52 protein-coding genes and 1 pseudogene are annotated in these 57671 nt (G+C 61.3%); 19 read left to right on the forward strand and 34 right to left on the reverse strand.

The genetic code is table 11. The annotated features are described in order from the left end of the window. Nucleotides 1-103: 103 nt before the first annotated feature. From J2J99_RS17150 to J2J99_RS17160, 3 genes and pseudogenes are all read right to left on the reverse strand, one after another. On the reverse strand, nt 104-538 hold the full coding sequence (locus J2J99_RS17150; protein ID WP_168297345.1) for a DUF6766 family protein: 435 nt from the start codon (nt 536-538) through the stop codon (nt 104-106). Between the two features lie 131 nt (nt 539-669). Continuing rightward, a pseudogene (locus tag J2J99_RS17155) lies at nt 670-1641 on the reverse strand (TIGR03885 family FMN-dependent LLM class oxidoreductase); the annotation flags it as partial. Beyond that, nucleotides 1638-3281 (reverse strand): alpha-amylase family protein, encoded by a 1644-nt coding sequence (locus tag J2J99_RS17160; RefSeq protein ID WP_168297344.1) that lies wholly within the window; start codon nt 3279-3281, stop codon nt 1638-1640. The gene J2J99_RS17160 and the pseudogene J2J99_RS17155, both read right to left, overlap by 4 nt. 179 nt (nt 3282-3460) lie before the next feature. Here J2J99_RS17160 and J2J99_RS17165 point away from each other — a divergent pair, with 179 nt between their 5' ends. Further along, the gene (locus J2J99_RS17165) at nt 3461-5140 is read left to right on the forward strand and encodes a glycoside hydrolase family 13 protein (RefSeq protein ID WP_168297343.1); all 1680 of its coding nucleotides are present in this window, start codon (nt 3461-3463) and stop codon (nt 5138-5140) included. Nucleotides 5141-5229: 89 nt separating this feature from the next. Here J2J99_RS17165 and ftrA read toward each other — a convergent pair whose 3' ends face one another. Further along, a complete protein-coding gene (gene ftrA, locus J2J99_RS17170) occupies nt 5230-6228 on the reverse strand; it encodes a transcriptional regulator FtrA (protein WP_168297342.1) in 999 nt (332 codons plus the stop codon). Between the two features lie 69 nt (nt 6229-6297). Between ftrA and J2J99_RS17175 the strand changes: the two genes are divergently transcribed. After that, nucleotides 6298-6708, forward strand: coding sequence for a rhodanese-like domain-containing protein (locus tag J2J99_RS17175; RefSeq protein ID WP_168297341.1), 411 nt, complete (start codon nt 6298-6300; stop codon nt 6706-6708). Between the two features lie 39 nt (nt 6709-6747). Here J2J99_RS17175 and J2J99_RS17180 read toward each other — a convergent pair whose 3' ends face one another. Next, a complete protein-coding gene (locus tag J2J99_RS17180) occupies nt 6748-7770 on the reverse strand; it encodes a zinc-dependent alcohol dehydrogenase family protein (protein ID WP_168297340.1) in 1023 nt (340 codons plus the stop codon). 102 nt (nt 7771-7872) lie between these two features. On the opposite strand from J2J99_RS17180, the gene J2J99_RS17185 reads away from it, so the two are divergent. The 3 genes from J2J99_RS17185 (at nt 7873) to J2J99_RS17195 (ending at nt 12034) form a co-directional block, all read left to right on the forward strand. After that, entirely contained in the window at nt 7873-8772 is a 900-nt protein-coding gene (locus tag J2J99_RS17185) for a LysR family transcriptional regulator (protein ID WP_168297339.1), read from the forward strand. A 152-nt stretch (nt 8773-8924) separates the two neighbouring features. After that, nucleotides 8925-9461 carry a biliverdin-producing heme oxygenase gene (locus J2J99_RS17190; protein ID WP_168297338.1) on the forward strand — a complete coding sequence of 179 codons (537 nt, stop codon included), beginning with the start codon at nt 8925-8927 and terminating at the stop codon, nt 9459-9461. Then, nucleotides 9458-12034, forward strand: coding sequence for an HWE histidine kinase domain-containing protein (locus tag J2J99_RS17195; protein ID WP_168297337.1), 2577 nt, complete (start codon nt 9458-9460; stop codon nt 12032-12034). The genes J2J99_RS17190 and J2J99_RS17195 overlap by 4 nt, the downstream gene beginning before the upstream one ends. Before the next feature lie 3 nt (nt 12035-12037). On the opposite strand, the gene J2J99_RS17200 is transcribed toward J2J99_RS17195, so the two are convergent. Further along, nucleotides 12038-12688 (reverse strand): TetR family transcriptional regulator C-terminal domain-containing protein, encoded by a 651-nt coding sequence (locus J2J99_RS17200; RefSeq protein WP_168297336.1) that lies wholly within the window; start codon nt 12686-12688, stop codon nt 12038-12040. A 301-nt stretch (nt 12689-12989) separates the two neighbouring features. On the opposite strand from J2J99_RS17200, the gene J2J99_RS17205 reads away from it, so the two are divergent. The 3 genes from J2J99_RS17205 to hydA all read left to right on the forward strand — a co-directional run bounded on the left by J2J99_RS17205 (nt 12990) and on the right by hydA (nt 16508). Continuing rightward, nucleotides 12990-14243: a Zn-dependent hydrolase gene (locus J2J99_RS17205; RefSeq protein ID WP_168297335.1), complete on the forward strand. Its 1254-nt coding sequence runs from the start codon at nt 12990-12992 to the stop codon at nt 14241-14243. 224 nt (nt 14244-14467) lie between these two features. Beyond that, the gene (locus tag J2J99_RS17210; RefSeq protein WP_168297365.1) at nt 14468-15037 is read left to right on the forward strand and encodes an endonuclease domain-containing protein; all 570 of its coding nucleotides are present in this window, start codon (nt 14468-14470) and stop codon (nt 15035-15037) included. 16 nt (nt 15038-15053) lie between these two features. Then, nucleotides 15054-16508 carry a dihydropyrimidinase gene (gene hydA / locus J2J99_RS17215; RefSeq protein WP_168297334.1) on the forward strand — a complete coding sequence of 485 codons (1455 nt, stop codon included), beginning with the start codon at nt 15054-15056 and terminating at the stop codon, nt 16506-16508. 57 nt (nt 16509-16565) lie between these two features. Here the strand turns inward: hydA and J2J99_RS17220 are convergent, their stop codons facing one another. Beyond that, complete coding sequence (locus tag J2J99_RS17220) at nt 16566-16979, reverse strand: cupin domain-containing protein (protein WP_168297333.1); 414 nt, start codon at nt 16977-16979, stop codon at nt 16566-16568. A gap of 94 nt (nt 16980-17073) precedes the next feature. On the opposite strand from J2J99_RS17220, the gene J2J99_RS17225 reads away from it, so the two are divergent. From J2J99_RS17225 to J2J99_RS17250, 6 genes are all read left to right on the forward strand, one after another. Next, a complete protein-coding gene (locus tag J2J99_RS17225) occupies nt 17074-17859 on the forward strand; it encodes an ABC transporter ATP-binding protein (protein WP_097629100.1) in 786 nt (261 codons plus the stop codon). A 57-nt stretch (nt 17860-17916) separates the two neighbouring features. After that, nucleotides 17917-18846, forward strand: coding sequence for an ABC transporter permease (locus tag J2J99_RS17230; protein ID WP_168297332.1), 930 nt, complete (start codon nt 17917-17919; stop codon nt 18844-18846). Continuing rightward, a complete protein-coding gene (locus J2J99_RS17235; protein WP_168297331.1) occupies nt 18843-19970 on the forward strand; it encodes an ABC transporter permease in 1128 nt (375 codons plus the stop codon). The genes J2J99_RS17230 and J2J99_RS17235 overlap by 4 nt, the downstream gene beginning before the upstream one ends. Before the next feature lie 59 nt (nt 19971-20029). Beyond that, nucleotides 20030-21001 carry an ABC transporter substrate-binding protein gene (locus J2J99_RS17240; protein ID WP_168297330.1) on the forward strand — a complete coding sequence of 324 codons (972 nt, stop codon included), beginning with the start codon at nt 20030-20032 and terminating at the stop codon, nt 20999-21001. Between the two features lie 398 nt (nt 21002-21399). Beyond that, a complete protein-coding gene (locus J2J99_RS17245; RefSeq protein ID WP_168297329.1) occupies nt 21400-22590 on the forward strand; it encodes an efflux RND transporter periplasmic adaptor subunit in 1191 nt (396 codons plus the stop codon). Nucleotides 22591-22602: 12 nt separating this feature from the next. Continuing rightward, nucleotides 22603-25929: an efflux RND transporter permease subunit gene (locus tag J2J99_RS17250; protein WP_168297328.1), complete on the forward strand. Its 3327-nt coding sequence runs from the start codon at nt 22603-22605 to the stop codon at nt 25927-25929. 100 nt (nt 25930-26029) lie between these two features. Here the strand turns inward: J2J99_RS17250 and ureG are convergent, their stop codons facing one another. The 19 genes from ureG to J2J99_RS17345 all read right to left on the reverse strand — a co-directional run bounded on the left by ureG (nt 26030) and on the right by J2J99_RS17345 (nt 42989). Beyond that, nucleotides 26030-26641, reverse strand: a complete 612-nt coding sequence (ureG, locus tag J2J99_RS17255) for an urease accessory protein UreG (protein ID WP_168297327.1) — start codon at nt 26639-26641, stop codon at nt 26030-26032. 89 nt (nt 26642-26730) lie between these two features. Next, nucleotides 26731-27402: an urease accessory protein UreF gene (locus J2J99_RS17260; protein ID WP_168297326.1), complete on the reverse strand. Its 672-nt coding sequence runs from the start codon at nt 27400-27402 to the stop codon at nt 26731-26733. 5 nt (nt 27403-27407) lie between these two features. Then, the gene (gene ureE / locus J2J99_RS17265) at nt 27408-27998 is read right to left on the reverse strand and encodes an urease accessory protein UreE (protein ID WP_168297325.1); all 591 of its coding nucleotides are present in this window, start codon (nt 27996-27998) and stop codon (nt 27408-27410) included. 84 nt (nt 27999-28082) lie between these two features. After that, entirely contained in the window at nt 28083-28943 is an 861-nt protein-coding gene (locus J2J99_RS17270; RefSeq protein WP_168297324.1) for a GGDEF domain-containing protein, read from the reverse strand. A gap of 329 nt (nt 28944-29272) precedes the next feature. Continuing rightward, nucleotides 29273-29944 (reverse strand): TIGR02117 family protein, encoded by a 672-nt coding sequence (locus J2J99_RS17275; protein ID WP_168297323.1) that lies wholly within the window; start codon nt 29942-29944, stop codon nt 29273-29275. Nucleotides 29945-29977: 33 nt separating this feature from the next. Beyond that, nucleotides 29978-31690, reverse strand: a complete 1713-nt coding sequence (gene ureC / locus J2J99_RS17280) for an urease subunit alpha (protein WP_168297322.1) — start codon at nt 31688-31690, stop codon at nt 29978-29980. A 3-nt stretch (nt 31691-31693) separates the two neighbouring features. Beyond that, entirely contained in the window at nt 31694-32317 is a 624-nt protein-coding gene (locus J2J99_RS17285; RefSeq protein ID WP_207600972.1) for a Urease operon accessory protein, read from the reverse strand. Nucleotides 32318-32333: 16 nt separating this feature from the next. Further along, nucleotides 32334-32741 carry a lysozyme inhibitor LprI family protein gene (locus tag J2J99_RS17290; RefSeq protein WP_168297320.1) on the reverse strand — a complete coding sequence of 136 codons (408 nt, stop codon included), beginning with the start codon at nt 32739-32741 and terminating at the stop codon, nt 32334-32336. Nucleotides 32742-32756: 15 nt separating this feature from the next. Next, entirely contained in the window at nt 32757-33062 is a 306-nt protein-coding gene (locus J2J99_RS17295; RefSeq protein WP_168297319.1) for an urease subunit beta, read from the reverse strand. A 10-nt stretch (nt 33063-33072) separates the two neighbouring features. Then, nucleotides 33073-33324 (reverse strand): DUF1272 domain-containing protein, encoded by a 252-nt coding sequence (locus tag J2J99_RS17300; RefSeq protein ID WP_168297318.1) that lies wholly within the window; start codon nt 33322-33324, stop codon nt 33073-33075. 10 nt (nt 33325-33334) lie between these two features. Beyond that, nucleotides 33335-33637 (reverse strand): urease subunit gamma, encoded by a 303-nt coding sequence (locus J2J99_RS17305; protein WP_125845220.1) that lies wholly within the window; start codon nt 33635-33637, stop codon nt 33335-33337. Nucleotides 33638-33665: 28 nt separating this feature from the next. Continuing rightward, a complete protein-coding gene (locus J2J99_RS17310) occupies nt 33666-34487 on the reverse strand; it encodes an urease accessory protein UreD (protein WP_168297317.1) in 822 nt (273 codons plus the stop codon). Between the two features lie 151 nt (nt 34488-34638). Beyond that, nucleotides 34639-35334 (reverse strand): urea ABC transporter ATP-binding subunit UrtE, encoded by a 696-nt coding sequence (urtE, locus tag J2J99_RS17315; RefSeq protein ID WP_168297316.1) that lies wholly within the window; start codon nt 35332-35334, stop codon nt 34639-34641. Nucleotides 35335-35351: 17 nt separating this feature from the next. Then, nucleotides 35352-35870 (reverse strand): hypothetical protein, encoded by a 519-nt coding sequence (locus J2J99_RS17320; RefSeq protein ID WP_168297315.1) that lies wholly within the window; start codon nt 35868-35870, stop codon nt 35352-35354. Between the two features lie 76 nt (nt 35871-35946). Then, complete coding sequence (gene urtD, locus J2J99_RS17325) at nt 35947-36702, reverse strand: urea ABC transporter ATP-binding protein UrtD (RefSeq protein ID WP_168297314.1); 756 nt, start codon at nt 36700-36702, stop codon at nt 35947-35949. 5 nt (nt 36703-36707) lie between these two features. Continuing rightward, a complete protein-coding gene (urtC, locus tag J2J99_RS17330) occupies nt 36708-37871 on the reverse strand; it encodes an urea ABC transporter permease subunit UrtC (RefSeq protein ID WP_168297313.1) in 1164 nt (387 codons plus the stop codon). Beyond that, complete coding sequence (gene urtB, locus J2J99_RS17335) at nt 37868-39490, reverse strand: urea ABC transporter permease subunit UrtB (protein ID WP_168297312.1); 1623 nt, start codon at nt 39488-39490, stop codon at nt 37868-37870. Before urtB ends, urtC begins: the two co-directional genes overlap by 4 nt. A gap of 111 nt (nt 39491-39601) precedes the next feature. Continuing rightward, a complete protein-coding gene (gene urtA, locus J2J99_RS17340; RefSeq protein ID WP_012484980.1) occupies nt 39602-40894 on the reverse strand; it encodes an urea ABC transporter substrate-binding protein in 1293 nt (430 codons plus the stop codon). A gap of 190 nt (nt 40895-41084) precedes the next feature. Beyond that, nucleotides 41085-42989, reverse strand: a complete 1905-nt coding sequence (locus J2J99_RS17345) for a phosphatase PAP2 family protein (RefSeq protein WP_168297311.1) — start codon at nt 42987-42989, stop codon at nt 41085-41087. Between the two features lie 177 nt (nt 42990-43166). Between J2J99_RS17345 and J2J99_RS17350 the strand changes: the two genes are divergently transcribed. Further along, entirely contained in the window at nt 43167-46550 is a 3384-nt protein-coding gene (locus tag J2J99_RS17350; RefSeq protein ID WP_168297310.1) for a hybrid sensor histidine kinase/response regulator, read from the forward strand. Continuing rightward, nucleotides 46543-47460, forward strand: a complete 918-nt coding sequence (locus J2J99_RS17355; protein ID WP_168297309.1) for a response regulator transcription factor — start codon at nt 46543-46545, stop codon at nt 47458-47460. Before J2J99_RS17350 ends, J2J99_RS17355 begins: the two co-directional genes overlap by 8 nt. Nucleotides 47461-47651: 191 nt before the next feature. Here the strand turns inward: J2J99_RS17355 and J2J99_RS17360 are convergent, their stop codons facing one another. The 6 genes from J2J99_RS17360 to J2J99_RS17385 form a co-directional block, all read right to left on the reverse strand. After that, complete coding sequence (locus J2J99_RS17360) at nt 47652-48773, reverse strand: branched-chain amino acid ABC transporter substrate-binding protein (protein WP_020922104.1); 1122 nt, start codon at nt 48771-48773, stop codon at nt 47652-47654. A 120-nt stretch (nt 48774-48893) separates the two neighbouring features. Next, on the reverse strand, nt 48894-49247 hold the full coding sequence (locus J2J99_RS17365) for a DUF6867 family protein (protein WP_168297308.1): 354 nt from the start codon (nt 49245-49247) through the stop codon (nt 48894-48896). Nucleotides 49248-49266: 19 nt separating this feature from the next. Further along, entirely contained in the window at nt 49267-50010 is a 744-nt protein-coding gene (locus J2J99_RS17370) for an ABC transporter ATP-binding protein (protein ID WP_205918885.1), read from the reverse strand. Continuing rightward, nucleotides 50010-50885 carry an ABC transporter ATP-binding protein gene (locus tag J2J99_RS17375; protein WP_168297307.1) on the reverse strand — a complete coding sequence of 292 codons (876 nt, stop codon included), beginning with the start codon at nt 50883-50885 and terminating at the stop codon, nt 50010-50012. Before J2J99_RS17375 ends, J2J99_RS17370 begins: the two co-directional genes overlap by 1 nt. Continuing rightward, nucleotides 50885-52276 (reverse strand): high-affinity branched-chain amino acid ABC transporter permease LivM, encoded by a 1392-nt coding sequence (gene livM / locus J2J99_RS17380; RefSeq protein WP_168297306.1) that lies wholly within the window; start codon nt 52274-52276, stop codon nt 50885-50887. The genes J2J99_RS17375 and livM overlap by 1 nt, the downstream gene beginning before the upstream one ends. A gap of 4 nt (nt 52277-52280) precedes the next feature. Beyond that, a complete protein-coding gene (locus J2J99_RS17385; RefSeq protein WP_012484986.1) occupies nt 52281-53183 on the reverse strand; it encodes a branched-chain amino acid ABC transporter permease in 903 nt (300 codons plus the stop codon). Nucleotides 53184-53716: 533 nt separating this feature from the next. Between J2J99_RS17385 and cysQ the strand changes: the two genes are divergently transcribed. Beyond that, nucleotides 53717-54514, forward strand: a complete 798-nt coding sequence (gene cysQ, locus J2J99_RS17390) for a 3'(2'),5'-bisphosphate nucleotidase CysQ (protein WP_168297305.1) — start codon at nt 53717-53719, stop codon at nt 54512-54514. Between the two features lie 574 nt (nt 54515-55088). Further along, nucleotides 55089-55814: a sugar transferase gene (locus tag J2J99_RS17395; RefSeq protein ID WP_168297304.1), complete on the forward strand. Its 726-nt coding sequence runs from the start codon at nt 55089-55091 to the stop codon at nt 55812-55814. On the opposite strand, the gene J2J99_RS17400 is transcribed toward J2J99_RS17395, so the two are convergent. Continuing rightward, nucleotides 55811-55960, reverse strand: coding sequence for a hypothetical protein (locus tag J2J99_RS17400; RefSeq protein WP_168297303.1), 150 nt, complete (start codon nt 55958-55960; stop codon nt 55811-55813). The genes J2J99_RS17395 and J2J99_RS17400 overlap by 4 nt on opposite strands. A gap of 844 nt (nt 55961-56804) precedes the next feature. Between J2J99_RS17400 and sciP the strand changes: the two genes are divergently transcribed. Further along, nucleotides 56805-57080, forward strand: coding sequence for a CtrA inhibitor SciP (sciP, locus tag J2J99_RS17405; RefSeq protein ID WP_007533628.1), 276 nt, complete (start codon nt 56805-56807; stop codon nt 57078-57080). Between the two features lie 21 nt (nt 57081-57101). On the opposite strand, the gene J2J99_RS17410 is transcribed toward sciP, so the two are convergent. Continuing rightward, nucleotides 57102-57569 (reverse strand): paraquat-inducible protein A, encoded by a 468-nt coding sequence (locus tag J2J99_RS17410; protein WP_168297302.1) that lies wholly within the window; start codon nt 57567-57569, stop codon nt 57102-57104. Nucleotides 57570-57671: the final 102 nt, after the last annotated feature.

The raw sequence follows: 57671 nt of genomic DNA on the forward strand, positions 1-57671 counted from the left end.
GCCACTCTCAGTTTTTTGCGTGGCTGCTTTGCGCGCCTCGGCAGGCCCAGACCGGCTGCGGGGATACAAACGACCGGCACCTCCGTGATCCGCCTGCGCCGGCCTAGATGGCGTCGCCGATCCTCTGCGGGCCTCTTTGCGTCTCCAACTCGTGGGCGTATGGACCCGCATGTCCACCGGTTCTCATGAAGTGCTTATCGATTTCGGTGATGATCGCTTCAGCCTTCTCTCCGCCATTCAATCTGATCAGAGCGTCCAGCTTCGCTTCCGTGCGGTCATCGTTTTCCTTCGATGAAGGAGACCCGATATAGAGAAAGTAGGCGAGACCGACGACCTGCCAGAGCAATTGCAGGAATTCGGACTGCCAATTTTCGAAGGTGTCTCGGCTCATCTCCATGAGGTAGGCATTGATATCAGGGGCTTGACCGTGGCTCTGTTGCTCGCCGACAAAAGCAAACCAGCCAAACAACCAATGGCCGGCGAGCGAAAATAGAAAGAAGCCGACGGTGATCCAGGCGTAGGCGTACTTCTTGAACATGATACCTCCTTTGGACAGGCAACCGTGGGCGGTGAGCTAGACCAGCCGCATTGGTTAAAATCCTCATCAGCTGATACCTGGCCTGCCCCCAAGTCCCCCCGGATTGCGCGATCGGGCGCAGCAGCCGGCCCGCCAACCCTGAAAGCGGGTAGGACCTCGCGTCCAAACGCTTTGATGAACTCGCGCTGATTGCGCCCGACATTGTGAATATAAATCTCTTCAAATCCCATCGCGACATCGGCTTTCAGCCACTCGACATGCTGTTGCGGATCGGCCGAGATGCGCACGTGCTCATCCATATCTTCAGGCCGCACCTTCAGACACGCCTCATCGAATTCCCTCGGCAAACGAAGCGTTTCCGAGATCGCGGCCGAAATTGCGTTGCTCCGCCATTGGTCGAAAGCGCTTGCCCTGGCTTCCTCTTCGGAGCCGGCATAGGAAACATGTGTCTGCAAGTAGAGTGGCTTTTCCTTCCCGCCGCCGCGCCGGAAGGCGTCGACGACTTGGCCGAGCTTGTCCGGCGGCTGGTTGATGGTGATTAGCGCATCCGCCCAGCCTCCCGCCCACTCGGCCGTTTCCGGCGAAAGCGCCCCGGCGATAATGCGGGGGAGCCTATCGGGCAGTGTATGGACCCGTGCCTGATCGACCTTGATGGGCTCGGACCGGCTGACAAGCTTTCCCGCCCACAGGTCGCGTATGATCTCGACCGCGGCCCCCAACCGTTCATTTCTTTCTGCCTTGGAAGGCCAGCGTTCGCCGATGACGTGCTCGTTCATAGCCTGCCCGCTACCGACCGCGATCCAAGGCAATCGGCCTGAAAACATCTCTGCGATCGTCGCGCCAGCCTGTGCAGTAATCGCCGGATGATATCGCCAGCCCATAGGGACGGTGATGATGCCGAACGGAATAGACCGCGTGGCCTGAAGCGCCGCCCCTAACCAGGCCCAGGCAAAGCCGGACTGCCCCTGCCTCTCGCTCCATGGCGTCAGGTGATCGGACGACATCACGGCGTCGAAACCTGCAGCCTCCGCAGCCTGGACATATCCAAGGAGCTCACTTGGTAAAAATTGTTCATGGGACGCGTGATAGCCGATGAGCGTCATGACCCGTTACCTTCGGAAACAAACCAGTGGTAGGCGTAAGGCTCGAGCGCCAGGCGTGGTTGGATGACACCTTCGAACTCCACATCGCCGATCAGATCTCGGAACTTGCTGGGCTGCATGCCGCCAAAATTGATTTCCGTCTTGATCTGCCGGCCAGCGAGATTGTGGACGAGCAACAACAGCGAGCCGGCGTCTTCAAAGCCGTGGACCAAAACCGCCGGATCCTCGGCGCTCAATCTCACCATCCGGCCCTTCGTGAAAATCGGCTGCTTCCTGCGAAGCGAAATAAAGCGCCTGATCCCGTTCAACAGCGAATTCGGATCCTTGGTCTGATCGGCAACATTCACCTTTTTGTAGGAAAACGGTCCGTCGGCGACGATCGGCTGACACAGTTTTCCGATATTCGCACTGGAGAACCCTGCATTCCTGTCCGCCGACCATTGCATCGGCACCCGCACTGCATTGCGGCCAGACTGGGACAGGTCTTCGCCGATGCCGACTTCATCGCCGTAAACGATAAGCGGCGGCCCGCTCAGCGAAAAAATGATGCTGAAGGCGAGTTCCATTCGTCGCTGGTCGCCGTTCAGCATGGGCGCAACGCGGCGTCGGATACCGCGGCCGAATGCCTGCATCTCTTGCTTCGGCGCGAAGGTGTCGAAGACATTCTTCTTCAAATCCGCGGGAACACGGGAGAAATCGAGCTCGTCGAGATTGCGCAGGAAATTGACCCAGCCGCAACCGGGCGGAGGCTCCGGGAGCAGGCTCAGCCCCTGATTGATCGGGGTCGCGTCTTCCCCGGCGAAACCTGCGAATAGATAGCAGGCGAGCATGAAATTGAGCAGAAGCTGAAGTTGGTCCCCTTCGCCAAAAAAGTCGTCGGAAGCTTCAGGCGGAAGATTGACTTCGCCGAGGAGCACACCACCCGGCCGCCTGCTTTGTAGATAGCTGCCGATCTGTCTGAGTATGCCATGCGGATCACGGGGATTGGCATGCTCAAGTCCTTTGTCGGCGATGATGAGCGGCGCGGCGTCGAGCCTGAACCCGCTGACCCCGAACGCGATCCAGTAGTCGACGATGCGCAACATCTCTTCCCGGACCAGCGGATTGGCAGCGTTCAGTTCGGGCTGAAATTCATAGAAGCTATGAAAGTAATAGGCTCTCGCCACCTCGTCATAGGTCCAGAGGCTGTCCACTTCGCCCGGAAAAATCGATTTGGCGCCGGCAGCGACAGGTGGGGGATCACCGCTCCAGACATAATAGCCGCGGTAGCGAGTCTCATCGTCCCGTCTGGCGGCCTGGAACCAGGGATGCTGATCGGATGTATGATTGACGACAAGATCGATAATCACCCGAATGCCGTGTTCACCCGCGCTATGCAGAAATGTCAGGAAGTCATCGAGCGTTCCGACCTTCGGGCTGACCGAATAGAAGTCGCTGACGTCATAACCGTTGTCCCGGTCCGGACTGCCGTAAAACGGCAGGAGCCAGATGCATGTGATTCCGAGTTCCGAAAGATAGGTCAGCTTTTCCGTCAGTCCGACGAAGTCGCCAATGCCGTCGCCATTGCCGTCGGCGAATTTCTCGACATCGATGCTGTAGATCACCGCCTCCTCATACCAGCTACTGCTTCGGTTCGGCACCGCGACGGTCTCCCGTTAATCTCTGTTGCACACCTTCTAACGGTTTCGGACGGAGGGGGTTCCTTGGTTGCGCCAGGTCCACTGACATCATGGGGAACCGGATGAAAGTCCGGCTCGACGGAACCCGCAGGCAGCACCGGTATTCTCCCAACATCCCAACAATTAGGAAAGCCTCACCGATGGATCAGTCCACGACACCGCTGGGAGGTCCCACGCGATCACCTCTCCAACCGAAATGGTGGCATACGGCGACCGTCTACCAGGTCTATCCACGCAGCTTCTGCGATTCGAACGGAGATGGCATCGGCGATCTTCCCGGCATCACCTCAAAGCTCGATTACCTGAAGAAGCTGGGGATCGACATCGTTTGGTTGTCGCCGATCTACAAGTCGCCGATGGACGACAATGGTTACGACATATCCGATTATCGGGATATCGCCTCCGAGTTTGGCACGCTCGCAGATTTCGACCGGCTCGTGGCGGAGGCGAAAGACCGTGGGATCGGCATCATGCTCGACCTCGTTGTTAACCATACCTCGGACGAGCATCCGTGGTTTCTTCAATCCCGCCAGGGGCCGGGCAACCCGTTCCGCGACTTCTACATCTGGCGCAAACCCGCCCAGGACGGGGGGCCGCCCAACACCCTGAAATCCTCCTTCGGCGGGCCGGCCTGGACCCTCGACCCTGCAACCGGCGAGTATTACCTGCATATGTTTTCCCGCCGCCAGCCGGACCTCAATTGGGAGAACGAAAGGGTAAGGGCGGAAATCTATGACATGATGAACTGGTGGCTTGAGCGCGGCATTGCCGGCTTCCGCATGGATGTCATCGATTACATCGGCAAGCAGGTGGATCGAGAGCTCGTCAAGGATGGGCCGCATCTGCACGATTATTTGCAGGAGATGAATGCCAAGACCTTCGGCAGCCGCGACATCCTGACGGTTGGCGAAGCCTGGAGCGCCACACCAGGCGCGGCCCTCCTTTATTCCGGGCGTGAACGCCAGGAATTGTCGATGATCTTCCAGTTCGAGCATGTCACCCAACAGTGGGACGCGGTTTATGGAAAATGGCGCCCGAAACCGTTCGACCTGGTGAATCTCAAGACCGTCCTCAGCAAGTGGCAGCTTGCCTTGTCGGAAGATGGATGGAATTCCCTTTTCTGGGGCAATCACGATTTGCCGCGCGCCGTTTCGCGCTATGGCAATGTCACCGGCTATCATACCGAGTCGGCGAAGATGCTGGCGACCGTGTTGCATCTTCTGAAGGGCACGCCCTTCGTCTATCAGGGCGAAGAGATCGGTATGACCAACGTCCCCTTCACCTCGATCTCACAGTATCGCGACATCGAAACCATCAACATGCACAGGCTGCACGTGGAGGCCGGACTTTCACCGGAGGAATTCATCCGCGGAGCAAACGAGAACGGCCGCGACAACGCCCGCACCCCGATGCAATGGAGCGCCGCCCCCTATGGCGGCTTTTCGACCGGCGTACCCTGGATCGAGGTCAATCCCAATTACGCCAAGGTCAATGCCGAAGCAGCCATAAACGACGAAAAGTCGATCTGGAACCACTATCGCAAGCTGATCGCTCTCAGGAAAACCCATCCTGTCGTCGTCTATGGCGAATACCGCTCCTGGCTCGACCAACATCCCGATGTCTTCGTTTATACGCGCACGCTCGACAGGATGTGGATCATCGTGGTCGCCAACTTCACCCCCAAGGAGATTACGCTGAGTTTGCCAAAGGAGCTCGCCATCAACGGGGAATGCCTGATCTGCAATTACGAACCGGTGCATATGATCGGCGAAACTGTTGACCTCAAGCCGTACGAAACCTTCGCAATAGAGTGTAAGTGAAGCTCTCGAGCCAGCGTGATTTCGCCAAGCGGCTTGTTTCGGCGGTATCGAGCTCGTTGAAAAGTAGCAGGCTATGTCGGCGCGATGCTTCAGCCGCCGAATGACTTCCGATAGGCATGCGGGCTCGTGCCCAGCCGCTTGCGGAAGTGGTGCCGCATCGTCGCCAGCGTGCCGAAGCCGCTTGATAACGCGATGTCATCGAGCGATATGGCAAGCTCTCTTTCGAGAAGGTCGCGGGCATGGCGCAGCCGCTCCTTCAGCAGCCATTCGCCGACGCTGAGACCGGTCGTCGCTTCGAAGCGGCGCTGGAAGGTGCGCATGCTCATGCCGGCCCTTTTTGCGAGCAGGCTGATCGGCTGTTCCTCGGCAAGGCTTGCGCGCATCCACTCGATCAGCGGGCCAAGGCGTATGCCCTCGCGCTCCTCCGGAACCGGCGCGCTGATGAACTGCGCCTGCCCGCCTTCGCGGTGCGGCGGCACGACGAGCCGGCGGGCAACGCTGTTGGCAGCCTCCGAGCCGAAATCGCCGCGTACGACATGGAGGCAGAGATCGATGCCGGCAGCGCTGCCGGCCGCCGTCAGCAGGCTGCCTTCGTCGATGTAGAGAACATCGGCATTCAGCGTGATGTCTGGATAACGCGCCGCGATCGAGGCGACATAGCGCCAATGCGTCGTCGCCCTGCGGTTGGCGAGTAAGCCGGCCCCGGCAAGAACCGCAACGCCGGAGCAGAGCGACATGATGCGGGCACCGCGCTGATGCGCTGCCCTCAGCGCTGCTGTGAGCGGCGCTGGCACCGGCGCATCGATCGCCCGCCAGCCGGGCACGACGATCAGATCCGCCTCGTCGAGCACCTCCAATCCCTTGTTGACCGCGACCGTCAGTCCGCCGGTGGCGCGAAGCGGGCCTGGCTCGATGGCGCAGACTGAAAAGCGATACCAGGCCTCGCCCATCTCCGGACGCGGCAGGCCGAAGACCTCACAGGCTATCCCGAATTCGAAGGTGCAAAGCCCGTCATAGGCGAGCACTGCAACCAGCGGTCCTCTCGTCTGCGGAGATGAATTTGGCATGATTTTTACGCTGTCAGTCATGATGGCCAATTTCGCCAAGCTCTAGCATCGGCGATACCAGGCGGCAATCCAACATGAAAGGAAAGATCGATGCTAAGCGCCGTCTCTGAAATCCCCGCCGCCGAGCCCGAACTCGCGGCTGCCCATTATGCCGCCAAGCTCGCCTTCGAGACCGATTGTTCTGATGTCCGTGCCGCCTTTGCGGCCGGTAACGTCGATTTCGTTCTTCTCGACGTACGCTCGCCGGCGCTGTTCGCGCAATCCCACGTGCCGGGCGCAATCAACCTGCCGCACGGCAAGATGACCGCGCATCGCATGTCGGAATGGGCAAGGGACACGCTGTTCGTCGTCTATTGCGCCGGTCCTCATTGCAACGGCGCCGACAAGGCGGCTTTCCGCCTCGCCAAACTCGGCCTCAGAGCCAAGCTGATGATCGGCGGGATGACCGGCTGGGCCGACGAGGGTTTCGGTTTCGAAAGCCAAGCCGCTGCTGCCGAATAGCGGAGCGCTCCCCTCCACGATACGAGGGGGGCGCATCGCCTAAAACTCGATGACGACCTTGCCGAAGGGGCCGCGATAGAGATGATCGAGGGCCTGCGGCAATTCCGCGAAGGCATAACGCCTGTCGATGACCGGCTTCAACCCGGTCTGGTCGACGGCGCGCACCAGATCTTCTAGCGCCCGGCGATGACCGACGGTAATTCCCTGCACGACCGGCGCCTTGAGAAGCAGCGGCGCCACCGGCGCCGAGACCTCGAAACCCTCGAACACACCGATTACCGAAATTCGGCCGTTGACCGCCACGGCCTTTAGCGCTTGGCCGAGATGCGGTCCACCGACGATTTCGAGCACGTGGTCGGCCCCGTAATCACCGGTCAGTTGATGGAGCCGCTCCACCCAGTCGCCCTCGTGCCGATTGATCAGATGATCGGCGCCGAGTGCCTGCGCCCGCTCGAGCTTTTCGGCACTGCCTGATGTGATGAAGACCTCGGCGCCATGCGCCTTGGCGATCTGCAGGCCGAAAAGTGCGACGCCACCGGTGCCCTGCACCAGCACCTTGTCGCCGGCCTTGAGCTTGCCGCATTCGATCAGCGCGAACCATGCCGTCAGTCCGGCGCAGGGCAGCGTGCTCGCTTCGGCGGCGTCGAGCGTTTTCGGCGCAAGCGTGAACCACTCCTCGGAGAGCACCGCGTGTTCGGACAGCACGCCCGGATAGAAGCCGCCGCGCGTCTGGTAGGGCGGTGTACGCGCCGTGCCCGGCCCGCGGCCGTCGATCCAGTCCGGAGAAAAGGTGGAGATAACGAGATCGCCGGGTTTGAAGCGCCTGACATGAGGCCCGACGGCCTCGACCACGCCGGCCATGTCCGAGGCCGGCACGAAGGGAAACTGCAGCGGTAGTCCCATGCCACTCTCGAGCACCAGCCTGTCGCGGAAATTAAGTGAGACCGCTTGTGTACGCACCCGGATCATGGTGCCCGACACTTCGGGTATTCTGGCTTCACCGATCCTCAGATTGGCCTCCGCCCCGATGGCATCGGTTTGCCACTGCCTTGTCATCTGCATCTTTCTGCTCCTTCTCGATTGGAGGAGCCGCAGATATATCGTTGAATACTGATCTCCTGTTGCGATATTAGATCGCCACAATGGTGCCACAAGGGAAACAATATGGAACGGCTGAAGGGCATTTCCATCTTCGTCGAAACGGTCGAAGCCGGTGGTTTCGCCGCTGCCGCCGAGCGGCTCCATCTCACCCGCTCGGCAGTCAGCAAGACGATTGCGAGGCTCGAACAGCGGCTCGGCGTGCGGCTCTTCAATCGCACGACCCGTACCCAGAACCTGACGGACGAAGGCCGCTTCTTCTATGAGCGATGCATGAGGGCCGTCGAGGAAATCCGCATCGGCGAGGCACAGCTCGAATCGGGAAGGCGGGAGGTCCGCGGCAGGCTGCGTGTATCGATGCCGGCGCTGTTCGGCCGCCATTGCGCCGCTCCGATCCTGACCCGCCTGCTCGACGACCATCCGGATCTCGAACTCGACCTATCCTTCAGCGATCGGGTCGTCGATCTCCTGGAGGACGGCTTCGACCTTGCCGTCCGCAACGGTCCGCTGAAGGACAATCCCGACCTGATGGCGCGGACGATCGCCCGGCAATCCATGACGGTCTGCGCCTCGCCCGCTTATCTCGAAGAGTACGGCGTGCCGCAGACGCTCGACGATCTCGCCCACCACCACGGTATCGTCTATCGCAGGGGCGACAATGACAGGGCCTGGACCTTCCCGGCGGCGGCCGGTCCCCCACGCAACGTTCTGCCGAAATCGCGGCTGCGGCTCGACGATCTCGCCTCGATAGCGGACGCCGCGGTTGAAGGCCGTGGGCTTGCCTGGCTGACCTGCTGGCTGGTGCGGGACAGAGTCCTGTCCGGAGAACTCGTGCGGGTTCTAACCGACGTCCCCTCCACCATTTTCGAAGCTTATGCCGTATGGCCGAGATCACCAGTGATGCTGCCGAAGGTGCGCCTTGCGATCGATACGCTGGCCGCGGAACTACCGGCGATCATGAGCTGAAAGACGCAATCCGCTCACCAGATCGAGCCGATGGGGAAGTCCATGTTTTTCTATGGGTTTCCCTGGAAATACTGAGACGCTGCAATATATGGCTAGTTCGTCGCTCTCGCATAAACGGCATCATGTGCCCCATCGCTCAGAACACGGTCCATATGTCACTTCGCAGCGTGCTCCGCGCACAAACGGCAGATTGCCACGCCCAAGTCGACAAGCTCTTCGGCACTTTCGACCTCTCCAGGAAAGAACAGTACAAGACATTCCTGCGCGCGCACGCCCGCATCATACCGGCAGCCGAAAATGCTCTTGAGGAAGCCGGAGTCGTTCGGCTGCTGCCGGACTGGCCGGAGCGAAGACGTGCGCAACTACTGTTTGCCGACATCGGCGAACTCGGCGACCGGTTGCCCGAGCTCTTTCCGCCACCGGCCTTTCACGGTGAAGCAGCGCTCTGGGGCGCCGTCTACGTTCTCGAAGGCTCCAAACTCGGCGGCGCCTTGCTCGCCAAATCCGTACCCGATCGCCTGCCCAGCCGCTATCTCACGCCGCAGGGCGAAAGGGGCGCCATCAGGATATTCATGGATCGCCTCGATGCGAGCGGCGTCGACGATCCTGCCGCCGCCGTTTCGGCGGCGCGCGCGCTCTTCGATCTCTTCCTCAAAGCCGGAGAGCTCGAATTGGAAGCCGTTCCATGAGCGACTTGCGCGAACCCGTCGATCTCACCAATTGCGACCGAGAGCCGATCCATCAGCTCGGCGCCATCCAGCCCTTCGGCTTTCTGCTGGCAATATCTTCGGACTGGATCGTCACGCGGGCCTCGACAAACCTTGCGGAGTTTCTCGGGGTGGAACAGGCCGACGCGCTCGGCCGTCCCGTTTCATCGCTGATCACGCCGGAGGCGCTCCACACCATTCGCAACAAGTTGACCACGCTGCGTGGTCCCGATGTCGTCGAACGAATTTTCGACATTGCCTTGATGTCCGATCAGTCGCGCTTCGACCTTGCCGTCCACTTCAACGAAAATCAGGTCATTCTCGAAGGGGAACGCGGGCAGGAGGAGAAGCGCAACGGCCCCTCGCTTTCCATGCGCAGCATGATCTCTCGCCTCGACCAGGCGGAAACGCTGGAGGCTTTCTTCCGCGAGGGCGCAAGACAGGCCCGTGCTCTCACCGGCTTCGACCGGGTGATGGTCTATCGTTTTGATGAAGGCGGTTCGGGCGAAGTCGTGGCGGAAGCCGCCCGCAGCGGCATTGGCTCGTTCCTAGGGCTGCACTATCCGGCGTCCGACATCCCGGTCCAGGCGCGCGCCCTTTATCTGCGCAACCTGTTCCGCATCATCGCCGATGTTGATGCGGCGTCCGTGCCGGTTCTCCCGCAACTCGACGAACAGGGCCAGCCGCTCGATCTCTCCATGTCGGTGCTGCGTTCGGTCTCGCCGATCCACATCGAATATCTGAAGAACATGGGCGTCGGCGCTTCGCTCTCCATATCGATCGTCGTAGACGGCAAGCTCTGGGGCCTGTTCGCCTGCCATCACTATGGCCCGCGTCTGCCATCGGCCCAAAGCCGTTCCACCGCCGAACTCTTCAGTCAGATGTTCGCTTCGCGCCTCGAAAGCCGCGAACGGCGGCTGGCGCTCGACTACGAGACCAAGGCGCGCCGCATCGCCGACCGGCTTCTCACTTCCGTGGCTGATAATGCTAGCCTGCTCGACGACCCGGCCTGGCTGATCGAGGCGCTCGCCGATGCCATTCCCGCCGACGGGATTGGTGTCTGGATCAACGGGCGGATGGCGCTAGCCGGCATCGGGCCGGATGAGAGAGGTTTTTCGGCACTCGTGCGCCACCTGAACCGCAATGCCGGCGGCCGGATCTACGCGGTGGACAGGCTTGCGGAGACCTATCCGGATTTCGAAATCGACCCGGTTGTGGCGGGTATGCTCGCCATCCCGATCTCGCGTTCGCCGCGCGATTATGTTGTGCTCTTCCGGCAGGAATTGGTGCGCACCGTCCGCTGGGGCGGTGATCCGCACAAGCCGGTGGAACACGGCCCCAACGGCCCGCGGCTGACGCCGCGCAAGAGCTTCGAGGCCTGGGCGGAACTGGTGCGCGGCCGCTCGCTTCCCTTCACGGAAGCCGAGCGCCGCGTGGCGGAAACGATCCGCGTCACGCTGATCGAGGTCGTGCTGCGCCTGACAGACGAGGCCAGCATGGCCCGCCAGATGGCAAACGAGCGGCAGGAGCTGTTGATCGCCGAGCTTAACCACCGCGTCCGCAACATATTGAGCCTGATCACCGGCATCATCCGCCAGTCGCAGACGACATCGGTCAGCCTCGGCGACTATATCCGCCAGATCGAAGGCCGCGTTCAGTCGCTGGCACGGGCCCACGATCAGATCACCCGGGATCACTGGGCGCCCGCTTCGCTCAGGCAATTACTGGCGGCCGAGACCGCAGCCTATCTCGGCAAGAACGCGCAGCGCATCCGCATGAGCGGCGAGGACGTGCTCCTGGAACCGCAGGCCTTTTCCACCGCCGCCCTGGTTTTCCACGAGCTGATGACCAATAGCGCCAAATACGGCAGCCTTTCCGCCGCCGGCAGCGGCACCGTGGAACTCGGTTGGCATCGAGACGGCGAAGGCGATTTGTGCATTGCCTGGCGCGAAAGGAACGGCCCCGCTGTCGCCGAGCCGACACGCCACGGTTTCGGTTCGACGATCATCCGGCGCTCCATTCCCTACGATCTCGGCGGCAAGGCCGAGGTGCGCTACATTGAAAGCGGCCTCGAAGCGGATTTCTGCATTCCGGCCCGCTATGTGAATGCCGTCGACCCCGCGGGCGGATTGCCGGATGCGCTGCTGGACGGCGTTGCCGAACGCAAGACCACCCCCGCCGATCCGGAGCCGCTGTCGGGCCTGAAGATTCTGCTGGTCGAAAACAACCTGATCATCGCCATGGATGGAGAAGACATCCTGCGCCGCCTCGGCGCCGAGGTGATAACGGCGCCGAACGTCGCCGAGGCGATGGAAATCCTGGCCGACCGGTCTTTCGACTTCGCGCTTCTTGATGTCAATCTCGGCGACGAGACCAGCTTCGGCATTGCCGACCGGCTGACAGCCGAAGGCGTGCCCTTCGCTTTTGCGACCGGTTATGGCGAGGGCATCGCCCAGGCGAACAGCCATTCGGATGCGCCGGTGCTGCAGAAGCCCTATACGACCGAAGGCATAACGGATCTTCTTGCCCGGGTGCCGCTGCTGAAGAAAGAATAGCGCTCACACAGCAGGGGAATTCGGACGCAGCCCTCCGATGAAGAGCTGCTCCAGAAACCGCGCCGCATCTTCGAAGCGCCCGTCACCGGAATGTTCCTGGCCCAGAACGGCGCGCACCTGCACGTCGAAATCGGCGTAATGCTGCGTCGTCGACCAGATGGAGAAGATCAAGTGGTAGGGATCGCAGGTGGCGATCTTGCCCGCTTTCGCCCAGGCGCGGATGACCTCCGCCTTCTCGTCGACCAGTTGCTTCAGCGGTCCTTTCAGCTCGTCCTCGATATGCGGCGCGCCCTGCAGTACCTCATTGGCGAACAGTCGGCTTTCCCGCGGAAAATCGCGCGCCATCTCCAGCTTGCGTCTGATGTAGCTGCGGATCTCCTCTTCCGGATTGCCCTCGGCATCGAAGGCGCGCAGCGGCTCGAGCCAGGTGTAGAGCACCCGGTCGATCAGTGCCCGGTGCATGGCCTCCTTGGTGCGGAAATAGTAGAGCAGATTGGGTTTGGACATCCCGGCCACTTCGGCGATCTGGTCGATGGTCGAACCGCGAAAGCCGCGCGCCGAAAACACATCGAGCGCCGCTTCCAGAATCTGCTCTTCCTTCTCCTCCTGGATTCGTGTCCGCCTCAGTGTCTTCGCTGCTCTCGGAATAGCCATCGGCTATTGTTTCCCCTTGAAATTCAACTTCTTCGCTCAAGTTTGAGCAGGACAGACCTCCTGCCGCCTTCTTGAGCAACTGCCCGCATTTTTATCGGCAATTTTCGTGATTTTCGTCTTGAGCCCGGCGGTGGAAGTTGTAATGTTTACCAATCGGTCAAATTATCCGCCAGATGAAAAACAAAGGCAACTGGCGATTTTCCGGCGCTCGACAAAACCAATAAGAGGCGCCGGAAGAGACCGCGGGAACAGGCAGGCATGTCCCTTGCATGACTGCCGCAAACAGGTGAGGGCTTGAAAAATGGTGGCAGCACCAGGCGAGAACATGCGCGTCAATGGCGACCGTCTCTGGGACAGTCTCATGGACATGGCCAAGATCGGACCGGGCATTGCAGGCGGTAACAATCGCCAGACGCTGACGGATTCGGATGCCGAGGGCCGCAGCCTTTTCAAAAAATGGTGCGACGAAGCGGGCCTAACCATGGGCGTCGACCAGATGGGCACGATGTTCGCCACGCGGTCCGGCACCGATCCCGATGCCCTGCCCGTCTATGTCGGCTCGCATCTCGACACCCAGCCGACCGGCGGCAAATATGACGGCGTGCTCGGTGTGCTCTCAGCCCTCGAAGTCGTGCGCACCATGAACGACCTCGGCATCAAGACCAAGCATCCCATCGTCGTCACCAATTGGACCAATGAGGAAGGCGCGCGTTTTGCCCCTGCCATGCTGGCCTCCGGCGTCTTTGCCGGCGTGCACAGCCTGGACTTTGCCTATAATCGCCGGGACCCCGAGGGCAATCTCTTCGGCGACGAGTTGAAGCGCATCGGCTGGGTCGGCGACGAAGAGGTCGGCGCCCGCAAGATGCACGCCTATTTCGAATATCACATCGAACAGGGCCCGATCCTCGAGGCCGAAGACAAGCAAATCGGCGTCGTTACCCATTGCCAGGGCCTATGGTGGCTGGAGTTCACGCTGACCGGCAAGGAAGCCCATACCGGCTCGACACCGATGAACATGCGCGTCAATGCTGGTCTTGCCATGTCGCGCCTCCTGGAAATGGTGCAAAGCGTGGCGATGGGCGAACAGCCGGGCGCCGTCGGCGGTGTCGGACAGGTGTTTTTCTCGCCGAACTCCCGTAACGTGCTGCCCGGCAAGGTCGTCTTCACCGTCGACATCCGCTCCCCCGACAAGGCCAAGCTCGACCGCATGCGGGCGAAGATCGAGGCCGAGGCGCCTGGCATCTGCGATGCGCTGGGCGTCGGCTGCTCCATCGAGGCGATCGGCCATTTCGCACCTGTTACCTTCGATGAAAAGCTCGTTGCCTCAGTTCGCACCGCCGCCGAGCGCCTCGGCTACACCCACATGAACCTCATCTCCGGCGCCGGCCACGACGCCTGCTGGGCCGCCAAGGTGGCGCCTGCAACGATGGTCATGTGCCCCTGCGTCGGCGGCCTCAGCCACAACGAGGCGGAAGAAATCTCCAAGGAATGGGCAACGGCCGGAGCCGACGTGCTGTTTCATGCGGTGGTCGAGACGGCGGAGATCGTGGCGTGATGTCTGCTTTCGCGCCCGGAGCCCCCTCATCCGACCCTTCGGGCCACCTTCTCCCAGCCGGGGAGAAGGGAACGGCAAACGTCGCGGCTTCCCCCTTCTCCCCTCGGGGAGAAGGTGCCCGAAGGGCGGATGAAGGGGCTCCGGGCGCGGCCGAAATTGTCGAACAGGATATTCGGAATCACCGTCCCGACAAGATCAGACAGGGTCTTCACAACGAAATTAAAATGGCTAACGTCGCGCCCGCAGCCCCCTCATCCGACCCTTCGGGCCACCTTCTCCCCGCTGGGGAGAAGGGAACGGAGGACGTCGCGGCTCCTCCCTTCTCCCCTCGGGGAGAAGGTGCCCGTAGGGCGGATGAGGGGGCGCCGGGCGCGACGAAGATTATCAAGCAGGATATCCGCAAACATCGTGCCGACAAAACCGATCAGGCCAGAGCTCTTCGACGCGGCGAAACCGAAGAGGAATACCACCTCTGGAGCGACCTGCGTGCCCGCCGCCTGAACGGCTACAAATTCGCACGGCAAGTTCCGCTCGGCCCGTTCATCGTCGATTTTCTCTGTCGTGAACAACGCTTGATTATCGAAATAGACGGCTTCCAGCACGCCGAAAGTGTTGCCGATCAACGCCGAACCGCGTGGCTCAATGCCAGCGGCTATTCCGTGCTGCGCTTCTGGAATCGGGAAATCTCGCGCGAACGACGCTCGGTTCTTGAAACGATCCTGGCCGCATTGCAGGGCCAACTCGAATTCAGCTCAGAAATGCCCAGCTTCTATTCGCCTGCCGAACAACGATAAAGAATAGGGAACGATCATGACCACAGTCATCAAAAACGGCACCATCGTCACGGCCGACCTCACCTATAAGGCTGACGTCAAGATCGACGGCGGCAAGATCGTCGAGATCGGTCCGAACCTCTCGGGCGACGAGACCTTGGATGCCACGGGCTGCTACATCATGCCCGGCGGTATCGACCCGCACACCCATCTCGAAATGCCCTTCATGGGCACCTATTCCTCCGACGATTTCGAGAGCGGCACGCGCGCGGCGCTTTCCGGCGGCACGACCATGGTCGTCGATTTCGCCCTTCCGGCCCCCGGCCAGTCGCTGCTGGAAGCGCTGACCATGTGGGACAACAAATCGACCCGCGCCAATTGCGACTATTCCTTCCATATGGCGGTCACCTGGTGGAGCGAGCAGGTCTTCAAGGAGATGGAGACCATCGTCCGTGACAAGGGCATCAACACCTTCAAGCACTTCATGGCCTATAAGGGCGCGCTGATGGTCGATGACGACGAGATGTTCGCATCGTTCCAGCGCTGCGCCGAACTCGGCGCGCTGCCGCTGGTGCACGCCGAAAACGGCGACGTCGTCGCCTCCATGTCGGCAAAGCTGCTCGCCGAAGGCAATAACGGCCCCGAGGCGCACGCCTACTCCCGCCCCGCCGAAGTCGAGGGCGAGGCTACCAACCGCGCCATCATGATCGCCGACATGGCCGGCTGCCCCGTCTATATCGTCCATACCTCCTGCGAGCAGGCGCACGAGGCGATCCGAAGGGCCCGCGCCAAGGGCATGCGCGTCTACGGCGAACCCCTGATCCAGCATCTGACGCTCGACGAGAGCGAATATTCCAATCCCGACTGGGATCACGCCGCCCGCCGCGTCATGTCGCCGCCCTTCCGCAGCAAGCAGCACCAGGACAGCCTCTGGGCGGGCCTCGCCTCCGGCTCGCTGCAGGTGGTCGCGACCGATCATTGCGCCTTCACCACCGCGCAGAAGCGGTTCGGCGTCGGCGACTTCACCAAGATCCCGAATGGCACAGGTGGCCTCGAAGACCGCATGCCGATGCTCTGGACGCATGGCGTCAACACCGGCCGGCTGACGATGAACGAGTTCGTCGCCGTCACCTCGGCCAACATCGCCAAGATCCTCAACATCTATCCGAAGAAGGGCGCGATCCTCGTGGGCGCCGATGCCGATATCGTCGTCTGGGATCCGAAGCGCTCCAAGACCATCTCGTCGAAGACGCAGCAGTCGGCGATCGATTACAATGTCTTCGAAGGCAAGGAAGTAACCGGCCTGCCGCGCTACACACTGACCCGCGGCGTCATCGCGACCGAGGAAAGCACCATCAAGACCCGCGAGGGCCACGGCGAGTTCGTCCGCCGCGAACCCGTAACCGCCGTCAGCAAGGCGCTCTCCACCTGGAAGGAGATCACCTCGCCCCGCAAGGTGGAGCGCAGCGGCATTCCGGCAACGGGCGTGTAACATGGCGCGTCATCATACGGCTATCAACCGGACACCAATGCCTCCATGCCAATGACCTCACGCCGTCACCAGCGCGTCCAGTTCCGGCAGAAGCACGACGCTTTCCTGCTCGTTCGGGTCGGTGCGCGCGATGACCGCTGTGCACGGCGTGCTGCTGAGGTTTGCAGGCATGTGCGGCACGCCGGCCGGAATATAGAAGAGCTCGCCGGCATGGACGACAACGTGATGCTCGAGCCGGTCGCCGTACCAGGTATGGGCCTCGCCGGAGAGCATGTAGATCGCCGTCTCGTGCGCCTCATGCAGATGCGCCTTGGCGCGCACACCGGGCGGGATCGTCAGCAGATGCATGCAAATCCCTTTGGCGCCGACCGTCTCGGCCGCGATCCCTTCGAAGTAGCTCAGTCCCTGCTTGCCGTCATAGGCATGTTTCGGGCGAACGATGTGGCAGGTGGGTTGTGATGTCGCGTCCATTCTCTTTCTCCATGAAACGTGCCGCCGGCGGGGCCTGTGGCGATGGTAACATGCAAACCGCCTCCCCGCGGCGAAAACAAGAACGGTCGCATTGATGCAAGCACCCTCCGTCGTATCCGCCAAGGATCTCTGTCTCACCTACCAGGCGAATGACGGCCCGGTGCGGGCGCTGAGTGATGTCAATCTCGATGTCCGCAAGGGCGACTTCGTCTCTTTCATCGGCCCGTCCGGCTGCGGCAAGACGACATTCCTGCGCGTCATCGCCGACCTCGAGAAGAGCACCTCGGGCGAAATCTCGATCAACGGCATGACGCCGGAAGAAGCCCGCAAGGCCCGTGCTTACGGCTATGTCTTCCAGGCGCCGGCACTGTATCCCTGGCGCACGATCGAAAACAACATCGCCCTGCCGCTGGAGATCATGGGTTATAGTGGCGCTGATCGCACGCGGCGGATTGCCGAAGCGCTCGATCTTGTCAGCCTCACCGGCTTCGAGAAGAAATTCCCCTGGCAGCTTTCCGGCGGCATGCAGCAGCGCGCCTCGATCGCCCGCGCCCTCGCCTTCGACGCCGACCTGTTGTTGATGGACGAACCCTTCGGCGCATTGGACGAGATCGTCCGCGACCATTTGAACGAAGAGCTGCTGAAACTCTGGGCCCGCACTAACAAGACGATCTGCTTCGTCACCCACTCCATCCCCGAGGCCGTCTATCTCTCTACCAAGATCGTGGTGATGTCGCCGCGCCCGGGCCGCGTCACCGATGTGATCGACTCGACGCTGCCGGCCGAACGCCCGCTCGACATCCGCGACACCCCGGAATTCCTGGAAATCGCCCATCGCGTTCGCGAAGGGCTGAGGACGGGGCATAGCCATGAGGTTTAGGCGGTTGAGTCCGAGGGGTGGCTATGCATTCGACGCCAACAGTTGGGGATGGTCGCCGTGAAACCCGACACCCTCAAAAACAAGATTATCCCTGTCACCACCATCCTGCTTGCCCTCGTCGCCATCTGGTATGTCGCCGCGGTGCTGATGAACGCGCCGTTCCAGCGTGACAGGGACAGCCGCGCCGGGGTCACACCGACGACGTTCGAATTCATCGGCAAGACACTCGCCCAGCCGAAGCCGATCCTGCCGGCGCCGCATCAGGTGGCGCAGAATGTCTACGAGAATACAGTGCTGCGCAGCCTTTCGAGCAATCGCAGCCTCGTCTATCACAGCTGGGTGACGCTCTCCTCCACCTTGCTCGGTTTCGGTTTCGGCATGCTGCTCGGCATCCTTCTTGCCGTGCTGATCGTGCACAACCGCGCCATGGACCGCTCGCTGATGCCCTGGCTGGTGGCGAGCCAGACCATACCGATCCTCGCCATCGCACCGATGATCGTCATCATCTCCTATAACGTGCTGACTGGCGACAATGCGCTTGCCCATCTCCTGAACCTCGATTCCGACGCCTCGCGTCTGGTCTCCAAGGCGCTGATCTCCACCTACCTCTCTTTCTTTCCGGTCGCCGTCGGCATGGTGAAGGGATTGCGGTCGCCCGAGATCATGCATCTCGATCTGATGCGCACCTATTATGCCAGCCCAATGCAGACTTTCTGGAAATTGCGCGTCCCGGCCTCGATCCCCTTCCTCTTCACCTCGATGAAGGTGGCTATCGCCGCCAGCCTGGTCGGCGCCATCGTCGGCGAGCTGCCGACGGGGGCCACCGCCGGCATCGGTTCGAAGCTGCTTGCCGGCTCCTATTACAGCCAGACCATCGATATCTGGGCGGCGCTCGTCGCCGGATCGCTGCTCGCGGGCATCCTTGTCTCAATCGTCGGCCTTGCCGCCAAGATCGTCGACAGCGCCATGGGCGGGAGGCCGGCATGAGACACTTGACCTTCTCCTGGCAGGGCGTGACCGCCCTCCTCCTCTGCCTTGCAGCGTTGGTCACCCTGCCGCTACTCGCCGAGGGCGCGGCACGACCCTTCACCGACGGCACGGGCACCCTCGTCTTCATCATCGTCATCGCCGCCGCACTGCTGTCCTTTGCGCCACAGCCGCCGGCCTACCGCGCCACCGTGCTGTTCATCGGCGCCCATGGCGCCGCCTGGATGCTGCTTTCAGCTCTCTCAGGCAATGAGGGCATGGCGACGCGGGCTTTCTTCCTGCTGCTCTTCGCCTGCTGGCTGCTTGCCTGGCGATGCGTCACCGAGCTGTCGAATCAGCAGCCCGCCACCGCCTTGGGCAAATCGACGCTGCAACTGTTGATCCCGGCAATCTTCGGCGCCTGGATCCTCATCCTCTGGGAAGCAGCCACGCGCGGCGCCGGCATTCCCTTCATCATCCTGCCGCCGCCGAGCGCCATCGGCGCGCGTATCATGGCCTCGCTGCCGATCCTCGGCGACGACGTCAAGCAGACGATCTTCAAGGCGGTGCTGATCGGTTATATCGTCGGCTGCCTCAGCGGCTTCCTCGTCGCCGTATTGGCCGACCGCGTCGCCTTCCTGCGCCGCGGCCTGCTGCCGATCGGCAACATGGTCTCAGCCCTGCCGATCATCGGCATCGCCCCTGTCATGGTCATGTGGTTCGGCTTCGACTGGCCGTCGAAGGCCGCCGTCGTCATCATCATGACCTTCTTTCCGATGCTGGTGAACACTGTCGCCGGCCTTGCCGCCTCCGGCAGCATGGAACGCGACCTGATGCGCACCTATGCGTCGAGCGACTGGCAAACGCTGCTGAAGCTCAAGCTTCCGGCGGCCATGCCCTTCATTTTCAACGCACTGAAGATCAACTCGACGCTGGCACTGATTGGTGCCATCGTTGCCGAATTCTTCGGAACGCCGATCGTCGGCATGGGCTTCCGCATCTCCACCGAGATCGGCCGCATGAATGTCGATATGGTCTGGGCGGAAATCGCCGTCGCGGCGCTGGCCGGCTCGATCTTCTATGGCGTCATCGCCCTGACCGAACGGGCGGTGACATTCTGGCATCCGTCTATCCGTGGTGGCTAGGCGCGCGCGGGCTTCGTAAACAGGGTCCGGGCATAACTTCAGAGGGTAAGGATAAGAAAATGAGAAAGTTGATGGTTGCAATGATGGCGAGCGCGATGACGCTGGCCGCCGCGCACGCGATGGCCGCCGACAAGGTGGTGCTGCAGCTGAAATGGGTCACGCAGGGCCAGTTCGGCGGCTATTACGTCGCCAAGGACAAGGGCTTCTACAAGGAAGAAGGCCTCGACGTCGACATCAAGCCAGGTGGCCCTGATATCGCCCCCGAGCAGGTGATCGCCGGCGGCGGCGCCGATGTCATCGTCGACTGGATGGGCGGCGCCCTCGTTGCCCGCGAAAAGGGCGTTCCGCTCGTCAACATCGCTCAGCCCTACCAGAAGTCGGGCCTGGAAATGATCTGCCGCAAGGACGGCCCTGTTAAGACCGAGGCCGACTTCAAGGGTCACACGCTCGGCGTCTGGTTCTTCGGCAACGAGTACCCCTTCTTCGCTTGGATGAACAAGCTCGGCCTCTCCACCGAAGGCGGCCCGAACGGCGTCACCGTGCTGAAGCAGAGCTTCGATGTGCAGCCGCTCGTCCAGAAGCAGGCCGACTGCATCTCCGTCATGACCTACAATGAATACTGGCAGGCGATCGATGCCGGCTTCAAGCCGGAGGAACTGACGGTCTTCAACTATACCGCGATGGGCAACGACCTCTTGGAAGACGGCCTCTACGCGATGGAAGACAAGCTGAAGGATCCGGCCTTCAAGGAGAAGATGGTCAAGTTCGTCCGCGCCTCGATGAAAGGCTGGAAGTACGCGACCGAAAACCCTGATGAAGCTGCCGAGATCGTCATGGACAATGGCGGCCAGGACGAGAATCACCAGAAGCGGATGATGGGCGAAGTCGCCAAGCTCGTCGGCGACGGCTCCGGCAAGCTAGACGAAGCGCTCTATGCCCGCACCGCAAAGGCGCTGCTCGACCAGAAGATCATCAGCAAGGAGCCCTCGGGCGCCTGGACGCACGATATTACCGACGCTGCTTCCAAGTAATCGCGGCAACATTGCGAGGCGAACGCGCGGAGAAGATCTCCGCGCGTTTGATATTTTTCCCGCTTGAACGAAAAAACACCGTGCAGCTGTCGCGTTTGTCCGACGTCAAACGTCATTGGCTAGAGGCAGGATCAATCATCGTCATGCTCGCATAACCCTTGGGTGATTGATTCAAGTCCTGATGGTAATTATTATCAGCTCATGGGGAATTGTTTTCTGCCGGGCTTGCATATCGAGCAAATCGATACCAATTAGAAGCCGATTTGCCGACGAGGGACGAAGACGGCAAATGATATGCGGATACCCTTGAGAATGCAGGAAAGGCAGTGGCCTAGTCGCGAGCTGAAGGACAGACGCGCGAGTTCGGCCAACGCTGTTACAAGATTGGACGACGACGCATGGCACGCAGGCCGAACGGATTTTTAGGCGCATCCACCCTTCTTGCAGCGGCACTGGCTGCATCCACCGCATTTTCTGAGGAAGCGCCGGTCGCAAAACCGCAGCAGAACCTGCCGGCGATCGTCGTTACCACGGCGACAAACCGCACTCTTGTCGACCGTGTCATCGGCACCGGAACGGTCAAGCCCGTCGAGGAGGTCTATATCCAGCCGCAGGTCGAGGGACTGTCGATCCGCACGCTGAAAGCCGATGTGGGCGACAAGGTTCAGGCGGATAGCACGCTGGCGACGCTGAACGATGATGCGCTGGTGCTGGAGAAAAGCCAGATGATGGCGACGAAGGCGAAGGGCGAGGCGAGCCTCGCCCAGTTGCGCGCTCAGCTCATCGAAGCCCAGGCCAACGCCGAACAGGCCAGGCAGCAGCAGGCTCGAGCCCAGGAAATGGGCAAGAAGGGTACAGTCTCCACCGCCCAGGTCGAGCAGGCCGATGCGACCGCCGCTGCCGCCAATGCTCGCGTCGTTTCCGCAGAACAGGCGATCGAGGTCGCCGAGGCCGATCTCAAGGTCTTCGACAGCCAGATCGCCGATGCCGATCTGAAGCTCGCCCGCACTGACGTGAAGACGCCGGTCGCCGGTACGATCGCAGCCAAGAACGCCAAGGTCGGCGCCATTGCCGCCGGCAACGGAGAACCGCTGTTCACCCTCATCCGCGATGGCGATATCGAGCTCGTCGCCGAAGTCGCCGAAAGTGACATCGTCAGGATCATGGCCGGCCAGAAGGCGACGATTTCGCTTTCCGGCAGTCGCGAAAAGCTTTCCGGTGCCGTGCGCCTGGTGTCGCCGACCGTCGATCCCACCACCCGCCTCGGCCTCGTCCATATCTCCATCGACGATGACAGCAAGGCGCGCTCCGGCATGTATGGCAGCGCCGAGATCATCGTGCGCGAGACACAAGGCGTATCGCTTCCCCTGACCGCGGTCCTGACGGGCAACGAAGGCTCGTCGGCCCGCAAGGTCGAGGATGGAGTGGTAAAATTCGCCAAGATCGAGACCGGCATCCAGGACGGCGCCTATGTCGAGGTCGTTAAGGGATTGAAGAGCGGCGATGAGGTCGTGGCCAAAGCGGGGGCTTATGTCCGCGACGGCGACCACATCACGCCGGTGCGTGAACAGCCCGCGGCTTCCAACTAAAGAGACCACCCGATGAATTTTTCAGCCTGGTCCATTCGAAACCCGATCGCGCCGCTGCTGGCCTTCTGCCTGCTGATATTCATCGGCATTCAGTCCTTCAACACGCTGCCGATCACCCGCTTCCCGAACATCGACGTGCCGCTGGTTTCGATCAGCGTGACGCAGAGCGGCGCTTCGCCGGCCGAACTGGAAATGCAGGTGACGAAGGAGATCGAAGACGCAATCGCCTCGATCACCGGTATCGACGAAATCCAGTCGACGGTGACCGATGGCAGCTCGCAGACCAACGTCATGTTCCGCATGGAGGTTCCTACGGAACAGGCGGTGCAGGACGTAAAAGATGCCATCGATCGCATCCGCAGCGATCTGCCGGCGACAGCCGAAACGCCGATCGTCACCAAAGTCGATGTCGAGGGTCAGGCAATCCAGACCTTCGCGGTTTCCTCGCCTGATATGTCGCTGGAAGAACTCTCCTGGTTCGTCGACGACACGATCAAGCGCGCGCTGCAGGGCCAGGCCGGCATCGGCCGCGTCGACCGTTACGGCGGCGCCGATCGAGAAGTGCGCATCGAGCTCACCCCCGGCAAGCTCGATGCCCATGGCATCACGGCCGCAAGCGTCAACCAGCAGCTGCGCGGCACCAACGTCGACCTCGGCTCCGGCCGCGGACAGGTGGCGGGTAGCGAACAGGCGATCCGCGTTCTCGGCGACGCCCGTAATGTTGCCGAGCTTGCCGACACGACGATTGCGCTGCCGAACGGCCGCTTCGTCAAGCTTTCTGATCTCGGCGTCATCAAGGACACTTACGAGGAGCCGAAATCCTTCTCGCGCTTCAACGACACCCCAGTCGTCACCTTCGGCGTCTTCCGCTCGAAGGGTGCCAGTGAGGTCAGCGTCGCCGAAACTGTGGCGCAGAGCCTCGACAAGGTCAGAGCCGACAACCCGAATGTGAAGATCGAGATGATCGACGATTCGGTTTATTTCACCTACGGCAATTACGAAGCCGCCATCCATACGCTGCTCGAAGGGGCGCTGCTCGCCGTCATCGTCGTCCTGCTCTTCCTCCGGAACTGGCGTGCGACGCTGATCTCGGCGATCGCCCTCCCCCTCTCGGCGATCCCGACTTTCTGGGTCATGGATATGATGGGCTTCTCGCTGAACCTCGTCAGCTTCCTCGCCCTGACGCTTGCGACAGGCATCCTGGTCGACGACGCGATCGTGGAAATCGAAAACATCGCCCGCCACATCAAGATGGGCAAGACGCCCTATCGGGCGGCGATCGAGGCGGCTGACGAAATCGGCCTCGCCGTCATCGCCACCACCTTCACCATCATTGCCGTCTTCGTGCCGGTTTCCTTCATGCCGGGCATTCCGGGCCAGTACTTCATCCAGTTCGGCCTGACCGTCGCTTTCTCCGTCTTCTTCTCGTTGCTGGTCGCGCGCCTCATCACTCCGATGATGGCCGCCTATCTGATGCGCGCTGAAGACGGGATGGAAGACCATCACGACAATGACAGCCTGCTGATGAAGGGTTATACGCGCCTGATCCGGGGGACGACCGGACATAAGTATTCGCGATATCTGACTTTGCTTGCGGCGATCGGCTTTCTCGTTGGCTCGGTTTTCCTGCTGATGAAGGTTCCCGGCAGCTTCCTGCCGCCGGAAGACGCCTCGCGTATCGTTCTTTCCGTCGAACTGCCGCCGAATGCGCGGCTCGACGACACCGAGAAGACGACCAATGCGATCTATGACAGGGTCAAGGACATCAATGGCGTCGACAGCGTCTTCGTCCTCGGTGGCGCATCGCCGAAGGGCGATCTCGAACTGCGCCGTGCGACCATCACGCTGGCGCTCCACAAGCTCGACCAGTCGCTGGTCAAGAAGGTGGTCAACGACGTGCTCGGCCATATCCCGGTCATTGGCCCGATGTTGCCGAAGGTGGAAGTCCACGGCCGCGAGCGCCCGCAATGGGATATTGAAAAGGAAGTCTTCGCCAAGCTGCGCGATATTCCCGATGTCCATATCCTGAAGCTCAACGACCGCGGCGAACGCGACCTCTCCTTCAACTTCCTCTCCAAGAATGAGAAGGACCTGAACGAGGCCGTCGGCATTCTGGAATCAAAGCTGCGCGCCGATCCGCTGCTAGCCAATGTCAGCGCCGACGGTGCCCTGCCCCGTCCGGAACTGCAGGTCTACCCGCGCAAGGATGAAGCTGCCCGCCTCGGCATCACGCCGCAACAGATCTCCGAGACGATCCGCGTCGCCACCATCGGCGACGTCGATGCGGCACTTGCCAAGATCTCGCTCGACGATCGCCAGATTCCGATCCGGGTGCAGGCAGCGCTCGACATGCGCCGCGACCTTGCCGCCATCCGGGCGCTGAAGATTCAGACCGCCAGCGGCGGCACCGTTCCGCTCGCAAGCGTCGCCAATATCGACTACTCGGAAGGCGTAAGCTCGATCAAGCGCAATAACCGCTACCGCGTCGTCTCGATCGGTTCCGACCTGCCGCAGGGCGTGGCGCTCGACACGGCCTCCGCCAGGTTCCGCGAGATCGTTCAGGCGGCCAACATCCCGGCGACTGTGCACCTTGCCGAAAGCGGCGATACCAAGGTGCAGACCGAGATGCAGCAGAGCTTCGTCAACGCCATGTTGATGGGCCTTCTGCTGGTGCTGACGGTGCTGATCCTGCTCTTCAAGGACGTGATCCAGCCCTTCACCATCCTGTTCTCGCTGCCGCTCGCGATCGGCGGTGTCGCGGCGGGCCTGATCATCACCAGCAATCCGCTGTCCATGCCAGTGATGATCGGCATTCTGATGCTGATGGGTATCGTCACCAAGAACGCCATCCTGCTCGTCGATTTCGCGATCGAGATGCGCCATCAGGGCATGTCTCGCGTCGAGGCCATGGTCGAAGCCGGCCGCAAGCGCGCCCGGCCGATCATCATGACTTCGATCGCCATGTCCGCGGGCATGCTGCCGTCGGCGCTCGGTGTCGGCGAAGGTGGCTCGTTCCGTGCGCCGATGGCAATCGCGGTGATCGGCGGCATCATCGTCTCGACGGTACTGTCGCTCGTCGTCGTGCCGTCCTTCTTCCTGATCATGGACGACCTGTCCCGCTTGCTCGGCTGGATGTTCGGCCGTCTGGTTGGCAGGAAGGACGAGGAGGACCTGCCGCTGTCGCGCGAGGATCTCACCCGCGTTACCCGCGAGAACCGCAGCGATATCGATGCGCTGGACGAGCGCCTGACGGCGATCGAAAAGCCGGAAGGCAAGCGCAAAAGCTCCACCGGCAAGGATACGAACGTGCTTCGCCTGCCGCCGTTTGCGGCGGAGTGAAGAGCGCCCGAGAAAACAAACGGGCCGGGAGCAATCTCCCGGCCCGTTTTCTTTTTTCTCTTGCTGCGGCCACCGATTTCGAGCGGCTACGGGGTGACCGTCAGAGCCCGCCCTGTTCCCTGAGGAAACTGACGATCGAATTAACGCCGTCGCCGCGCTTCATGTCGGAAAATACGAAGGGGCGTGAGGCACGCATGCGCGTCGCATCCCGGTCCATCACCTCGAGATCGGCGCCGACATAAGGTGCCAGGTCCTTCTTGTTGATGACGAGCAGGTCCGACCGAGTGATGCCAGGCCCGCCCTTGCGCGGAATTTCCTCGCCCTGACAGACGGAGATGACATAGATGGTGATGTCGGCGAGGTCGGGTGAAAAGGTCGCCGCCAAATTGTCACCGCCGGACTCGATGAAGACGACGTCGAGATCGGGAAAGCGTTCGTTCAAGCCGGCGATCGCCTGAAGATTGATCGTCGCATCTTCACGAATGGCAGTATGCGGGCAGCCGCCGGTCTCCACGCCGACGATGCGGTCGGACGGCAAAGCCTGCATCCGTACCAGCGCCTCGGCATCCTCGGTCGTATAGATGTCGTTGGTGACGACGGCGACCGAATAATCATCGCGCATCGCCTTGCAGAGCTTTTCCGTCAGCGCCGTTTTGCCCGAGCCAACCGGCCCGCCAATGCCGACGCGCAGGGGTCCGTTTCTTGATTTCATGTGTTTCACTCCAATCGAGCCGGATGATAACGACGGTGGCGGCGCGCGCCACCGTCAAATGACGCAGTTTCTGCGGATAATCGACGTCCTCACGAGCGAAACAACCGCGTCGCCTGCGTCTCGTGGCGCAGACTGGCGATATCGGCCTGTATGGCGGCCGAACCCAGATCATCGAGCGTTGAGCCCGCAGCTTGCCGGGCGGTCGCTGCAATCTGCTCCTCGAGACCGGCAAGGACGGCAACGCCATCCCTCTGTCCGGCGACGCCGAGGCGGATGCCCGCCGAAACGGCCTGCGAGGCATAAGCATGCAAGAAGACCGCAATCACCTTCTCAAGCCCAATGCCATGCGCGCCCGCAACCGCTCCGACCGCGATCGGATAAGCAGCCTTGCTCGGCAACCTCTCAAAAACGTCGTCGGGCCAGGCCTGCGCCGCCGCGAGGAAGGCGTCGCCGAGCAGCATGGTTTCCTGATGGCGTTCGCGCGATCCGGCAAGCGCCTCGGCGAGTGCCGCGATTTCGGCAAGGCGCGCGGGATCTGCCTGCTGCCTGTGACTTTCGGCCAGAAGCACGGCATCGTTCCAGGCCGAACCGTGTTCGATCAGCGTGCCGATCCACGCGGCAAGCGAGGCCGCATCGCAGACGAACCCGTCGCTCACCGCCCGCTCCAGCCCGCCCGAATAGGCAAAACTGCCCACCGGAAAGGCCGGTGAAAGCCATGCCGTCAGGCGCAGCAATGCCTGCAGCTCATGATCCCCAGTCATCGTGTTCAGTCGAGCTTGTGGCCGTTATGTCCGTGGTCGTGATCATGCGAATGCCCGTGGTCATGACCGCATCCCGGCCCATGGACATGGTCATGGCCGTGATCGTGTTTATGCTCATGCCCGTGATCGTGGTGGGCATGACCGTGATCATGCGAATGCCCGCCATGGGAATGATAAGCGCCGCGCGCGGGCTGGAAGGGCTCGTCGATCTCAAGCACGGTGGCGCCGAGCCCCTGCAGCATGTTGCGGATGACATGATCGCGCAGGATGACGATGCGGTCTTCCTCGATCTGGGCGGCAAGATGACGGTTGCCGAGATGCCAGGAAAGCTCGACGAGATGCGTGCGGTCGCGTCCGCGAATTTCGAAGAGTTTTTCGTCGGCAGCCAGAATCTCGATCAGTTCCCCATCCTCGCGCACCAGCAGGTCGCCATTGGCGAAGAGCACCGGGTCCTTGAGATCGAGCATGACCATCTCGCCATTTTCCAGATGCAGCAGCTTGCGGCGCAGGTGGCGCAGATCGTGCGGCAGCTTGACCTGGGCGGTCGGATGGGAGGACGGGGTACCGGCGGGAAGATAGGAAGTGACGCGCTGCATGATATGTCCGTTTTGCTGAGACGACCACGCAAAATAGCCTTTCCCGACGCAAGCACCAATGGTCTTTTGCTCACGTCAGGACTTTTATATCCCGTAAGCCTGCATCACGTTGTCGCTCTCAGCTCTCCTGCCCTTGGCATCGAAGCCGTTATCGGCGAGCCCGTGCCAGGCATGATGCAGGCCTTCCCGTTCATGCACGACGCGATTGCGTCCGAGCGCCTTGGCGAGGTAGAGCGCCCGGTCCGCCGAGGCATACACCGCCTGCTTGCTGCGCCCGGCGGCGAGATCGGCAACGCCGCCGGAAACGGTGATGCGGATATCGTGCCCCTCGGCCGCGATGGCGCCGCTTGCGATCCGGGCTCGCACCCCTTCGACGCGCTTCAGCCGCGCCTCCAGCTCGCCGGAGACGATGACGCCGAACTCCTCTCCGCCCAGCCGCGCGACGACGGACATGTCGTCGAAAGCGGATCTAAGCATAGCCGAAACTGCGGTGATGACCGCATCGCCGCAGGCGTGGCCGAAACGGTCGTTGATCGCTTTGAAGCGGTCGACGTCGAAAATGACAAGCGAGGCATCGCCCTCCGCTTTGTCGAGCGCCTCCGTGAAGGCGCGGCGGTTCAAGAGCCCGGAGAGCGTATCCGTGCGGCTGAGCCTTTCGAACTCCGCCCGCGAAAGCGTCAGCTCATGCATGGTAAACCCAGCGGCCAGCGACAGCATGCCGCAGACGGTGCCGCCGACAAGCCAGGAAAAAGCCGCGCCGAAGCCGATCGCATGCGAAAGGGTCATCGGCAGCAGCCCGAAAAAACCGAGCGGCGGTATCGTCAGCGCGAGGATGACGCCCGAGAGAATGACAGCAAAAAAGCTCATCCTCAGCGCAAAGAGATAGACGTTCCTGCGATATTGAAAATCGCCGAAACCGGCCTGCAGCGACATCCAGCTTCTCATGAGAATCGACCTTCCTGCCCGGCGTTGCACGGCATTGATAAGTGCCCAATTGCTGCGGGTGTCTTAATCAACTCGTTAAAATTCGAGCGGCTTTCGACGATTTGTCAGAAGGATTTTTCTAGCAGGGGATGCAAACATTGAATCCCTGGAATCGGACAGGTTTGCAGGTGCCTATATCATTGATACTTAATGATTTTCCCGAAGGAAAATAGGCATCTGTTCCAGAATGGCCTACCTGTGGAAAACCCGGGCCCTGCGATCGATTTATACAATCAGATGGGGAGTGACGTTCATAATTCCGTTTACATGCGCACTGGTCGGCAGCTGCATCAATTGTAGACACCGGCAGATAATCGCAATGATTGTGGAAGCGGATTCCATAAGCCGGTTCGAAGTCCGGCCGAGCGGAGTGCTGCAGCAGTCCAGGTGTTGCAGCCGAAGAGAGCATTGAAATACCCCTCGGCCTCGAAGAACCGGTCAATCTCGCCGTACCCTGCGTTTGAGATCAGCTTCACCTCGCTCGCTTCGCGGACAAAGCTGTCCGAGATGAAGCGACGCAGTCGCGCCAGTTGTTCGTCACTGATATCGAATGCCGTCACGGCCGACTGCGGCTCGGTGATATGGCCGGCGAGATCCACATGCAGCACCGAACGGTCGATCGTCAGAGCCCGCAATACCGGCAGCGGCTTCAGCTCCGCCCAAGTCGGCGTTTCCAGATAGAAGGCGCGGCCTCCCCAGCCGACGACGGGCCATTCCGCGTTCGGATGATCGAGCGGAAAGCCGGGATCGTCGAGGAAGGAAAAGGCGGCCCGCGTTTCCTCGTCGAGCGGAATGGCAATATCGGTATGGATCGGTCCCGACAGCAGCAGAATCCGATGGGTCGCCGCCGAGGACGACGCCTCGACCGGGGCAATCAGCGGCCGGGGAATGAAGGTTCCGGCCGTCACCAATGCAACAAGCAGCAATACGATCCGCAACAGCCAACGGATGCCCGTCTTCATCGGAATCGTCCGGCGGGCACGGAAAGAGCCGGCCTAGAACAGAAAATAGCGCTGCGCCATCGGCAGCACCGTCGCCGGCTCGCAGGTCAGCAGTTCGCCATTCGCCCTGACTTCATAGGTCTCCGGATCGACTTCGATCTCCGGCGTCAGGTCGTTATGGATCATCGATGCCTTGGAGATGCCGCCGCGCGTGTTCTTCACCGCCATCAGTTCCTTCGCGACTCCGAGCCGGCCCTTCAGGCCGGCATCGAGCGAGGCCTGGCTGACGAAGGTGACGGAAGAATTGGTGAGGCTCTTGCCGTAGGAGGCAAACATCGGCCGGTAGTGCACCGGCTGCGGCGTCGGGATCGAGGCGTTCGGATCGCCCATGGGGGCTGCCGCGATCGAGCCGCCGAGCAGCACCATGTCGGGCTTTACGCCGAAGAAGGCCGGATTCCACAGCACGAGGTCGGCGCGCTTGCCGATCTCGACCGAGCCGATCTCATGGCTGAGACCATGCGCGATCGCCGGATTGATCGTGTATTTGGCAATGTAGCGGCGAACGCGGAAATTGTCGTTGTCGCCCTTTTCCTCTTTCAGCCGGCCGCGCTGGCGCTTCATCTTGTCGGCCGTCTGCCAGGTACGGATCGCCACCTCGCCGACGCGCCCCATGGCCTGGCTGTCGGACGAGATGATGGAGAAGGCGCCGATATCGTGCAGGATATCTTCAGCGGCGATCGTCTCCTTGCGGATGCGGCTTTCGGCAAAGGCGATATCCTCGGGGATCGACGGCGACAAATGATGGCAGACCATCAGCATGTCGAGATGCTCGGCAATCGTATTGACCGTATAGGGCCGCGTCGGATTGGTCGACGACGGGATGACGTTCGGCTGGCCGCAGATCTTGATGATGTCGGGGGCATGTCCGCCACCCGCCCCTTCGGTGTGGAAGGCATGGATGGTACGGCCCTTGATCGCGCCGATCGTATCTTCGACGAAGCCGCTTTCGTTCAGCGTATCGGTGTGGATCATCACCTGCACGTCATATTCGTCGGCAACTGACAGGCAGCAGTCGATGGCGCCGGGCGTCGTGCCCCAATCTTCATGCAGCTTCAGCGAGGTGGCGCCGGCCAGCACCATCTCGGTCAAAGCCCCCGGCAGCGAGGCATTGCCCTTGCCGGCAAAGGCGAGGTTCATCGGAAAGGCGTCGGCCGCTTCGATCATGCGCGCAATGTGCCAGGGGCCAGGCGTGCAGGTCGTGGCAAGCGTGCCATGCGCCGGACCCGTGCCGCCGCCGAGCATGCAGGTCATGCCCGACATCAGCGCTTCTTCGATCTGCTGCGGCGCGATGAAGTGAATATGGCTGTCCATGCCGCCAGCAGTCACGATCTTCCCTTCGCCGGCGATCGCCTCCGTGCCCGGGCCGACGATGATATTGACGCCGGGCTGCATATCGGGATTGCCCGCCTTGCCGATCGCAGCGATGCGCCCGTTCTTGAGGCCGATATCGGCCTTGTAGATGCCGGAATGATCGACGATCACCGCATTGGTGATAACGGTGTCGACCGCCCCATCCGCCCGCGTCACCTGGCTCTGGCCCATGCCGTCGCGGATCACCTTACCGCCGCCGAACTTCACCTCCTCGCCATAGGTGGTGAAATCCTTCTCGATCTCGATGAAGAGCTCCGTATCGGCAAGGCGCACCTTGTCGCCGGTGGTCGGTCCGAACATGCCGGCATAGGCGGCGCGCGAGATCTTATAGGGCATCCATCAGGCTCCGTAGGAGGAAGAGACAAGCATTTTTCCGCCGAGCCGCCTGAGGCGCCCCGCGGCAATATAAGATTGGACAAGCTGCCTTTCGGCGGCGAAAGGATGCCATTCCCAGCCGACGTGGCCAAAGCCGGCCAACATCACCTCGGCTTGGGGAAATTTGCTCAGCACCTCGGCGATGACGATCATGCCGCTGCTCGGCACGACATAGGGCGCAGCCGCGAAGGCCGAAAGCGACGCATCGACGGCCTCGTGCATCGACTTGTCGATGACGACATGCGTCTTTCCGGCCTCGGCGCAGAAGGCACTGAACGCGTCGGTATAGTCGTCGCAGAAATCGTCGAGATCAGGATGCGAGACCGCAAGCGGCGCCCGCATCGCGGCGAATTTATCGGGATCGCGCACGCTCCAGATCTCGCACGCCGATTTGACGCCGGGATGGGTGCGCCAGTCACGCGAACCGAGCATCGCCTTCGCCGGACGGCCGGTATTGCAGACCGCGACGGCATCCGTGCGGCTGCCGCCGGCGCCGTAGGAGCGGCAATCGTTGAAGCGGATGACGAAATCGGCGGCATCGATAATGCCTGCCTGTTCTTCTCCGACCTCACCATTGCCGACGATCACAATCTTCTTGATCACCTTAGTTGCTCATCGTCTCTTCGAGCTGCTTCAGCTCTTTTGTGCGTTTATCCGTCTCTTCGGCCAGGCATCCTGCAACCAGCATCGGCTCCATCGTGCCGCCGCGGGCCTGAAAGCCGAAGGCGTCGCATTGAGCGTCGCGATAATCGATCCAGGCGCGCTGCGCCTTGACCAGTGCCTTTTCCGCACCCTTCATGTCGCCGTCGAGATCGTTGTCGATCGCCACCATGGCGGCGCGCGTCTTCTTGTATTGCTCGTTCAACGCCTTGTCGGCGGTTTCATGACGCGCCACTTCGCAGGAGGTCATCTCCGATTGCGTCTTGGGGTTCTGGCAATCGATATCCTGGGCAAAGGCCGCGCCTGAAGCCAGCAGCATCGCCGCTCCGCTGAGGCAGATATTCAGACGCATTCACGTCTCCCGTTTCTAAAGCTTGCCCATGACCAACTGACGAAAGCCATAGACCTCGCGTTTGCCGGAAAGCGGGATCAGCGTCACCGACCGTGTCTGCCCCGGCTCGAAGCGCACGGCCGTACCCGCCGGAATATCGAGCCGCTTGCCATGGGCCGCGGCGCGGTCGAAGGAAAGCCCGGCATTGGTCTCAGCGAAATGATAGTGGCTGCCGACCTGTACCGGCCGGTCGCCCGTATTGGAAACCTCCAGCGTCACCGTCGGTGCGCCGGCATTGAGTTCGAGGTCGCCGCTTGCGGCAATGATTTCGCCAGGAATCATGGAATTCTCCTTAAGCCGCCCTGGGCGTGCAGCCCTCGGCCTTCAGTACGCGTTTCGTCGACGCCGGATTCTTAGCGAGCATAGCGGCCGGCCGGATGGGCCTGGCGACGAGATTGCCGCCGCAATTCGGGCAAGTGCCTTTCAGCACGCCGTCCACGCAATCGGCGCAGAAGGTGCATTCATAGGTGCAGATCCGCGCCTCAGCGCTCTCCGGCGGCAGATCCTTGTCGCAGCATTCGCAGTTGGGCCTGAGTTCCAGCATTCCTGTCTCCTCACCTGATTGGTTCGTGCACGGTGACGAGCTTGGTGCCATCCGGGAAGGTCGCCTCCACCTGCACGTCGTGGATCATCTCGGCAACGCCTTCCATCACCTGGTCGCGGCCGATCACATGGGCGCCGGCTTCCATCAACTCGGCGACCGGACGGCCGTCGCGGGCGCCTTCGACGACGAAGTCGCTGATCAGCGCAATCGCTTCGGGATAGTTCAGCTTGACGCCGCGCTCCAGCCGCCGACGTGCCACGATCGCCGCCATCGAAATCAGGAGCTTGTCTTTTTCTCTCGGAGTGAGGTTCATTGCTTGCCCATCTGCCTCATGCTTCGCTTCATAGATTCCAGACTTTCGGCACAGGCGCACCGTTGCGCAAGACGGAAATGACCGGGATCAGGATTTTTCTCAGCGTAAAACCGTCGGCTGCCGCAAGGCGAACGACGAGCTTGTCGCTCCAGGTGCTCGCGCCGCCCATGATCCCTTCGACGAGCGGCCGCACCTTGCCGAGATAGGCTTCGGCCAGCGGACCGGCATAAAGCAACGTCGCAAAGGCCACCTGCCCGCCGAGCACGGCCTGACGCGCGGCCAATCCCGCGATACCCTCGGAAAGTCTGAGTTCCTCGGCATGGATCAGTCGGCCCGAGCGGCGGATGCGCCAGCGGTCACGAAAGAGCCCCGTCTGAACCGCCTCGCCCATTGCCTTGCGGCCGAGCAGCACCGCTTCGACGGCCAGGAATTCGGCGCTTTCGTCGAGATCGACGTCCAGGCGGCGGAAAAGCGCTGCCCTGTCGAAGAGGATCGTTTCCTGCGGAAGCCAGTCGACGCGCGCTCCAACGCCGACTTCGATGCGGGTCGTCACCTCGGCGGTTCCGGCCGACGCCCTGTAGATCTTTTCGCAGGCCTGGGTGGTAACGTCGATCTTCGTGCCGGCACCGGCAACAACGCTCCAGTCCAGCCGATCGCCGCCGGTCAGCCCGCCCGCGGTGTTGATGATGACGGCTTCCATCGAGGCGTCAAAAGTATCAGGCAAGCGGATCTTCGCCGCGCCCTCCTGATAGAGCTCGCGAATACGAGTGCGCCCATCGAGCAGCCTTGCCGCCAGATGCCCGCGTCCCTCCGCTCTTTGCGGTCTGGTACTCACTGCCGCACTCGTCATGTTGTCCTTTCAATCGCGCCACCGCTTTCCATTCACGCGCGCGAATGACGGAAAGCAAGCAATTCCCATGCCGCCCGACAAGGGCTGCGGTCCGCGCAGAAGAGATCAACGAACCGTCGTTCTCTCTGCCGCAAATTGCGGCATTTGCCGGTCAGACGGTCAGATGGCGGCGAGCCTCCTGCGTATCCAGCGTTTCGGCAAGCCCTTCATGCACGATCTCGCCGCGGTCCATGATGTAGACATAGTCGGCAAGCTCCCGGCAGAAATCCAGATATTGCTCGACAAGCAGGATCGCCATGCCGGTGGAATCGCGGAGATAGCGGATCGCCCGGCCGATATCTTTGATGATCGACGGCTGAATGCCCTCGGTCGGCTCGTCGAGCACGAGAATTTTCGGCCGCGTCACCATGGCGCGCCCGATTGCCAGCTGCTGCTGCTGCCCGCCGGAAAGATCGCCACCGCGCCGTGACAACATCGATTTCAGCACCGGGAAGAGACTGAAGATATCGTCGGGAATGTTGCGGTCGCGGCGGCCAAGCGGAGCGAAGCCGGTTTCGAGATTTTCCTTGACGGTAAGCAGCGGAAAGATTTCGCGCCCCTGCGGCACATAGCCGATGCCATGCTTGGCACGGGCAAAGGGCGGCAAGCCGTTCAGCTTGGTATTGTTGAAGGTGACAGTGCCGGCCGACAGCGGGTGCTGGCCGGTGACAGCGCGCAACAGCGAGCTCTTGCCGACGCCATTGCGGCCCAACACGCAGGTGATCTTGCCCATCTCCGCCTTGATGGAGATACCGCGCAACGCCTGCGCCGCGCCATAATGCAGATTTGCGTTTTCGACTGTCAGCATCCGTTCACCCATTCTCATCAGTTCATCAGGCTGCGCCTCAGCGTCTGCAGGGCGTAGTCCTGTTCTTTCGTTCTCTCGCCGCCGATTTCGGCCACGTCCTCGGCAATGCCAATCAGTTGTTGGCGCTCCTGCATGTCGAGCGCATTTAACCAGAGGTCCCGGAACCGGCGGATCGGATCTTCCGGACTGGTGACGTTCTTGGACGCCCACTCGCCGAAAACCAGCACCTCTTCCAGGTCGCTCGGCCGGATGATGCCCTTCATGCGGCTGCGGATGGCATCCTTCGCCGCGTCGACATACATCGGCTTCTCCTTGGCAAGGCAGAAGAAAAAGGCCACCGCCGCAATCGCCGGATCGGCGATCGAGGCCAGCGGCGCTACCTCGGCCTGCTTGCGAAACTTCCTCCGCTTATAAGCGCCCCGCATGCGCTCAACGGAATCGATGATCTCGTTTCCCGCCTCGCGCACCATCTTAAAACGCCAATACCAGATGACCGCGCCGCTGACCGCCGCGACCAGAATACCGAGAAAAGCCATGACGAAACCCCGCAATAGACCCCGCTCGTTTTAGAGCGTCTTCCTTTGTCAGGTTCAAGCCTGGAAGTTGCATTCCTCACCTTCCTAGATAATTCTCGATCACCTTCGGATCTGAACTGACGAAATCGATCGATCCCTCCGCCAGCACCGATCCTTCCGCAAGGCAGGTCACCTTGACGCCAAGGTCGCGGATGAAGCCCATGTCGTGCTCGACGACGACGACCGACCGGGTCTTGGCGATATCCTTGAGCAGGATCGCCGTTTCCGCTGTCTCCGCATCCGTCATGCCGGCGACCGGTTCGTCGACGAGCAGCAGCTTCGGCTCCTGGGCAAGCAACATGCCGATCTCCAGCCATTGCTTCTGCCCGTGCGACAGATTGGCAGCCAGTTCGTCGCGGCGGTGGGTCAGCCGCACGGTTTCGAGAATCTCATCGATACGCGTCCTGTCTTCGCTCGAAAGCCGGTAGAAGAGCGTCGAAAAAACGGAACGGCGGCGGTTCAGCGCCAGCTCCAGATTGTCCCAGACCGTATGGCTTTCGAAGACCGTCGGCTTTTGGAACTTGCGGCCGATGCCGAGCTGAGCGATGTCGGCCTCATCCTGCTTAGTGAGATCGACGGTGCCGTTGAAGAAGACCTCGCCCTCGTCAGGCCGGGTCTTGCCGGTGATGATATCCATCATCGTCGTCTTGCCGGCGCCGTTCGGGCCGATGATGGCGCGAAGCTCGCCGGGCTCGATGACGATCGAGAGCGAATTCAGCGCCTTGAAGCCGTCGAAGGAAACCGAGACGCCGCTGAGATAGAGCACGCTGTTGGGTTTGACGTCGGGGATCATGGCGCTCACTCCGCTGCCTGGATTTTCGCTTCGATGCCATCTTCCTCTGCAGCCGGCGCGGCAGCATCGGGGACGGCCTTCCATCTGCCGAGGTGGTGCGCGATAGTGCCGACGACGCCCTTTGGCAGGAACAGGGTGACGGCGACGAAGAGACCGCCCAACGCAAACAGCCAGAATTCCGGGAAGAGGCCGGTGAAGATCGTCTTGCCGCCATTGACGAGGATCGCGCCGATGATCGGGCCGATCAGCGTGCCCCGCCCGCCGACCGCCGTCCAGATGACGACTTCGATCGAGTTTGCGGGCGCGAATTCCCCGGGATTGATGATGCCGACCTGCGACACGTAGAGCGCGCCGGCAATGCCCGCCATCATCGCCGAGACGACGAAGGTGAATAGCTTGAAGTGCTCGACCCGATAGCCAAGGAAGCGCGTGCGGCTTTCGGCATCGCGCACGCCGACGAGCACCTTGCCGAACTTCGAGCGCACGATTGCCGAAGCGATCGTCAGCGACAGCGCCAGAAAGATCGCGGTCGCGGCAAAGAGGCTTGCGCGCGTGCCGTCTGCCTGGATGTTGAAGCCGAGGATATCCTTGAAATCGGTCATGCCGTTGTTGCCGCCGAACCCCATGTCGTTTCTGAAGAAGGCCAGTAGCAGCGCATAGGTCATCGCCTGGGTGATGATCGAGAGGTAGACCCCGTTAACACGCGAGCGGAAGGCAAACCAGCCGAAGACGAAGGCAAGCAGGCCGGGCACGAGGAGCACCATCAGCGCCGCAAACCAGAACTGATCGAAGCCGTACCAGAACCAGGGCAGCTCCTTCCAGTTCAGGAACACCATGAAGTCGGGCAGGATGGGATCGCCATAGACGCCGCGCGAGCCGATCTGGCGCATCAGATACATGCCCATCGCATAACCGCCGAGCGCGAAGAAGGCGCCGTGGCCAAGCGAGAGAATGCCGCAGAAACCCCAGACGAGATCGAGCGCCAGCGCCAGCAGCGCGTAGGTCAGGTACTTGCCGAACAGCGCCATGATATAGGTCGGGACGTGCAGCGGATGGGTCGGCCCAGTCGAAAGGTTCAAGACCGGCACGAGAATGGCAACCGCCAGCAGCAGCGCGACGGCGATTGAGATCCTGCGATCGAGAGACCGGAGAAGGAAGGCCGTTATCATGCTTCCACCGCCCTTCCTTTGAGTGCGAAGAGCCCACGCGGACGCTTCTGGATGAAGAGAATGATGAGGACGAGCACCAGGATCTTGCCGAGCACGGCGCCGGCGAAGGGCTCGAGGAACTTGTTGACGACGCCGAGCGACAAAGCACCGACCAGCGTGCCCCAAAGATTGCCGACCCCGCCGAAGACGACGACCATGAAGCTGTCGATGATGTAGTTCTGGCCGAGGTTCGGCGAGACGTTGTCGATCTGCGAGAGCGCCACGCCGGCCATGCCGGCAATGCCGGAGCCGAGCGCGAAGGTGAAGGCGTCGACCCAGCCGGTGCGAATGCCCATCGATGAGGCCATGCGCCGGTTCTGGGTGACGGCGCGCATCTGCAGACCGAAGGCGGAGCGCTTGAGCAGCATCAGCAGCGCCACGAAGACGACCATCGAGAATACGATGATCCAGAGCCGGTTCCAGGTGATGACCAGCCCGCCGAAGTCGAAAGCGCCGGACATCCAGCTCGGATTGCGGACCTCGCGATTGGTCGGGCCGAAATAGCTGCGGATCGCCTGCTGGAGGATCAGTGACACGCCCCAGGTGGCAAGCAGCGTCTCCAGCGGCCGGCCATAGAGATAGCGGATCACCGAACGTTCGATCACGAGGCCGACGAGGCCGGTGAAAAGGAAGGCGGCCGGCACTGCGAAGGCCAGCGAATAATCGGCAAGCGAGGGAAAGGCCGAGGCGATTGTTTCCTGCACTACATAGGTCGTATAGGCGCCGATCATCACCATCTCGCCATGCGCCATGTTGATGACGCCCATGACGCCGAAAGTAATGGCAAGGCCGATCGCCGCAAGCAGCAGCACCGAGCCGAGCGACAGGCCGTACCAGACGTTCTGAACGACATCCCAGAGGGCCAGATCGCGGTTGATCGTATTGATCTCCGCCTGGATCGCCGGCTTCAGATCTTCAGGCGCGGTCGCCATCGCCGTCGACAGGATCGTCAGCGCATTCCGGCCGCCGCGCGCGGCGATCGTGTCGATCGCAGCCTTCTTCTCCTCGATGTCGGTGTCGCTCTTCAGCACCATCACAGCGCGTGCCGCTTCCATCGTCGTTTTGATCTCACCGTCCTTCTCGGCCGACAGAGCCGAATTCAGGAGATCGAGATTGGCGGGATCGGCGTCTTTGAGCATGCCCTCGGCCGCTGCGAGCCGCGCGGAACGATTCGGGCTCAGCAGCGTCAGCTGGCTCATCATCGTCGTGATCGTGGTGCGCAGCGCATTGTTGATCTTGACCTTCGACATCATGTCGGGATCGACCTCGGCCGCCGCCTCACCGGTGATCGGATCGGAATAGGTAGGCTCGTCTTCCGTGCCGCCCTGCACGAGAACAGGCCCGCCGTCCGAATTGACATAGAGCTGGCCATCAGCGAGCTGCTGCAGGATCTGGCTGACATGCGTATCCCCGGAAGCGACGAGCGCCCGGATGGCCGCATCGCGCTCGGGAAAGCCGCCAACGCCAAGCGCATCGACGAGGGCATGCACATCGTCCTCGGCGCGAAGACCGGCCACCGGAAGCGTCAGCCCCGAGATCAGGCACAATGTCAGAAGAAAAATCTTGATGGCGCGAAACATCTTCTCTCTCGCCTTGATTGTCGCCGGCCTGGAGGCGCAGCGGTAAGGACGGAGCTTCCGCCCGGATCAGCTCCGGACGGAAGTCTTCAGTCTGTCGACGGATCGAGTGCGTCAGGAACCCTTGCCGCCGCATTTGCCGGTCGCGACATTGAAGTTGCCGCAGTTGAGGGGCTTGCGCCAATCGGAGATCAGGTCCTTGGAGTCGGGCAGGTAATCCGACCATTCGTCGCCGACGACGGCAGGCGTCTGCTGGACGATTTCGAACTGGCCGTCGGCCTGGATTTCACCGATCAGCACCGGCTTGGTGATGTGGTGGTTGGGCATGACGGTGGCATAGCCGCCGGAGAGGTTCGGAACGGTGACGCCGATGATGTTGTCGAGAACGGCATCGGTGTTGGTGGTGCCGGCTGCCTCGACGGCTTTGACCCAGGCGTTGAAGCCGATATAGGCGGCTTCCATCGGGTCGTTGGTCACGCGTTTGTCGTTCTTGGTGAACGCATGCCATTCCTTGATGAACTTCTTGTTGGCCGGGCTTTCGACCGACTCGAAGTAGTTCCAGGCGGCCAGGTGGCCGACGAGCGGCTTGGTATCGAGGCCGGCCAGCTCTTCTTCGCCGACCGAGAAGGCGACGACGGGAATGTCGGTTGCCTTGATGCCCTGGTTGCCAAGCTCCTTGTAGAAGGGCACGTTGGCGTCGCCGTTGATGGTCGAGACGACGGCAGTCTTCTTGCCGGCCGAGCCGAATTCCTTGATCTTGGCGACTTCCGTCTGCCAGTCGGAGAAGCCGAATGGCGTATAGTTGACGAGAATGTCTTCCTTCGGAATGCCCTTGGATTCCAGATAGGCTGCAAGGATCTTGTTGGTCGTACGGGGATAGACGTAGTCGGTGCCCTCGAGCACGAAGCGCTTCACGCCCTCGGTCTTCATCAGGTAATCGACAGCCGGGATCGCCTGCTGGTTCGGAGCCGCGCCCGTATAGAAGATGTTGCGCGAGGATTCTTCGCCTTCATACTGCACGGGGTAGAAGAGCAGCGAGTTCAGCTCTTCGAAGACCGGCAGGACGGATTTGCGCGAGGACGACGTCCAGCAGCCGAACACGGCGGCGACCTTGTCCTTTTCGATCAGCTCGCGCGCCTTTTCGGCAAAGAGCGGCCAGTCGGACGCCGGATCGACGACGACGGCCTCGAGCTTCTTGCCGAGAAGGCCGCCCTTCTTGTTTTGCTCGTCGATGAGCATCAGCATGGCGTCTTTCAGCGTGGTTTCGGAAATCGCCATCGTGCCGGAGAGCGAATGCAGCACGCCGACCTTGATGGTGTCATCGGCTGCGACCGCGCCATGGAAGGCGGCCGAAGCTGCCATGACGGCGCCGAGTGCGGCGCCGGTAAGAATGGATTTGAGATTCATTTGGTTGATCCCCTCTCTTGTTCCGCAACAGGCCGGAAACGGAAGTTAACTGTTGCCGAGGGGACTATCGGGCGCTGCAGCGCGAAAACACATACGCAAAATGACGTAGACCAGGGGATCAAATGCGCAGACCGAGAAAGCAAAGGGCATCCCCGCAAGCCGGGGATGCCCTCTCGGATCGAGACGGAAATCAGCCGTCGATGGTCAGCGTAACCGCGGTCGGGCCGTAGGAGAGGCTCGCCCTGTGGCCGGAGATCGTGAACTTGCCGAAGCTGCCGGTGATGCTGCCAGCCTTCAGGATATCAATCTTCGTCCCAGGCGCCGGGACAAAGCCGTGGGCAAGCGTGACGTCGATGTCGCCGGCCAGCTCCGCTTTACCGGCGACGACAAGCGTGCCGGCGCCGTTTGCGCCGAGCGCCAGCTTTGCCGTCGTATTGGCGAGCTGCAGATAATCGCCGCCCACGCTCACCGGCTTGTCGGCCGCCACGACGAACGAGCCGCCATTGACGGTCAGCCCACCGCTACCGAAGGCCGAGGAGGAGCCGGCGACCAGCACACCTTCTTCCAGCACGGTGCCGCCCGCATAGCTGTTGGCGCCCGACAGCCCGAGAATGCCGCTGCCGCGCTTCACCAGCTTGCCCTTGCCGCCGATGTCGTTGCGCCAGGTGTCGATCGCATTAAAGCCGCCCTTGGCTGAATCCATCGTCACGGTCACATCCTGATCGAAGCCGCCATAACCGTCGGCGGCAGCAAACAGGTTGAGGCGGCCGTAACCTTCCGCGTCGTCGAGGAGCGGATAGCCGGAGGCGATTTCCGTCGTTTTCAGAACCTCGCGGCGCTGTTCGCCATCGAGATAGGGCAGACGCGTTTCGAGCAGCGCTTCGGCGCCCTGCGGCACGCGGGCCGGCTGATCGGTCGCATGAATCGTCGGCATACCGTAGCTCAGGCGCTCCAGCACATAGGCGCGGTTGGCATCATGATCGGAGAAACGGTCTGCGGCAAGCGGCGCGGAATGAGCGGCGACTTCGAGCGCGCCCGCATCCTGGACACCCGATTTGGCGATCAGCCATGACTGCGCCTGTGCGTAAGCATCGCTCTTCAGCGCGGCATTATCGGCTTTGTTCAGATTGTAGACAACAGTCGCCGTGCCGAGCATGCGGCCGCCCATCACGTCGAGCGGAGAATGCATGCCGGCGAGAATGCGATCTTCGCCCAGTTCGCTGGCGCGCGTGACCATTTCCTGGAAACGTTGCGGCACGAGATAGGCCATGGCGAGCGCATCGCGCCAGGCTTCCGCCGTATGACCGCTCGGGAAGCCGCCGTCTTCGACCGGCTTGCCGCTCTTGGCGGGCTCGAGCGTCGGAACGACCGAGACGTCCTGGCTCCAGCGATAGGGACGCGCATATTTGAAATAGCGCTTGGCGGGCTCCGTCGAGCCGTCACCGCTTGCGGCGTTGATGAAGTCGATGGCAAGGCCCATGTCAGGATTGGCATCGGTCTTGTTTTCGGTGTCCGGCTTGCTGCCGGCGCCGCGATTATTGCCCTTGTCATCGTATTTCACCGTCGTCGCATCGGCCGCCACCTCGGTGATCGTGGTGGTCTGCTTGGAGCCAGCCTTCCAGGCATCGGTCAACGGGCCGAGGCCGTCGACGATGCTGGCATTCTTGCCGCGCCGGTCGTCGAGATAGGCGGCAACCGCCTGCTCGGCCGTCCGCGCCTTGGTTGCCTTGACGACATAGGCGATGTTGGCGTCATGGACGAGCCTGTTGACGATCTGGCCGTCGGTCTTGCTGAGAGGAATGCCATCCCAATCGGTCTTGGCGACCGCCGGGCAATTGTCCTTGGCCGGCGCCTCGACGCCGGCATCGACGAAAGGCGTGCGCGGGGTCCAGACTTCCAGAAAGCCGGAGAGAAGGTGAACGGCGGCATTGGTGTAAACCGTCGAGAAGCAGGCGTCACCACGTTTGTTGGTGTTTCCGGCCTCAACATAAGGCGCTTTCACCGCCGTGGCCTGCTCGGCGCCAGCAAGCGACGGAACGATCGAAACGAGGCAGACGAGAGCGGTGCTCAGGCGGAAAAGACTTGAAATAGACATGGTGATACCTGAAATGGTTGAAGGAACGGCGGGAGAGTTAGAGGGCTAGTGTGACAGAGCCGCTTCAAAAATATGGCAGTTCAGTGAATCTGCCGGTGCTCCGCCCCTTGCCTTTCTGACCCATCCCGCCAAAACTGCTGCGAGACGATAGGCCAACCGGAATGCCGGAAGGAAGACATGGCAGCACGCCAACGCATCATTCCGGTAAGACGCGAATATAATCGCTGGGTCGCCAACCAGACGCTGGAAGATTACGCGCTACGTTTTACCGCAAAAAGCGCCCGCCACTTCTCCTCCCAGCGCATCGCGCAGACGGCGATCGGTGCGATCTCTTTCCTGGCGCTGGAGGCGATCGGCGGCGCCATCACCCTGTCCTACGGCACCACCAACGCCTTTTATGCCATTATCGTCGCAAGCATCGCCATGCTGGCGATCGGCCTGCCGATCAGCCGCTACGCCATTCGCCACGGCGTCGATATCGATCTGCTGACGCGCGGCGCCGGTTTCGGCTACATCGGCTCGACCATCACCTCGCTGATCTATGCGAGCTTCACCTTCATGCTGTTTGCGATCGAGGCCTCGATCATGTCCGGCGCATTGGAGCTGACGCTCGGCGTTCCGCTCTGGATCGGCTATATCGTCAGCGCCGTCATGGTGATCCCGCTGGTCACGCACGGCGTGCGGCTGATCAGCAAGTTCCAGCTGATGACCCAACCCTTCTGGATCGTGCTGAACATCCTGCCCTTCCTCTTCATCGCCTTCATGGATTGGGAAAAATTCGATCTCTGGCGTGCCTTTGCCGGCATCCGCCAAACTTCCGGCCCGCCAGGCACCGTTGCCGCGTTCGATCTGGTGCAATTCGGGGCAGCCTCGGCGGTCATCCTGGCGCTGATGTCGCAGATCGGCGAACAGGCCGATTTCCTGCGCTTTCTGCCGCCGGAGCCGCGGCGCAAGTGGCGCCATCGCCTGGCCGTCTTCCTTGCCGGACCCGGCTGGGTCATCATTGGCGCGCCGAAGCTGCTTGCCGGTTCCTTCCTGGTCGTGCTGACCTTGGCCTCGGGCGTGCCGGTCGATCGCGCCGCCGACCCGGCGCAGATGTATCTGACCGCTTTTGGCTACATGGTCCCCTGGCACAATGCCGCGTTGCTGCTGATGGCCGCCTTCGTCGTCGTCTCGCAGTTGAAGATCAACGTGATGAATGCCTATGCAGGCTCGCTCGCCTGGTCGAACTTCTTCTCGCGACTGACCCACAGCCATCCCGGCCGCGTCATCTGGCTGGTCTTCAACGTTGCGATCGCCCTGCTCTTGATGGAGCTCGGCATCTACCGGCTGCTGGAGGAGACGCTCGGCATCTTTTCGATCATCGCCATGGCCTGGCTGTGCACGATCTTCGCCGATCTCTTCATCAACAAGCCGCTGGGGCTCGCACCTCCCGGCATCGAATTCAAGCGCGCCCATCTCTACGACATCAATCCCGTTGGCCTCGGCGCCATGGCGCTGTCGGCAACGGTGTCGCTGATCGCTCATTTCGGCGCCTTCGGCCCGCTCGCCGCCTCGCTTGCCCCCTATATCACTCTTATTGCCGCGCTCATCGCTTCGCCGGGACTCGCCTGGGTGACGAAGGGCAAGTTCTATCTCGCCCGCAAGCCGCGCCGGAGCTGGAAGAACCTGACGAACATCACCTGTTCCGTCTGCGAGCACCCTTTCGAGCCGGAAGATATGGCTTGGTGCCCGGCCTATGCCGCGCCGATCTGTTCGCTCTGCTGCTCGCTCGACAGCCGCTGCCACGACATGTGCAAGCCGGCAGCCCGTTTCAATGCACAGGTCGGCACCGTCGCAAAGGTCCTGCTGCCGGAAACCGTTCTGGGCAAATTGACGACGCGCCTCGGCCGCTACGGCATCGCCGTCGTTCTGGCCCTGGCCGCCATCGGCGCCATCCTGGCGATGATCGCCCACCAGGTCGCCGCCGCCTCCCCCGAGACGGCCGAGGTGGTCAACCGCACCATCCTGGTCGTCTTTTTCGTCTTTTCGGTGATATCGGGCGTCGTCTGCTGGTTCTACGTGCTCGCCCATGACAGCCGCGTCGTCGCCGAGGAAGAATCGTCACGCCAGAACACCCTGCTGCTCAAGGAAATCGCCGCCCACAAGAAGACCGACGCCGCCTTGCAGAACGCCAAGGAGACGGCCGAAGCCGCCAACCGCGCCAAGAGCCGCTATGTCGTCGGCCTCAGCCATGAGCTGCGCACGCCGCTGAATGCCGTGCTCGGCTATGCCCAGATCCTCGAGCGCGACGAAACCATCCCTGCGCCGCGCCATTCTTCGATCAAGGTCATCCGCCGCAGCGCCGAACATCTCTCCGGCCTGATCGACGGTCTGCTCGACATCTCTAAGATCGAGGCCGGCCGCCTGCAGGTCTATTCCAACGAGATCAACATCCAGGATTTTCTCGACCAGATCGTCGAGATGTTCCGCCCGCAGGCGCAGGCAAAGGGGCTCGTCTTCGAGCATCAACGCTCGCCGGCCCTGCCGCAATTCGTCCGCACCGATGAGAAGCGCCTGCGCCAGATCCTCGTCAACCTGCTCTCCAATGCCATCAAGTTCACCGACGAGGGCAGCGTCACCTTCAATGTCGCCTATCGCAGCCAGGTCGCGACCTTCACCGTTGCCGATACCGGCCGCGGCATTGCCGAAAAGGATCTGACGCGCATCTACGAACCCTTTCAGCGCGGCGAGGCCGAAAGTGTGCGGCCAATGCCGGGTCTCGGGCTCGGTCTCACAATCACCCGGCTACTGACCAACACGCTCGGCGGCGAGATCGCGGTCTCGAGCGTGAGGGACGAGGGCTCGACCTTTCGCGTGCGGCTTATGCTTTCGGCCGTCATGCGCGCTGCCGCCCCGCCACAGGAGAAACGTATCGTCGGGTATGACGGCCCGCGCCGCACGATCGTCGTCGTCGACGACAATGAGGATCACCGCGAGATGATGCGCGAAATCCTCGCACCGCTCGATTTCATCGTGCTGACGGCGGCCGGCGGCGCCGAATGCCTGACGCTGATCGACGGCATCATGCCGGATCTCTTCCTCGTCGATATCCTGATGCCCGGCATGAACGGCTGGCAGCTCGTCTCGCGCCTGCGCGAGGCCGGCCAGACGGCGCCGATGGTGATGCTGTCGGCCAATATCGGCGATGCGGCCGTTCTTGGCGACAGCGACGACAGCCACAATGATGCGATCGGCAAGCCGGTCGACATCCGCCGGCTGCGCGACAAGCTCGCTTTGCATCTCGGCCTGAAATGGATCTATGCCGACGCCGCGCCTGCCGTTCCTGACAGAATTGAAGCGCCGTTGCTGAGCCCCGGTGCTGCCCATGTGCAGGAATTGCTGCGGCTGGGAGAAATCGGTTACATCAGGGGCATCGAAGCCAAGCTTTCGGACCTTGCCAAGGTGGAGGCAAATCGGCCATTCACCGAGGCTCTTCGACCCTATGTCGCCGCCTTCGATCTGGCCGGCTTCATGACCTTCCTGCACGACTTCGACAAAAAGGTGGAATCCATTGGCTGAGCCGGTCCTTCCCCGCGACATCGTTCTGCTTGTCGATGACTCGCCCGAAGCGCTCGGTTTCCTGACCGATGCGCTCGAGCAATCCGGCTTTTCCGTGCTGATCGCCACATCGGGCACGGCAGCACTCGGCATCGTCGAGCGCATCACGCCCGATCTCATCCTGCTCGACGCCGTCATGCCTGCCATGGATGGCTTCGAGACCTGCCGCAGGCTGAAGGCGAATGTCGCTGTGGCGCAGGTGCCTGTCATCTTCATGACCGGCCTGACCGAGACCGAACATGTCGTGCATGCGCTGGAATCCGGCGGTGTCGATTATCTCAGCAAACCGATCAATATCGACGAGCTGCGCGCCCGTATTCGCGTCCATCTCAGAAATGCCCGCTCGACCCAGAGCGCCCGCGTTGCCCTCGACGCCGCAGGGCGCCATCTGCTGGCCGTCAAGGGCGACGGCGCGATCCATTGGTCGACGCCGCAGGCAACGCGCCTTGTCAATGCCGCCATGGGCAGCGACGACGGCATGGAAATCGTCGTCCGGCATATCGCGGGCTGGATGCGCGATCGCGTTGCCGCATCGCGTGACGGCGTCATCTCGATCGCCCATGCCGGCCAGGCGGCACTGCAGCTCGCCTTTCTCGGCGCGATCGGCCCCGACGAATATCTGTTTCGCCTCACCGCCGCCAGCCAGCGCAGCGACGACGAGGTGCTGCGCCAACGCTTCTCGCTCACCCAGCGCGAATCCGAAGTGCTGCTTTGGATCGCCAAGGGCAAGCCCAACCGGGATATCGGCGAAATACTGGGATTGTCGGCGCGCACGGTGAACAAGCACCTCGAACAGATCTACGTGAAGCTCGGCGTCGAAAACCGAGCGTCCGCCGCCGTTAAGGCCACGCATGTGCTGCACGAGATGTGAGTGATCTTGGGCGGCACGGCATCGCCGCTGCCGCCGAAACTCCCGAGGACCTTCGCACCGGCCGGAATTGGGCGGACCCGCTTGCAGCGATAACCGGCACTGCGGCGGACGGGAAACTGACGCCTCCGTCAAACAAAGAAGCCCGGTCGAAACCGGGCTTCGATCTCAAATCCCCAAAAGGGAAGTCAGGCTTACATGCCCTGCGGAACGTATGTGTACTTGCCGTCCGCGCCCTTCTTCCATTCGTACATGATGTAGCCAGGAATTTTCGGGTCGCCCTTCTCGTCGAACGAAATGTCGCCGAGAACTGTCGGGAAGGGACCCTTTTCCTTCATCGCGGTGGCAACGGCTTCAGGATCCACCGAACCGGCAGCCTTGGCCGCACCGGCGATCGCCTGCATCGCAGCGTAGGAATAGAGCGTATAGGCTTCCGGGTTGAAACCGGCGGCCTTGAACTTCTCGACGAGTTCCTTGTTTGCCGGGTTCAGCGTCGGATCGGGACCGAAGGTGTTGAGCGTACCGGCAACGGCGTCACCAGCGATGGAGGCCAGTTCGTTCGAAACGATACCATCGCCCGAGACCAGCGTTGCCTTCAGACCCTGATCGGCAGCCTGACGGATGATCAGGCCGGCTTCGGTATGCAGGCCGCCCCAATAGATGATTGAAACACCGGCTTCCTTCATCTTGGCGATGAGGGCCGAGAAGTCCTTGTCGCCGACATTGATGCCTTCGTACATGACTTCGGTCAGACCGGCGGCATTCATGGCCTTCTTGGTTTCGTCGGCAAGACCCTGACCGTAGGGGGTCTTGTCGTGAACAACGGCGATCTTGGCGTCCTTGAAGTGGTCGGCAAGATACTTGCCGGCGATAGCGCCCTGCTGGTCGTCACGGCCGCAGGTACGGAACGTGTTCCAGAGACCGCGCTCGGTGAACTTCGGGTTGGTAGCGGCCGGAGTGATTTCGAGAATGCCGTTTTCGGCATAGACTTCCGAAGCCGGGATGGAAACGCCCGAGTTGAAGTGACCGATGACGAACTTGACGCCGTCGGCCACGAATTTGTTGGCGACCGAAATGCCCTGCTTCGGGTCGGAGACGTCGTCGCCGAGCTCGATCTTGATCTGCTCGCCGTTGATGCCGCCGGCGGCGTTGATGTCAGCGGCCGCCTGCTCGGCACCCTTCTGAAGCTGCGCGCCGAACGCGGCGTTCGGGCCGGTCAGCGGACCAGCGACAGCGATGAGAACGTCGGCCCAGGCGTTGCCACTGAAGGCGACCATCGCCGTCAGAGCCACTGCCGACAGAAGAGACTTCTTCATATTGTTACTCCCAATTTTTGGGCGGGTTCCGGTCCAAGGCCCAGCGCATTACCCACCATTGACTGCGCCAGGAAAGCTGTTCCACTCTGAAGGCAATTCATGCCTAGTTTCAACGGACTGTCAATGTTTGTCCTTCCACGAAAACGCGGAAGTTTTTTCGTACAGCCAGTAATAGTTGTTGACCATCTGATTGGTGCGGCGATAGCGGAAGCCGGCCGTCGAGAAGACCAGCAGAGTCACGAAATCGACGCCATAATAGAGAGCGCTGAGCATCGGCCCATTGAACAGGGCGTGGTGAAGAAACTGCATCGCCCAAGCGAGCAGGAAAGTGTAGACGACCGCCAGCGGATAATTGTTCCAGCTGTCGGCGACCGCCTTGCCGGCGCGCCAGGCCGTCCAGAAGCCGATCAGCACGACAAGGGCGCGAATGACGAGACGGACGCTGTCATCGCTTTCGAAGAAAAGTCCCTGCATCTCAAACTCTCCCTTCGAGCTAGTGTCTTCCGCCTTCGAGATAGGCGGCGCGGACCTCGGGATTGGCAAGCAACTCCTTGCCGGAACCACTCATCGTCACCTTGCCGTTCACCATCACATAGGCGCGATGCGAAAGCCGCAGCGCCGCGAAGGCATTCTGCTCTACCAGGAACACGGTAAGGCCTTCCTGCTCATTGAGCTTGCGGATCGCCTCGAAAATGCCCTTGACGATCAGCGGCGCGAGGCCGAGCGAGGGTTCGTCGAGCAGCAACAGTTTAGGGCGCGCCATCAGCGCGCGGCCGATCGACAGCATCTGCTGTTCACCGCCCGAAAGCGTGCCGCCGCGCTGGGCGTGACGTTCCTTGAGACGCGGGAAGAGCGTAAAGATCTTCTCGACGTCCTCGGCGAAATATTTGAGATTGTCGAGGCCGGCGCCCATCTGAAGGTTTTCCAGAACCGTCATGCGCGGGAAGATACGGCGCCCTTCAGGCGACTGCGCGATGCGCAGCCGGGCGATTTCATGGGTCGGCATATGGGTAATGTTGCGGCCCTCGAACACGACCGAGCCGGTGCGGGCCTGTGGGCTGCCGCAGATCGTCATCATCAGTGTCGACTTGCCGGCGCCGTTGGCGCCGATCAGGCTGACGATCTCGCCCTTGTTGACCTGGACATCGATGCCGGCCAGAGCACGGATATTGCCATAATAGGTTTCGACGCCATTCACCTGAAGGAGCGGTTGACCGGTCATTACTTCGTCGCCCATCAGTTTGCGCCTCCTTCGAGCTGCTCGACGGTTGCGATCACCTCTTCCACTTCCTCATCCTCGACGCCGAGATAGGCCGCGATGACCTTCGGGTCGTGCTTCACGTGATCCGGCGTGCCATCGGAAATCTTCTGGCCGTATTCGAGGACGACGACGTGGTCGGAGATTTCCATCACAACCGACATGTCGTGCTCGATGAGCAGAATGGAGGTTCCGGTTTCGGCGCGGATGTTCTGCAATAGCGCATTCAGCGTTGCCGATTCGCGAGGGTTGAGACCTGCAGCCGGCTCGTCCAGGCAAAGCAGCTCCGGGCCTGTGCACATGGCGCGCGCGATTTCCAGGCGCCGCTGGGCGCCATAGGGCAAATCGCCGGCCGGATCGTCGGCGCGGTCGATCAGGTCGGCCTTTTCAAGCCAATGGCGCGCGAGCTCGATGGCAGCAGAGGCCTCCCGCCGATAGGGGCCGATGCCGATGAGGCCGAGGATCGTATAGCCCGATGCCTGCATCAGCTTGTTGTGCTGGGCAACCAGCAGGTTTTCGAGAACGGTCAGGCCAGAGAACAGCCGAATGTTCTGGAAGGTGCGCGCCACCTTGGCTTCCTTGGTGATGCGGAAGTCCGGCAGACGCTCCAGAAGATACTGTTTACCGTTCCTCTGATTGAGCGTGATCATCCCCATCGTGGGCTTGTAGAAGCCGGTGATGCAGTTGAAGACAGTGGTCTTGCCGGCGCCGTTCGGTCCGATCAGCGCGGTGATATCGCCGCGCTTGGCTTCGAAGGAGAAGTCGTTGATGGCCATCAGGCCGCCGAACTTCATCGACAGGTGCTCAACCTTGAGCAGCGTATCGCTCGACATCGTGTTGGTAACCGGGCTCATCAACCATGGCCCTCCTTGGTAAAGCTTCCGGATATGGCCTTGCGCTCCTTGAGGAAGGCGGTCGGTTCACGTGAGCCGACGAAACCGCGCGGCTTGAACAGCATGACGACTACCATGGCAAGGCCGAAGAGCAGCATGCGGTAGAGTTCCGGCGTGAAGTCCGGCCCGAAGACCGCTTTCAGGAAGTCCATTTCGCGCAGAGCCTCGGTGCCGCCGACCATGACGATCGCAGCCACGGCAATGCCGGTCAGCGACCCCATGCCGCCGAGAACAACGATGGCGAGAACGACGGCCGATTCCAGGAAGATGAAGGATTCCGGTGAGACGAAGCCCTGGCGTGCTGCGAAGAACGAGCCTGCGAATCCGCCGAACATTGCGCCCGTCGCGAAAGCTGTGAGTTTGGTCGTCACCGTGTTGATGCCGAGCGAACGGCAGGCGATTTCGTCTTCGCGCAGCGCTTCCCAGGCACGTCCGATCGGCATGCGGCGCAGCCGGATGGTGACGTAGGCCGTCAGCATGCAAAGCGCCAGGATGAGATAGAAGAGGAAGATCTTGTAATAGGCGGACGACATCGGCAGGTGGAATAGCTTGGCAAAGCCGCCGGCCGTCGCATCGAAGGGGATGCCGAACAGAGTCGCCTTCGGTATGCTCGAGATACCGAACGTACCCTTGGTCACATCGGTCCAATTGATGAGGACGAGACGGATGATCTCGCCGAAGGCAAGCGTCACGATTGCGAGGTAGTCACCGCGCAGGCGCAGCACCGGAAAGCCGAGGATGACGCCCCAGAGAGCCGCCAGGATGCCGGAAAGCGGCAGCAGCACCCAGAAGGACAGGCCGAAATAGCTCGACAGCAGCGCGTAGGAATAGGCGCCGACCGCATAGAAGGCGACGTAACCGAGATCGAGCAGGCCGGCGAGGCCGACGACGATGTTCAGTCCCCAGGCGAGCATCACGTAGATCAGGATCTGGATGCCGAAATTGTCGACCCATTTCAGCGAGCCCTGGGCACCGACAAGAGCCACGATCACGACAGGATAGAGCACCAGCGCGAGCAGCGCGATCTTCAGGAAGTGCCGATGGAAGAAGTTCTTCTCGGTCGAAATGTCGAGATCGCCTTCCCGTGCCTTTCTGAGCTTGCGGCGGTCGATGTTCGGCTTGATGAAAACGACCATGAGGAAACGGCCGATCGCGGCGACAGCGACGAAGATTGCAAGCAATCCCCAGCGCTGAACGATGATCAGCTCGTTGTTGATGTTCTGGTCGGTCTTCAGACCGACATACAGGACGAACATGCCGAGTGACAGGACGGCGGCGAAAAGGGCTTCGGTAAGGCCTTTGCGGACAAGTCCGGCATCGGGCTTGCCTGCAGAATTCTCGATGTTTGCCATGACGTTAAACCTTCTCGACTTCCGGCCGTCCGAGGATACCCGTCGGCTTGAAGATCAGCACGAAAGCGAGGATGGCGAAGGTCGCCACATCCTTGTAGGCGATGGTGAAATAGGCCGACCACAGCGATTCAATCAGACCGATCATCAGCCCGCCGAGAACAGCGCCCGGCAGCGAGCCGATGCCGCCGAGAACGGCTGCGGTGAATGCCTTCACGCCCGGCGTGAATCCGTCGGCGAATGACGCGACACCATAATACATCAGATACATCGTGCCGGCGACGGCAGCGAGCGCAGCACCCATGACGAAGGTGATCGAGATCGTCTGGTCGACGTTGACGCCGAGAAGCGCCGCCATCTTGCGATCCTGCTCGGTGGCGCGCTGGGCGCGGCCGAGAGCGGTATGGTTGACGATATACCAGAAAATCGTCAGCAGCACCGCGGTGATCACGATGATGATGATCTGCTTCAGCGATACCGAAATGTTGCCGAACTGGTAGACCGAACTGACCATCGGCGGGATCGGCTTGTTGCGCGGGCCCTGCGTCACCTGGATGAAGTTGGACAGCACGATCGACATGCCAATCGCGGTGATCAGCGGCGCCAGGCGGAATGAACCGCGCAAAGGCCGGTATGCGACACGCTCGATCGTCCAATTCCACAAACTCGTCATCAACATCGCGACGACAAGCATCGCCAGCAGCAGAATTGCCACGGGGAGACCTGCAAAGATGGATGTGAGGACGAGAAAGACGATAAGAGCGGCGAAACCACCGAGCATGAAGATGTCGCCATGGGCGAAGTTGATCATGCCGATAATGCCATAAACCATCGTATAGCCGATAGCCACGAGGCCATAGATGGATCCGAGCGTCAGCCCGTTGAAGAGCTGCTGGACGAAATACTCCATATGTCGTTTTCCCCTGGATGCGAGCCGATACGCTGCATCTCTTTTTGGTTCTTCGGTCACCCGTTTCAGGCGACCTCATGACCGCATGCATAGCGGTTTCGCTGCAAATGTGAAGACAAAAAGGATTTTCTCCGGCAGATTCTTGTTCGAACAGGGCTAAATGGCGCATTTTGCACCAAAATCCACAGAAAATCGGCGACGCGCGACCTGTTTTTAGCCAAGATCCGGCACCGAATTAACCATCCGGTGATTTCGTCTTATGATTTCATGAAGTCCCTGCGGCGTAAGCCATTCCACAAAATTGGAAGATGGAGCAAATTCGGACCCTCAGCGCCGCGCTTTGGCGAATCTCATTTCAGCGAATGGCTGCCATCTTTGTCTGACAAGACCGAAGGCTTATGGTAGCATTGCAGACTGAGTTATCGGTGTGGGGAACGCGGGGCGAAACACCATATAAGATCTGGTATGATGACAGGGATGGTTTGCGGACGGGCGACAAGGGGTGCTCGGCGCGCGGCGAACGGCAAAGGACAATGCTGAGGACATTCGAAAGGGCGGCGCTCGAAGCCGGCAAGGCCATCATAACGGTCTTGCGTGAAGGCTTTCCCGTCGCCATGAAGGCGGACGCAAGCCCGGTCACGGTCGCCGACGAGGAGGCCGAACGCATCATCCTTGCGCATCTTGCCCGAGACTTTCCCGAAATACCCGTCGTGGCGGAAGAGTCAGTCGCCGCCGGCAGAGTGCCTGACATCAGCGGTCGGGGCTTCTTCTTGGTCGACCCTCTCGACGGCACGCGGGAATTCGTCGACGGGCGGCAGGAATTCACCGTCAACATTGCCTATATTGAGAACGGCGCGCCGGTGGCCGGGCTCGTCTACGCGCCGGCGCTCGGGCTTGCCTTCTCGGGAGAACGCGGCCACGCCGAAAGGCTCGAGGTCACGGAGGATTTCACCGTCGGCGCACGCAGTGCAATCACCGTGCGCGAGCAACCGGCCGACCGGCTGGCGCTCGCGAGCCTTCGCCATAACAGCCCGGAGACCGGAACCTTTCTCGCCGACCATGCGATTTCCAAGTGCACCAACATCGGCTCGTCGCTGAAATTCTGCCTGCTGGCCGAAGGCAAGGCCGACGTCTATCCCCGTTTCACCCGCACAATGGAATGGGACACGGCGGCCGGCGATGCAGTACTTCGCGCCGCCGGCGGTTCGACCGTGACGCTCGACGGAGCGCCGCTGACCTATGGCAAGACCGGAACGGCGGCCGATTTCGATTTCGCCAACCCGAACTTCATTTCCTGGGGCGGCAGGAAGCGCGTCCTCGAACCCGCGTAACCGCCCGCACGGACCGCACGCAAAGGTTCTGCACTGCGACAAGGTCGATGCCTTCTCGGCCCCCCGTGCCGGCTATCTCAGGGCCGCCGGTCATCTGCTGATTCGCATGGCCGGGCGACAGAGGTGGTTCTGTGGGAATCGTCCGGGTCCCCACACCTTCTGCCTGCAAAAGCGCGCTGATCCCGCCTTGGTTTTGTCACATTTTGGCACTGTAAGGTAATCAGCCAACCGTTCTCGCCGAAAAATTTCGTCCCGGATTTTGTTAAGGTATGGCGCCTTTGGGCAATGCGGTACGTGCCGAAAAGGCACGTCCGGAGCACCCCGCAAGCCCCTGTCAAAGGCCTAAAAACCTTGATGAAATTCCAATTCTTAACGAAATATCATGAGTTTGCCTCAACTTAACGCAAGTGCGAAAGATTTATTGCGATGCGATATTTCACTGGACACCATTACACAATTGTCGCATTTTTCCGTTTTAGTAGGGTTACCAACATCTGAGTGCAGCCCTGGTGACAGGGTAAACCATTGATCGCCTATTGCCGCCGCGCCCCTCGAAGACAACAGAGTACGATCCTTGAGCATCACGGAACTAAACAACACCATTTCGACAGAGTCCTTCCGGCCGAGCCGCCGCCAGCAGCCGAGCCTGAAGATCCAGACTCCTGTAATCCACAGCGATGCGCCGCAGGCGCCTTGGGTGGATCTCGTCCTGAAGCGGGCGTTCGACATTGTTTCGTCGTTGAGCGCCCTCCTCGTCCTCGCGCCTCTGCTTCTCCTCGTCGCCCTCTTGATTAAGCTGGACAGCCCCGGACCGGTGCTGTTCAAGCAGACCCGTTGGGGTAGGAACTGCAAGGCGATCAAAGTCTACAAGTTCCGCTCCATGCGCACCGATCTGTGCGATGTCTCGGGCGTCGCTCAGACGGTGAAGAACGACCCGCGCGTCACCCGCATCGGCGCCATCCTGCGCCGCACGAACATCGACGAATTGCCGCAGCTGTTGAACGTGTTGTTGGGCGACATGTCGGTCGTCGGCCCGCGCTGCCACGCAATCGGCATGCGCGCCGGCGGCATGCTCTACGAAGAGCTTGTGCCGGAATACCACCAGCGCCACGCAATGCGTCCGGGCATGACCGGTCTCGCCCAGATGCGCGGCCTGCGCGGCCCGACTGATCGTCCTGCGAAGGCGCGCGCCCGCATCGCCTGCGATCTCTATTACGTCGGGAATTTCTCGATCTGGATGGATATGCGCATCATTGTCGGAACCGTCCTGTCGGAACTGGCCGGCGGAAAAGGCTTCTAGGCTTTATTGTGAGAAAGGGCCGGCTGCTCCGTCAGCCGGCACCGAAATGCTCCGGCGACGCCTGCAATGCGGTTGAGCGAATCGAGCTTGCCATCGCGCTCCTCTGATACCCCAACGATCCATGCGACGAGATCGAGAAGATTCAAGTCTCGTCCCTACTCCTGCCGTCAGCCGAACCAGCGCCGCGCGTCTTAGGAGGCGTTGACTGAAGCGCGAGGGACCCGGCAGCGCTTTGGATAGCCTCAGGCCGTAGTGCGTTGCCATTGACGCCCCCTGCCGGCATGGCCAGCTGCCTGACAAACGCAAAAATGTATTGTTTCGGGTCAGCGTCACGCAATGCGAAGGCGACGGTATTCTTCGCCGCATCCGGGAAGAACGCATCGAGATGGCGATTTCCTGATTGGCCGCCTTCTCGTAAACGAACCCTCGGCAAAGAAGATCGGCAGGATCGCCCGCTTCATCGCCATCACTGGCCTGCAGCAGTAAAAAAGGTCGGCGGCCTAAAGCTGACGATTTGCAGTGGTTCAAAGTGCGTCGCATGAATCACATTTGCTGCGACGCGCAGTGGATATCCAAGTCTGCAAGCTCCGCCATCTCATCGAGCCGTGCCTTCTTCGCCGCTGTCGAACTGCAGAGACGAAGATGCAGCGCCCCCGTTGTCAACGGCAGCCGTTGTCGACGGCGCGTTTTTTATCGTCCTGATCTCGTGTGACCGATTTCGGTTCGGTCTTGTTGCCGGGGATGAGAAGCGCGCGCCGCAGCGTCGCTGAAGGCGGCTTGGCTGCCTAAACGGGACAGAAAGCGTCAAAATCGTACGAACTGGGCCGATGCAGGCAAGATCGGAGAGGTGGGCTCGCGAGGCAGACGCCCATTCATCCGCCACTCCGGGGCGTCTAAATTTGTTATCAAAGTCTTACGTTGGGCTTAGGCAATTTTTAAATGTGGCAGGCTAGAGTGGCGCTCGTGGTCTTGCGTTGTGTAGAGAGTCCAATGACCGAAATGATACGTCCCCGAGTGAAATATGTCATCGGCCCCGATGGCAGCCCCCTGACCATCGCGGACCTTCCGCCGCCCAATACGCGGCGCTGGGTGATCCGCCGGAAGGCAGAGGTTGTCGCGGCTGTTCGCGGTGGCCTGTTGAGCTTGGAAGAGGCCTGCGAGCGTTACACGCTCACGGTCGAAGAGTTCCTGTCCTGGCAGTCCTCGATCAACAGCCATGGCCTCGCCGGCCTGCGCACCACGCGCATTCAGCAGTATCGCCACTGATCGCCCGCCAGCATCGACGATTTATTTCGGGCCGCATGCGTCTCCCGTCAGGGAGTGCAGAAGGCCCGAAATCATTGACGAGGCCGCGTAGCACCACAGGCCAGGCGGGGTGAAAGCATCCGCCACTCCCGTCGTCTTCGCCGCCGCAATGACGATCGCGACCAGCAGCACGTCCATCATTGACCACTTGGACAGATGCGGCACGACGCGATGATAAAATAGACTGCTGGCCCCGCCGCCGGCACCTGTTGCTTCCGCAGCGATCCCAACCATCTTTAGAATCGGTAGTACGATCGAGACCAGTCCGACGATCGCCGCCAGCAGCCGATCCCCGCCCTGCCAGAGCGAGACGACGATTTCGACGAGCGACGGGGTCTGATCGAAAAAATACAATGTCTCGAAACGGACCAGCGGCAAGATGAGGCCAAGCGCCAGCAGGAACGGCGCAATCACGAGAAGAACCGGTCGGATCACCGCAAGCGCCTTCATCCGCCGGAAGCTCGCACCGATCCGACCTTTTTCATGAACACTGCGTCTCCTCCGGGAACTGCCTCGCCGGCTTGGCATGATCGCGACGCCGTGTCACCGTCG

The organism is Rhizobium binae (assembly GCF_017357225.1).
GTDB lineage: Bacteria > Pseudomonadota > Alphaproteobacteria > Rhizobiales > Rhizobiaceae > Rhizobium > Rhizobium binae.

Bases quoted from the DNA above. Each gene is read 5' to 3' on its own strand.
- J2J99_RS17195 (WP_168297337.1), top strand. From the start codon at position 9,458: ATGAGCGACTTGCGCGAACCCGTCGATCTCACCAATTGCGACCGAGAG.
- ureE (WP_168297325.1), bottom strand. From the start codon at position 27,998: ATGCAGCGCGTCACTTCCTATCTTCCCGCCGGTACCCCGTCCTCCCAT.
- J2J99_RS17205 (WP_168297335.1), top strand. From the start codon at position 12,990: ATGGTGGCAGCACCAGGCGAGAACATGCGCGTCAATGGCGACCGTCTC.
- urtB (WP_168297312.1), bottom strand. From the start codon at position 39,490: ATGTTTCGCGCCATCAAGATTTTTCTTCTGACATTGTGCCTGATCTCG.
- J2J99_RS17260 (WP_168297326.1), bottom strand. From the start codon at position 27,402: ATGACTGGGGATCATGAGCTGCAGGCATTGCTGCGCCTGACGGCATGG.
- urtE (WP_168297316.1), bottom strand. From the start codon at position 35,334: ATGCTGACAGTCGAAAACGCAAATCTGCATTATGGCGCGGCGCAGGCG.
- J2J99_RS17250 (WP_168297328.1), top strand. From the start codon at position 22,603: ATGAATTTTTCAGCCTGGTCCATTCGAAACCCGATCGCGCCGCTGCTG.
- J2J99_RS17185 (WP_168297339.1), top strand. From the start codon at position 7,873: ATGGAACGGCTGAAGGGCATTTCCATCTTCGTCGAAACGGTCGAAGCC.
- J2J99_RS17240 (WP_168297330.1), top strand. From the start codon at position 20,030: ATGAGAAAGTTGATGGTTGCAATGATGGCGAGCGCGATGACGCTGGCC.
- J2J99_RS17365 (WP_168297308.1), bottom strand. From the start codon at position 49,247: ATGCAGGGACTTTTCTTCGAAAGCGATGACAGCGTCCGTCTCGTCATT.
- J2J99_RS17200 (WP_168297336.1), bottom strand. From the start codon at position 12,688: ATGGCTATTCCGAGAGCAGCGAAGACACTGAGGCGGACACGAATCCAG.
- J2J99_RS17275 (WP_168297323.1), bottom strand. From the start codon at position 29,944: ATGAAGACGGGCATCCGTTGGCTGTTGCGGATCGTATTGCTGCTTGTT.
- J2J99_RS17225 (WP_097629100.1), top strand. From the start codon at position 17,074: ATGCAAGCACCCTCCGTCGTATCCGCCAAGGATCTCTGTCTCACCTAC.
- J2J99_RS17220 (WP_168297333.1), bottom strand. From the start codon at position 16,979: ATGGACGCGACATCACAACCCACCTGCCACATCGTTCGCCCGAAACAT.
- J2J99_RS17350 (WP_168297310.1), top strand. From the start codon at position 43,167: ATGGCAGCACGCCAACGCATCATTCCGGTAAGACGCGAATATAATCGC.
- J2J99_RS17295 (WP_168297319.1), bottom strand. From the start codon at position 33,062: ATGATTCCTGGCGAAATCATTGCCGCAAGCGGCGACCTCGAACTCAAT.
- J2J99_RS17385 (WP_012484986.1), bottom strand. From the start codon at position 53,183: ATGGAGTATTTCGTCCAGCAGCTCTTCAACGGGCTGACGCTCGGATCC.
- J2J99_RS17305 (WP_125845220.1), bottom strand. From the start codon at position 33,637: ATGAACCTCACTCCGAGAGAAAAAGACAAGCTCCTGATTTCGATGGCG.
- ureG (WP_168297327.1), bottom strand. From the start codon at position 26,641: ATGAAATCAAGAAACGGACCCCTGCGCGTCGGCATTGGCGGGCCGGTT.
- ureC (WP_168297322.1), bottom strand. From the start codon at position 31,690: ATGCCCTATAAGATCTCGCGCGCCGCCTATGCCGGCATGTTCGGACCG.
- hydA (WP_168297334.1), top strand. From the start codon at position 15,054: ATGACCACAGTCATCAAAAACGGCACCATCGTCACGGCCGACCTCACC.
- J2J99_RS17235 (WP_168297331.1), top strand. From the start codon at position 18,843: ATGAGACACTTGACCTTCTCCTGGCAGGGCGTGACCGCCCTCCTCCTC.
- J2J99_RS17245 (WP_168297329.1), top strand. From the start codon at position 21,400: ATGGCACGCAGGCCGAACGGATTTTTAGGCGCATCCACCCTTCTTGCA.
- livM (WP_168297306.1), bottom strand. From the start codon at position 52,276: ATGGCAAACATCGAGAATTCTGCAGGCAAGCCCGATGCCGGACTTGTC.
- urtC (WP_168297313.1), bottom strand. From the start codon at position 37,871: ATGATAACGGCCTTCCTTCTCCGGTCTCTCGATCGCAGGATCTCAATC.
- J2J99_RS17300 (WP_168297318.1), bottom strand. From the start codon at position 33,324: ATGCTGGAACTCAGGCCCAACTGCGAATGCTGCGACAAGGATCTGCCG.
- J2J99_RS17175 (WP_168297341.1), top strand. From the start codon at position 6,298: ATGCTAAGCGCCGTCTCTGAAATCCCCGCCGCCGAGCCCGAACTCGCG.
- J2J99_RS17360 (WP_020922104.1), bottom strand. From the start codon at position 48,773: ATGAAGAAGTCTCTTCTGTCGGCAGTGGCTCTGACGGCGATGGTCGCC.
- urtA (WP_012484980.1), bottom strand. From the start codon at position 40,894: ATGAATCTCAAATCCATTCTTACCGGCGCCGCACTCGGCGCCGTCATG.
- J2J99_RS17410 (WP_168297302.1), bottom strand. From the start codon at position 57,569: ATGAAGGCGCTTGCGGTGATCCGACCGGTTCTTCTCGTGATTGCGCCG.
- J2J99_RS17210 (WP_168297365.1), top strand. From the start codon at position 14,468: ATGGCTAACGTCGCGCCCGCAGCCCCCTCATCCGACCCTTCGGGCCAC.
- J2J99_RS17370 (WP_205918885.1), bottom strand. From the start codon at position 50,010: ATGGGCGACGAAGTAATGACCGGTCAACCGCTCCTTCAGGTGAATGGC.
- J2J99_RS17165 (WP_168297343.1), top strand. From the start codon at position 3,461: ATGGATCAGTCCACGACACCGCTGGGAGGTCCCACGCGATCACCTCTC.
- cysQ (WP_168297305.1), top strand. From the start codon at position 53,717: ATGCTGAGGACATTCGAAAGGGCGGCGCTCGAAGCCGGCAAGGCCATC.
- J2J99_RS17345 (WP_168297311.1), bottom strand. From the start codon at position 42,989: ATGTCTATTTCAAGTCTTTTCCGCCTGAGCACCGCTCTCGTCTGCCTC.
- J2J99_RS17375 (WP_168297307.1), bottom strand. From the start codon at position 50,885: ATGAGCCCGGTTACCAACACGATGTCGAGCGATACGCTGCTCAAGGTT.
- J2J99_RS17180 (WP_168297340.1), bottom strand. From the start codon at position 7,770: ATGCAGATGACAAGGCAGTGGCAAACCGATGCCATCGGGGCGGAGGCC.
- sciP (WP_007533628.1), top strand. From the start codon at position 56,805: ATGACCGAAATGATACGTCCCCGAGTGAAATATGTCATCGGCCCCGAT.
- J2J99_RS17150 (WP_168297345.1), bottom strand. From the start codon at position 538: ATGTTCAAGAAGTACGCCTACGCCTGGATCACCGTCGGCTTCTTTCTA.
- ftrA (WP_168297342.1), bottom strand. From the start codon at position 6,228: ATGACTGACAGCGTAAAAATCATGCCAAATTCATCTCCGCAGACGAGA.
- J2J99_RS17290 (WP_168297320.1), bottom strand. From the start codon at position 32,741: ATGCGTCTGAATATCTGCCTCAGCGGAGCGGCGATGCTGCTGGCTTCA.
- J2J99_RS17320 (WP_168297315.1), bottom strand. From the start codon at position 35,870: ATGGCTTTTCTCGGTATTCTGGTCGCGGCGGTCAGCGGCGCGGTCATC.
- urtD (WP_168297314.1), bottom strand. From the start codon at position 36,702: ATGATCCCCGACGTCAAACCCAACAGCGTGCTCTATCTCAGCGGCGTC.
- J2J99_RS17310 (WP_168297317.1), bottom strand. From the start codon at position 34,487: ATGACGAGTGCGGCAGTGAGTACCAGACCGCAAAGAGCGGAGGGACGC.
- J2J99_RS17270 (WP_168297324.1), bottom strand. From the start codon at position 28,943: ATGAGAAGCTGGATGTCGCTGCAGGCCGGTTTCGGCGATTTTCAATAT.
- J2J99_RS17190 (WP_168297338.1), top strand. From the start codon at position 8,925: ATGTCACTTCGCAGCGTGCTCCGCGCACAAACGGCAGATTGCCACGCC.